58 protein-coding genes and 1 tRNA gene (2 of these 59 running past the window's edge) are annotated in these 54245 nt (G+C 60.2%); 24 read left to right on the top strand and 35 right to left on the bottom strand.

Features of this window, described 5'->3' with window-relative positions; all coding sequences use genetic code 11:
• A protein-coding gene (locus tag G6M89_RS06610; RefSeq protein WP_165161005.1) for a response regulator crosses the window boundary here: on the bottom strand, window positions 1–159 show its beginning. It extends 300 nt beyond the left edge of the window; only the first 159 of its 459 coding nucleotides appear in the window; its start codon is at window positions 157–159; its stop codon lies off the left edge, out of view.
• A gap of 143 nt (window positions 160–302) precedes the next feature.
• On the opposite strand from G6M89_RS06610, the gene G6M89_RS06605 reads away from it, so the two are divergent.
• Window positions 303–671 carry a hypothetical protein gene (locus G6M89_RS06605; RefSeq protein ID WP_165161004.1) on the top strand — a complete coding sequence of 123 codons (369 nt, stop codon included), beginning with the start codon at window positions 303–305 and terminating at the stop codon, window positions 669–671.
• Window positions 672–680: 9 nt separating this feature from the next.
• Here G6M89_RS06605 and cysE read toward each other — a convergent pair whose 3' ends face one another.
• Together cysE and G6M89_RS06595 are read right to left on the bottom strand one after the other, a co-directional pair.
• A complete protein-coding gene (gene cysE, locus G6M89_RS06600) occupies window positions 681–1193 on the bottom strand; it encodes a serine O-acetyltransferase (RefSeq protein ID WP_165161003.1) in 513 nt (170 codons plus the stop codon).
• A 200-nt stretch (window positions 1194–1393) separates the two neighbouring features.
• Window positions 1394–2062 carry a metallophosphoesterase gene (locus tag G6M89_RS06595; protein ID WP_165161002.1) on the bottom strand — a complete coding sequence of 223 codons (669 nt, stop codon included), beginning with the start codon at window positions 2060–2062 and terminating at the stop codon, window positions 1394–1396.
• Window positions 2063–2210: 148 nt separating this feature from the next.
• On the opposite strand from G6M89_RS06595, the gene G6M89_RS06590 reads away from it, so the two are divergent.
• Entirely contained in the window at window positions 2211–2630 is a 420-nt protein-coding gene (locus tag G6M89_RS06590; RefSeq protein WP_165161001.1) for an SHOCT domain-containing protein, read from the top strand.
• 31 nt (window positions 2631–2661) lie between these two features.
• Here G6M89_RS06590 and G6M89_RS06585 read toward each other — a convergent pair whose 3' ends face one another.
• Window positions 2662–3255, bottom strand: coding sequence for an IMP cyclohydrolase (locus G6M89_RS06585; protein WP_165161000.1), 594 nt, complete (start codon window positions 3253–3255; stop codon window positions 2662–2664).
• A gap of 118 nt (window positions 3256–3373) precedes the next feature.
• On the opposite strand from G6M89_RS06585, the gene G6M89_RS06580 reads away from it, so the two are divergent.
• From G6M89_RS06580 to G6M89_RS06570, 3 genes are all read left to right on the top strand, one after another.
• Window positions 3374–4159 (top strand): homing endonuclease associated repeat-containing protein, encoded by a 786-nt coding sequence (locus tag G6M89_RS06580; protein WP_165161309.1) that lies wholly within the window; start codon window positions 3374–3376, stop codon window positions 4157–4159.
• 132 nt (window positions 4160–4291) lie between these two features.
• Window positions 4292–4364 (top strand) — tRNA-Gln (locus tag G6M89_RS06575).
• 141 nt (window positions 4365–4505) lie between these two features.
• On the top strand, window positions 4506–5267 hold the full coding sequence (locus tag G6M89_RS06570) for a rhodanese-like domain-containing protein (protein ID WP_165160999.1): 762 nt from the start codon (window positions 4506–4508) through the stop codon (window positions 5265–5267).
• On the opposite strand, the gene G6M89_RS06565 is transcribed toward G6M89_RS06570, so the two are convergent.
• Entirely contained in the window at window positions 5264–6625 is a 1362-nt protein-coding gene (locus G6M89_RS06565; protein ID WP_165160998.1) for an NADH:flavin oxidoreductase, read from the bottom strand. The two genes, G6M89_RS06570 and G6M89_RS06565, sit on opposite strands and share 4 nt — an antisense overlap.
• A gap of 123 nt (window positions 6626–6748) precedes the next feature.
• Between G6M89_RS06565 and G6M89_RS06560 the strand changes: the two genes are divergently transcribed.
• Window positions 6749–7027: a DUF211 domain-containing protein gene (locus G6M89_RS06560; RefSeq protein ID WP_165160997.1), complete on the top strand. Its 279-nt coding sequence runs from the start codon at window positions 6749–6751 to the stop codon at window positions 7025–7027.
• 2 nt (window positions 7028–7029) lie between these two features.
• Complete coding sequence (locus G6M89_RS06555; RefSeq protein WP_165160996.1) at window positions 7030–7608, top strand: VIT1/CCC1 transporter family protein; 579 nt, start codon at window positions 7030–7032, stop codon at window positions 7606–7608.
• 18 nt (window positions 7609–7626) lie between these two features.
• Here G6M89_RS06555 and G6M89_RS06550 read toward each other — a convergent pair whose 3' ends face one another.
• Genes G6M89_RS06550 through G6M89_RS06540 form a run of 3 tightly spaced genes read right to left on the bottom strand, consistent with a single transcriptional unit; the run spans window position 7627 to window position 10869 of the window.
• Window positions 7627–7932 (bottom strand): hypothetical protein, encoded by a 306-nt coding sequence (locus tag G6M89_RS06550; RefSeq protein ID WP_165160995.1) that lies wholly within the window; start codon window positions 7930–7932, stop codon window positions 7627–7629.
• A gap of 52 nt (window positions 7933–7984) precedes the next feature.
• The gene (gene cgi121, locus G6M89_RS06545; RefSeq protein ID WP_165160994.1) at window positions 7985–8512 is read right to left on the bottom strand and encodes a KEOPS complex subunit Cgi121; all 528 of its coding nucleotides are present in this window, start codon (window positions 8510–8512) and stop codon (window positions 7985–7987) included.
• The gene (locus G6M89_RS06540; RefSeq protein WP_165160993.1) at window positions 8512–10869 is read right to left on the bottom strand and encodes an ATP-dependent DNA helicase; all 2358 of its coding nucleotides are present in this window, start codon (window positions 10867–10869) and stop codon (window positions 8512–8514) included. The genes cgi121 and G6M89_RS06540 overlap by 1 nt, the downstream gene beginning before the upstream one ends.
• Before the next feature lie 119 nt (window positions 10870–10988).
• On the opposite strand from G6M89_RS06540, the gene G6M89_RS06535 reads away from it, so the two are divergent.
• Window positions 10989–11429, top strand: a complete 441-nt coding sequence (locus tag G6M89_RS06535) for a universal stress protein (RefSeq protein WP_165160992.1) — start codon at window positions 10989–10991, stop codon at window positions 11427–11429.
• A 20-nt stretch (window positions 11430–11449) separates the two neighbouring features.
• Here G6M89_RS06535 and G6M89_RS06530 read toward each other — a convergent pair whose 3' ends face one another.
• Window positions 11450–12601 carry an inorganic phosphate transporter gene (locus G6M89_RS06530; protein ID WP_241175255.1) on the bottom strand — a complete coding sequence of 384 codons (1152 nt, stop codon included), beginning with the start codon at window positions 12599–12601 and terminating at the stop codon, window positions 11450–11452.
• Here G6M89_RS06530 and G6M89_RS22275 point away from each other — a divergent pair.
• Together G6M89_RS22275 and G6M89_RS06525 are read left to right on the top strand one after the other, a co-directional pair.
• The gene (locus tag G6M89_RS22275; protein ID WP_241175268.1) at window positions 12507–12743 is read left to right on the top strand and encodes a hypothetical protein; all 237 of its coding nucleotides are present in this window, start codon (window positions 12507–12509) and stop codon (window positions 12741–12743) included. The two genes, G6M89_RS06530 and G6M89_RS22275, sit on opposite strands and share 95 nt — an antisense overlap.
• A 116-nt stretch (window positions 12744–12859) precedes the next feature.
• Complete coding sequence (locus G6M89_RS06525; protein WP_165160990.1) at window positions 12860–13105, top strand: ferredoxin; 246 nt, start codon at window positions 12860–12862, stop codon at window positions 13103–13105.
• A gap of 179 nt (window positions 13106–13284) precedes the next feature.
• Here the strand turns inward: G6M89_RS06525 and G6M89_RS06515 are convergent, their stop codons facing one another.
• Both G6M89_RS06515 and mdh read right to left on the bottom strand, forming a co-directional pair.
• On the bottom strand, window positions 13285–13959 hold the full coding sequence (locus G6M89_RS06515) for an HAD family hydrolase (RefSeq protein WP_165160989.1): 675 nt from the start codon (window positions 13957–13959) through the stop codon (window positions 13285–13287).
• 139 nt (window positions 13960–14098) lie between these two features.
• Entirely contained in the window at window positions 14099–15013 is a 915-nt protein-coding gene (gene mdh, locus G6M89_RS06510; RefSeq protein WP_165160988.1) for a malate dehydrogenase, read from the bottom strand.
• Between the two features lie 138 nt (window positions 15014–15151).
• On the opposite strand from mdh, the gene G6M89_RS06505 reads away from it, so the two are divergent.
• The 3 genes from G6M89_RS06505 to G6M89_RS06495 all read left to right on the top strand — a co-directional run bounded on the left by G6M89_RS06505 (window position 15152) and on the right by G6M89_RS06495 (window position 16834).
• Entirely contained in the window at window positions 15152–15616 is a 465-nt protein-coding gene (locus tag G6M89_RS06505; protein WP_165161308.1) for a TIGR00725 family protein, read from the top strand.
• Window positions 15617–15661: 45 nt separating this feature from the next.
• Entirely contained in the window at window positions 15662–16087 is a 426-nt protein-coding gene (locus G6M89_RS06500; protein WP_165160987.1) for a GNAT family N-acetyltransferase, read from the top strand.
• A gap of 63 nt (window positions 16088–16150) precedes the next feature.
• Complete coding sequence (locus G6M89_RS06495) at window positions 16151–16834, top strand: Sjogren's syndrome/scleroderma autoantigen 1 family protein (protein WP_165160986.1); 684 nt, start codon at window positions 16151–16153, stop codon at window positions 16832–16834.
• Here G6M89_RS06495 and G6M89_RS06490 read toward each other — a convergent pair whose 3' ends face one another.
• The 5 genes from G6M89_RS06490 to G6M89_RS06470 form a co-directional block, all read right to left on the bottom strand.
• On the bottom strand, window positions 16835–17281 hold the full coding sequence (locus G6M89_RS06490) for a thiol-disulfide oxidoreductase DCC family protein (RefSeq protein WP_165160985.1): 447 nt from the start codon (window positions 17279–17281) through the stop codon (window positions 16835–16837).
• Between the two features lie 60 nt (window positions 17282–17341).
• Window positions 17342–18946 (bottom strand): HTTM domain-containing protein, encoded by a 1605-nt coding sequence (locus G6M89_RS06485; protein WP_165160984.1) that lies wholly within the window; start codon window positions 18944–18946, stop codon window positions 17342–17344.
• A 235-nt stretch (window positions 18947–19181) separates the two neighbouring features.
• On the bottom strand, window positions 19182–21638 hold the full coding sequence (locus tag G6M89_RS06480; RefSeq protein ID WP_165160983.1) for a DEAD/DEAH box helicase: 2457 nt from the start codon (window positions 21636–21638) through the stop codon (window positions 19182–19184).
• 93 nt (window positions 21639–21731) lie between these two features.
• Window positions 21732–23402 (bottom strand): HTTM domain-containing protein, encoded by a 1671-nt coding sequence (locus tag G6M89_RS06475; protein ID WP_165160982.1) that lies wholly within the window; start codon window positions 23400–23402, stop codon window positions 21732–21734.
• Between the two features lie 163 nt (window positions 23403–23565).
• The gene (locus G6M89_RS06470; protein WP_165160981.1) at window positions 23566–24156 is read right to left on the bottom strand and encodes a dolichol kinase; all 591 of its coding nucleotides are present in this window, start codon (window positions 24154–24156) and stop codon (window positions 23566–23568) included.
• 285 nt (window positions 24157–24441) lie between these two features.
• On the opposite strand from G6M89_RS06470, the gene G6M89_RS06465 reads away from it, so the two are divergent.
• Window positions 24442–25026, top strand: a complete 585-nt coding sequence (locus G6M89_RS06465; RefSeq protein ID WP_165160980.1) for a DedA family protein — start codon at window positions 24442–24444, stop codon at window positions 25024–25026.
• Between the two features lie 9 nt (window positions 25027–25035).
• Here G6M89_RS06465 and glyS read toward each other — a convergent pair whose 3' ends face one another.
• Window positions 25036–26811, bottom strand: a complete 1776-nt coding sequence (gene glyS / locus G6M89_RS06460; protein ID WP_165160979.1) for a glycine--tRNA ligase — start codon at window positions 26809–26811, stop codon at window positions 25036–25038.
• A complete protein-coding gene (locus tag G6M89_RS06455; protein WP_165160977.1) occupies window positions 26804–27658 on the bottom strand; it encodes a CBS domain-containing protein in 855 nt (284 codons plus the stop codon). Before G6M89_RS06455 ends, glyS begins: the two co-directional genes overlap by 8 nt.
• 119 nt (window positions 27659–27777) lie before the next feature.
• On the opposite strand from G6M89_RS06455, the gene G6M89_RS06450 reads away from it, so the two are divergent.
• Window positions 27778–27945 (top strand): hypothetical protein, encoded by a 168-nt coding sequence (locus G6M89_RS06450; RefSeq protein WP_165160976.1) that lies wholly within the window; start codon window positions 27778–27780, stop codon window positions 27943–27945.
• A 130-nt stretch (window positions 27946–28075) separates the two neighbouring features.
• Here G6M89_RS06450 and G6M89_RS06445 read toward each other — a convergent pair whose 3' ends face one another.
• Window positions 28076–28231 (bottom strand): hypothetical protein, encoded by a 156-nt coding sequence (locus G6M89_RS06445; RefSeq protein ID WP_165160975.1) that lies wholly within the window; start codon window positions 28229–28231, stop codon window positions 28076–28078.
• 167 nt (window positions 28232–28398) lie between these two features.
• Between G6M89_RS06445 and G6M89_RS06440 the strand changes: the two genes are divergently transcribed.
• Together G6M89_RS06440 and polC are read left to right on the top strand one after the other, a co-directional pair.
• A complete protein-coding gene (locus G6M89_RS06440; protein ID WP_165160974.1) occupies window positions 28399–28818 on the top strand; it encodes a PPC domain-containing DNA-binding protein in 420 nt (139 codons plus the stop codon).
• 1 nt (window position 28819) lies between these two features.
• On the top strand, window positions 28820–34000 hold the full coding sequence (polC, locus tag G6M89_RS06435; protein ID WP_165160973.1) for a DNA polymerase II large subunit: 5181 nt from the start codon (window positions 28820–28822) through the stop codon (window positions 33998–34000).
• Between the two features lie 37 nt (window positions 34001–34037).
• On the opposite strand, the gene G6M89_RS06430 is transcribed toward polC, so the two are convergent.
• Complete coding sequence (locus G6M89_RS06430; RefSeq protein ID WP_241175225.1) at window positions 34038–34244, bottom strand: rubredoxin-like domain-containing protein; 207 nt, start codon at window positions 34242–34244, stop codon at window positions 34038–34040.
• Window positions 34245–34694: 450 nt separating this feature from the next.
• Here G6M89_RS06430 and G6M89_RS06425 point away from each other — a divergent pair, with 450 nt between their 5' ends.
• On the top strand, window positions 34695–35591 hold the full coding sequence (locus G6M89_RS06425) for a ketopantoate reductase family protein (protein WP_165160971.1): 897 nt from the start codon (window positions 34695–34697) through the stop codon (window positions 35589–35591).
• A 48-nt stretch (window positions 35592–35639) separates the two neighbouring features.
• On the opposite strand, the gene G6M89_RS06420 is transcribed toward G6M89_RS06425, so the two are convergent.
• Entirely contained in the window at window positions 35640–36008 is a 369-nt protein-coding gene (locus G6M89_RS06420; RefSeq protein WP_165160970.1) for a NifU family protein, read from the bottom strand.
• Window positions 36009–36161: 153 nt separating this feature from the next.
• Entirely contained in the window at window positions 36162–36479 is a 318-nt protein-coding gene (locus tag G6M89_RS06415; protein WP_165160969.1) for a DUF5783 family protein, read from the bottom strand.
• Window positions 36480–36676: 197 nt separating this feature from the next.
• On the opposite strand from G6M89_RS06415, the gene G6M89_RS06410 reads away from it, so the two are divergent.
• On the top strand, window positions 36677–37072 hold the full coding sequence (locus G6M89_RS06410; protein ID WP_165160968.1) for a hypothetical protein: 396 nt from the start codon (window positions 36677–36679) through the stop codon (window positions 37070–37072).
• 349 nt (window positions 37073–37421) lie between these two features.
• Here G6M89_RS06410 and G6M89_RS06405 read toward each other — a convergent pair whose 3' ends face one another.
• Together G6M89_RS06405 and G6M89_RS06400 are read right to left on the bottom strand one after the other, a co-directional pair.
• A complete protein-coding gene (locus G6M89_RS06405) occupies window positions 37422–37847 on the bottom strand; it encodes an adaptin protein (protein ID WP_165160967.1) in 426 nt (141 codons plus the stop codon).
• Window positions 37844–38392: an NUDIX hydrolase gene (locus tag G6M89_RS06400; RefSeq protein ID WP_165160966.1), complete on the bottom strand. Its 549-nt coding sequence runs from the start codon at window positions 38390–38392 to the stop codon at window positions 37844–37846. Before G6M89_RS06400 ends, G6M89_RS06405 begins: the two co-directional genes overlap by 4 nt.
• 237 nt (window positions 38393–38629) lie before the next feature.
• Between G6M89_RS06400 and G6M89_RS22740 the strand changes: the two genes are divergently transcribed.
• Complete coding sequence (locus G6M89_RS22740) at window positions 38630–40372, top strand: transposase (RefSeq protein ID WP_165160965.1); 1743 nt, start codon at window positions 38630–38632, stop codon at window positions 40370–40372.
• Between the two features lie 191 nt (window positions 40373–40563).
• A complete protein-coding gene (locus tag G6M89_RS06390; RefSeq protein ID WP_165160964.1) occupies window positions 40564–41316 on the top strand; it encodes a PHP domain-containing protein in 753 nt (250 codons plus the stop codon).
• Here the strand turns inward: G6M89_RS06390 and G6M89_RS06385 are convergent.
• From G6M89_RS06385 to hemC, 4 genes are read right to left on the bottom strand one after another with little or no spacing between them, the layout of a single operon-like run.
• Window positions 41313–42788 (bottom strand): DHH family phosphoesterase, encoded by a 1476-nt coding sequence (locus G6M89_RS06385; protein WP_165160963.1) that lies wholly within the window; start codon window positions 42786–42788, stop codon window positions 41313–41315. The two genes, G6M89_RS06390 and G6M89_RS06385, sit on opposite strands and share 4 nt — an antisense overlap.
• A 46-nt stretch (window positions 42789–42834) precedes the next feature.
• On the bottom strand, window positions 42835–43572 hold the full coding sequence (locus G6M89_RS06380) for a uroporphyrinogen-III synthase (RefSeq protein ID WP_165160962.1): 738 nt from the start codon (window positions 43570–43572) through the stop codon (window positions 42835–42837).
• Between the two features lie 28 nt (window positions 43573–43600).
• Window positions 43601–44428: a uroporphyrinogen-III C-methyltransferase gene (gene cobA, locus G6M89_RS06375; protein ID WP_165160961.1), complete on the bottom strand. Its 828-nt coding sequence runs from the start codon at window positions 44426–44428 to the stop codon at window positions 43601–43603.
• A 14-nt stretch (window positions 44429–44442) separates the two neighbouring features.
• Window positions 44443–45582 carry a hydroxymethylbilane synthase gene (gene hemC / locus G6M89_RS06370; RefSeq protein WP_165161307.1) on the bottom strand — a complete coding sequence of 380 codons (1140 nt, stop codon included), beginning with the start codon at window positions 45580–45582 and terminating at the stop codon, window positions 44443–44445.
• Window positions 45583–45735: 153 nt separating this feature from the next.
• Here hemC and G6M89_RS06365 point away from each other — a divergent pair, with 153 nt between their 5' ends.
• Window positions 45736–46101, top strand: coding sequence for a group 1 truncated hemoglobin (locus G6M89_RS06365; protein WP_165160960.1), 366 nt, complete (start codon window positions 45736–45738; stop codon window positions 46099–46101).
• A 441-nt stretch (window positions 46102–46542) separates the two neighbouring features.
• Here the strand turns inward: G6M89_RS06365 and G6M89_RS06360 are convergent, their stop codons facing one another.
• The 4 genes from G6M89_RS06360 to hemB form a co-directional block, all read right to left on the bottom strand.
• Window positions 46543–47235: a hypothetical protein gene (locus G6M89_RS06360; protein WP_165160959.1), complete on the bottom strand. Its 693-nt coding sequence runs from the start codon at window positions 47233–47235 to the stop codon at window positions 46543–46545.
• Between the two features lie 88 nt (window positions 47236–47323).
• Window positions 47324–48598, bottom strand: a complete 1275-nt coding sequence (locus G6M89_RS06355) for a glutamate-1-semialdehyde 2,1-aminomutase (protein WP_165160958.1) — start codon at window positions 48596–48598, stop codon at window positions 47324–47326.
• 161 nt (window positions 48599–48759) lie between these two features.
• Window positions 48760–50565: an ammonium transporter gene (locus G6M89_RS06350; RefSeq protein ID WP_165160957.1), complete on the bottom strand. Its 1806-nt coding sequence runs from the start codon at window positions 50563–50565 to the stop codon at window positions 48760–48762.
• A 418-nt stretch (window positions 50566–50983) separates the two neighbouring features.
• Complete coding sequence (gene hemB / locus G6M89_RS06345) at window positions 50984–52000, bottom strand: porphobilinogen synthase (protein WP_165160956.1); 1017 nt, start codon at window positions 51998–52000, stop codon at window positions 50984–50986.
• A gap of 168 nt (window positions 52001–52168) precedes the next feature.
• Here hemB and G6M89_RS06340 point away from each other — a divergent pair, with 168 nt between their 5' ends.
• A complete protein-coding gene (locus tag G6M89_RS06340; protein WP_165160955.1) occupies window positions 52169–52492 on the top strand; it encodes a ferredoxin family protein in 324 nt (107 codons plus the stop codon).
• Window positions 52493–52539: 47 nt separating this feature from the next.
• Here G6M89_RS06340 and G6M89_RS06335 read toward each other — a convergent pair whose 3' ends face one another.
• Window positions 52540–52704 carry a DUF6757 family protein gene (locus tag G6M89_RS06335; protein WP_165160954.1) on the bottom strand — a complete coding sequence of 55 codons (165 nt, stop codon included), beginning with the start codon at window positions 52702–52704 and terminating at the stop codon, window positions 52540–52542.
• Window positions 52705–52760: 56 nt separating this feature from the next.
• Window positions 52761–53576 carry a PHP domain-containing protein gene (locus G6M89_RS06330; RefSeq protein WP_165160953.1) on the bottom strand — a complete coding sequence of 272 codons (816 nt, stop codon included), beginning with the start codon at window positions 53574–53576 and terminating at the stop codon, window positions 52761–52763.
• Between the two features lie 160 nt (window positions 53577–53736).
• Here G6M89_RS06330 and G6M89_RS06325 point away from each other — a divergent pair, with 160 nt between their 5' ends.
• Window positions 53737–54024, top strand: coding sequence for a DUF2795 domain-containing protein (locus tag G6M89_RS06325; protein WP_165160952.1), 288 nt, complete (start codon window positions 53737–53739; stop codon window positions 54022–54024).
• A gap of 200 nt (window positions 54025–54224) precedes the next feature.
• On the opposite strand, the gene G6M89_RS06320 is transcribed toward G6M89_RS06325, so the two are convergent.
• Window positions 54225–54245 carry the final stretch of a DUF5784 family protein gene (locus G6M89_RS06320; RefSeq protein ID WP_165160951.1) on the bottom strand. Its footprint extends 987 nt past the window's final position, so only the last 21 of its 1008 coding nucleotides appear in the window; its start codon lies off the right edge, out of view; it ends in the stop codon at window positions 54225–54227.

The raw sequence follows: 54245 nt of genomic DNA, 5'->3' as shown, positions 1-54245 counted from the left end.
CAGTCGGAAGTAATCCGCTGCCTCCTCGCCATCTCGGGCAACCTGGAAGGTTGTTTCCGTTTCGATCGAGTTGAACGCCTCTTTCGTGAGGCGAACGTCACCCGGATTGTCCTCGATGAGCAAAATCTCGATCGGCTCGGATGGAATGAGGTTAGTCATGTGGCTCACTCGAGAGTTATACAGCAAGACGTCTAAGCACCCTTCCTAAACATGTGGTGTGTACATATAATTGACATACCTTTCCGGTGAGGGTTGCGTGCTCCGGGCTTTCGTTTACCGGGCTTGCGCTCTAGTAGTGGCCCATGAGCAACCAATCCGAGGACGCCGCATACACGGAGTTGACGCCGGATTCCTGGCATCAAAACGACGCCGGCAACTACTATCTTGACTGTCCAGAGTGTGGCTCCGCGGCGACGCTGATGAACGTCGTCAAACACGGCCGCTGTAACGGCTATCTCGACCAGCAGGAAGAGGAGACGAAACTCGACGAAGAAACCTTCGATTGCACGGCTAAGCTCTGGCTCGAGCTTGGATACGTTTCCAATCCTGATCCGGAGGCAACGGACTCGGACGCCGAACAGTCCGACGAAAGCGTTGAGACGGGCGAGGGTGTCCCGGCCGAAGGGTCGCCGCCTGGGACAGATGGAACGGTCGACGAGAGCCAGCAGTAGGGATCGTCGTTACTTGTCGACGCGCTCCGCTGGAACACCTGCAACGGTTGCGCCCGCCTCGACGTCAGCGGTGACGACCGAACCGGCACCGACGGCTGCATCCTCGCCAACCACGATATCGCCAAGCAGCGTCGCGTTCGCACCAATCGTCACACCATCCTCGAGCGTCGGATGTCGCTTGACCGGTTCGTTGGTGCTTCCGCCGAGCGTGACGCCGTGGTACATATGAACATCGTCGCCAACCTCGGCCGTCTCGCCGATGACGACGCCCATACCGTGGTCGATTGTGACGCGACGACCAAGCGTCGCCGCCGGATGGATTTCGACACCCGTCAGCAGGCGCACGAGATGGGAGAACAGCCGTGCCAGAAGTCGCACCTCGCGATTCCAGAGCCAGTGTGCGATCCGGTGACCCCAGACCGCATGCACGCCGGGATAGGCGAGTGCGACCTCGAGACACCGCTTTGCGGCGGGGTCGCGCTTGCACATCGCCCGCGTGTCCTCACGCAGCCGGCGTAACATTGCTCACCATCCGTTGTCGCAGGAACGTCTCGATTAGGTGTTGGTAGAACGACTCATTGATCTGCCAGATAGTCTGACAACACCGCTCCACGGCGTGAGAGGTGTTTGTTCGTCCAACACACGCAGTGGTATCGGTGGGTCCCATGGACAGGACTACCGGTGGAGGTCGCCTAAAAGGTTCGTTTCTGGACGCCGTGGTGCTATTCTCCGCGTGCGAGGCGTGACCCAATCCGCTCAGGTAACCCAGCCTCACTGACCGCCGTCTGCACCGCCTCGATATCGTACTCGACGCGATACGTGTCGACGGTCATCGCCTCGAGATCCACCACCGCGTAGCCTGCCCGCGGGTCGCCGTCTCGAGGCTGGCCAACGCTGCCCGGATTCACGACGATTCCCTCCGCGAAGCGTTCGACGCCCTGGACGTGGGTATGGCCGAGAACCAGCACGTCCTCCTCATCGAGCAGCCGCGGCGAGAACTCTCGCGGGTAGGTATACCGCGTGTAGCGGTCCGGATCGCCCGGGTGGCCGTGGACGAGCTTGATTCGCCCGTCGCATGTGAGGTGCTCCGTGGGAAGGTCGGCCAGCCATTCGAGGTGGTCATCCTCAAGTTGGTCCTCAGCGTACTCAACGCCAGCGCGGGCCATCCCATTGAACCGAAACGGTGTCTCGGCGGCGACTGCCGCATCGTGGTTGCCCATCACTGTGGCCACGTCGCGCTCTCGGAGTTCCTCGACGCAGTCTGCCGGCCACGGGTTGTAGCCGACTACGTCACCCGCACACAGCAGCCGGTCGACCGCGGGCATCTCCTCGAGCACGGCCTCGAGTGCGACCCGATTGCTGTGGACATCCGAGATGAGTCCCACCTGCATGCCCGTCCATAACAGCTGTAGCGGTTTGTATATTGGCCGTTGCGTTGTCGATCGAGTCTCGGTGTCCGCGTTCCGGGTCGAATCGGCAGACGGAGACGATCGCTCGAGAACCGAATGTATTTGACAACTGATTGCGACTCTTTTCCCGATGTACGAATTGGTCCACCAGTTCGCCCCGGAGAGCCCAGCCGGTCGAACCGCTGTTGCCATCGCCGTCTCGTTACTCGGCGTTCCAGCGCTGTTGCTCGCGTTTTTCGGACTGAGCGGCGCACCGTTTACGACAGTGATACTGCTGTTCCTCTTCAGCGCCGTCACCCTCTCCGCTGCTGGCTGTCTCACTCTGGGCGTTGTCCGCCAAGCGAACGCAGCACCCGACGCGACGCCGCTTACCGAACCACGAACGGAGTCAACTCGGGAATCCGAGACACCGATCGAAACGCTCCGCCGGCGATACGCTGACGGAAAACTCAGTGACGAGGAATTCGATCACCGTCTCGACCGCCTCCTCGAGTCCGAGACGGAGTCGAGCGCTCAACCCACGACTGAGCGCGAACGCCTTCTTGAGTAACATCTCGTAGATTCCGACGCTCTCAACGGACTCAGTTGCCGTTCTCGAGCGCTGTCTCGAAGCCATCGTCGGTCAGCGACACGCCGGCCGCACAGACCGCGTGTTCGAACTCGAGGTCGTACGCCTCGCGTGCTGCCTCGGACGCGCTCTCGGCTGCAAAATCAATTGGCTCGGGACTGTCCTTCTCGTAGGTTGCGACCAGCGTCGGCTCTTCGACCGGTTTGACGATGAGGGCATCCTTGCGGACGGTGCCGATCAGCGCCTCGCCGTCATCGCTGATCGTCGCCGCAATTCGTGGCGTGTCGTAGTCGTCCTTCTCGTAATCCAGCGCGAGCAAACTCTCCGCGAGGGCGTCTCGAGCGGGATACCCCAACTCGAGTTTCTCCGCGATTGGGTCGACGTGCGAGCCGTTTCCGAACGCAACGGTCTCACCGTCCGCTGGCGTTTCGACGACACGCAGGCAGTTGTAGGCAACGTAGGGGTTGTCCGTCTCCGGTGCGTCCTCGGTTGGTCCCACGGTCAATGCATCCTCGCGCTCGCTGATCTGTCGGTTCGGGAACGATCTCGAGGAGACGCGATAGGCACCACCCTCAGGACTGACAACGACGAATCGTCCAACGTACATACTCGAGGCTGCGTGAGAGAACGGAAAAGTGGTATCGGTTTGGGCTCGAGTGATGATCGTCGCCGGAACAGCGGGCCAGCGGCTGTGGTTTATATGCAATAGCGCGGCCAAACGCGGCGTGACGACCGAAGCGGACTGTCTCGAGGCCTTGCTCGAGGCTGCTGAATTGCTTGGTGAATCGCCGACGAAAGCACAGTACGAGGAGTTGGGATTGACGCCGGCATCTGCGACGATTATTCGAACGTGTGGCGGCTGGAACGATGCAAAGCAGAAGGCAGGATTAGAAACCAGTTACTCGAGGGGGAGTCGTGTCGGACCAAAACCAGACAATGTCGACCTTCCAGTAGGTATGTCGTGGGAGAATCTCTCTGTCGATCAGCGGTGGCATTATCGCAACACTGAGTGGAATAAGGAACGGACCTTACAACGCCGTTCTCGTCTCCGTTCGTGGGTCAATGATCAAAAGCGTGAGTGTGGCTGTTCACAGTGTGGTACCGACACTGCTGCGTGTTTGGATTACCATCATGTCGATGGAAGCACGAAGAAAATGGCAGTCGGACAAATGGTGACTTTTGGTTACGGAAAAGATGCGCTTCGCAAGGAAATTGAGAAGTGCAAGGTACTGTGTGCGAACTGCCATCGCCGCCTTCACTATTCCTCACCACAGCAGGAACTGCGTCAATGGGTTCACAACAGAAAGCGTAATACTGGATGCAATCAGTGTACAGAATCGGATCCAGCATGTTTGGATTTCCACCACGTCGCTAGTGAAAAAGAGGCTACTGTTTCGAAGCTTGTGTCTGACTCCAAACCAAAACAACGGATTCTTACTGAGATTGAACGATGTCAAGTTCTCTGCGCAAACTGCCACCGAAAGGAACATTACGATCCTCCAGCGCCGTAGTACCGCAATGAGGCAGCCCCTTCTAAATTCTGTGCTGGTTTTTGGTTCCGGCTGAGTTCGTAACACTCTAATACGATCCCGCTTCTACTAACTGGTACGTCGTCGGTAACGACGGTCCGACGAAACATGTCAAGTCCATTAGGGTAGCGGCCAATCCTCCGAGCTTCTGGGGCTTGGGACGCTGGTTCGAATCCAGCATGGACTACTTCGTTCCGTTCTTTCGACTCGAGAACCCTCCTCGAGCCGCAGTGCGGTCTCCAGTTGAAACGAAGGGGTCTATTGCTTGTCACTGGTAACGTCTGTGTCACCAGAACGCCTATTTGAGCGACGCCCCTAGTGGGTGTCAATGAATCGACGGCAGTTTCTTGCGACGGGAACGGCGACGACGATAGTGGGCGTCGCAGGGTGTCTCGGCGGCGATGATAACGCAAACGACGGCGACGGCTACGGGCCTGAGTCCGACGATATGCCTGAGGAACGTTCGATCGATACTGGCGCCTACGAAACTGCAGAGTTCAATGGCGTCGACGTTCCGCTCGCGCCACTCGAGGACGTTATCCACTGGTATGAACGACAGGAAGCGCGGATGGTCGATACGCGCACGTCTGAGCAACACAATGACGTTCGGATTACTGGATCGGTGCTGAGCAGTGCGCCAGACGGTGTTCAGAGCGATCCAACGGAGTCGTGGCCGGAGGAAGACCGCATCATCACCTATTGTGTGTGTCCCCACACCCTCGCTGGCCAGCGTGCAGCCACGTTGATGGATGCCGGCCACGAGGAGGTCTATGCACTCGATGAGGGGCTGCAGGCGTGGGTCGAGTCAGGCTATCCACTCGAGGGTGACGAACTCGAGGGTGTCGAGCAGAGCCTCCCGGCGTACAACGTCCAGGGCCAGTCCGATCCGGCCTACGCTGGCGAGTTCGTCGAAGTGCGCTCACTCGAGCGCGAGCAAAGCGAGATTAGTGCGGTCGAAGATGACGGCAGCTACGAACTGACGCTTCACTTTACGAATCTTGAGGATGACGCGCTGCTTGAGGTCGAGGCACCCGACTACACCCGCGAACTGACGCTCGAGGAGGCGATGGACGGCGTTATTACGGCCTAATCGCTGTCCGCTCGATCATACGCGCCTGCTCGCTCGAGTGACCCGCGTTCACGCAACACGGCGGGCGTGCGACAGATGCCGGGCGCGCCGGTCGCCTGCGGCACCGTGCAGTTGTTACAGTTCTCACAGAGGACTCGCGTCTCGTTGTCGATACCTGCTGTTTCACCGTTCTCGAGATCGAGCAGCCGCGCCCCCAATCGCGGTTCGGCGTAGAACGGGCGGGCCATGCCGACCATATCGCAGGCCGCTGCGTCCGTCCCGGTGCCCAACAGGCGATCCATCTCGCCGCGTTCACGGATACCTCCCTCTGCGAGGACGGGAATCGACACCTGTTCGCGCACACGCTTACAAAACTCAGCGTTCCAGGCCGGATCGAAGTCGTAGGTGAGCGACTCGAGCCAGTTGCCGAACGCGACCAGCCGTCGCCGCAGTGGACTGCCGAACGCTGCGTCGTAGCCCTCTCGCAGCGCCTCATTCGCCCACGCACGCGCTGGATACTCTCCGCGGATGATGCTCATGTCCCAGACGACCGACGCCTGGACAGGGACGACGGCGTCGTAGCCGATTGCCTCGAGCCGTCTCGCGATTTCGATCCCGTCTGTGAGTGAGAGTTTTCGTCGAACGATGGGTGTGGGCGGCGCGGGCGTCTCTGCCGGCACTTTGCTCACAAGTGGGACGTCACCCGCTCGGTCGCGAATTTCGTCGTGAACCAGTGCGAGGAACTCGAGTCTGGCCTCGGGCGAACCACCGAACTCGTCGTCCCGACGGTTGTAAAACGGCGAGCAAAACTGCTGAATAATGCCCATGTTCGCCCCCGAGAGGTGGATACCGTCGTAGCCCGCATTGACGCAGGAGGCTGCCGCACGGCCGAAATCTGCCGCGAGTTCGTACACCTCTTCGGTCGAGAGGACGTGTGGATTGTACTCGAGGAAGCCGAGACGGTCAGCGAGGCGTAACTGCCAGGGTGGGTTCGACACCGCCAGCTGCTCGAGAGCCGGATTCTCCCGGCGGTGTTCGGCGTGCCAGGTTTCCATGCTGCGCAAGCCGCCGTGCTCGAGTTGGACGAAGATACGCCCGCCGTGGTCGTGGATGCGGTCGGTCAGTCGGGAGAGACGCGAGACGAACTCGGGGTCGTGGACGCGGGTCATCCCCGGTGCAGCGCAGCCGCCGTCCTCGCGGACGATGGTCGCCCCTTGAAAGATGAGGCCGACGCCTGATTCGGCGGCGGGCTCGAGGTCGTCGATCAGCGTGTCGACGGCGTCCGGTCCGTTGCCCGCACACTCGAGCAGGGGAGCCCGGTAGAGTCGGTTGCGAATCTCGCAGCCGCCGACCGAGAGCGGGTCCTCGAGGGTTGCCATAGCGACGCTATCACGGGGGCGTACAAGAGAGTGGCGCTGGTGTTCACACGCACGATTTGCGCCGGTATGATGCCCGTTTCCGCTGCCCGTAGCTCTTTCAGTTGCCCGCTCGTCGGACCGATTATGGCTCCGATCAGACGGCTCGTCCTCGACGTGTTGAAGCCCCACGATCCGAGCGTCGTCACGTTTACGTCGCAACTCGGTGATCTCGAGGGAATCGAGGCTGCCACGGCGACGGTTATCGAAGTCGACGAGAGTGTCAAGACGCTGCGCGTCACCATCGAAGGCAAGGATCTGGATCTCGAGCGAGTCCGATCTGAGATCGAGGATCTGAGCGCGTCGATTCACTCGGTCGATCAGGTGTCCTGTGGCTCGCGAACGCTTGAGGACCCCTGGCTGTAGCGATGGGGCGACTCGATCGACTCCAGCGTGTCCTCGCAAAAGAGGACGTCCGCGCGATCTCCCGACGATACTTCATCGCGAACGGCTTCGACGGCACACTCACCAGCATCGGCGTCGTCGTCGGCGCGTACCTGTCGGGGATCGGTGACGGCGTGACGGCGATTATGATCGGCCTGGGCGCAGCCGTCGGCCTCGGCACGTCGGGCGTCTGGAGTGTCTGGGAGATCGAACGCGCCCAGGCGATGGCCGAACAGGAACGCATCGAACGGGCAATGCTTACTGAACTCGAGGATACACGCCTCCAGCGCGAGAATCGGGCCGCCCAGATCGTCCATGCGACGGCGAGTGCAACCGGCCCCATTCTGGCGATTATTCTCGTCCTCGCACCTCTCGCGCTCGAGGGGGTCGTCTTTACGATGTTCCAGGCCGTTCTCGCATCGATTCTCGTCGGTATTGCGATTCTGGCGACGTTCGGGATCTACCTCGCGTCGATCTCGAAACAGCGGTGGTACGTTGCAGCCGTTCGGATGGGGCTCGCGGGAATCGTCGTTGCTGCGCTCAACGTCGTTCTACCGGGCTGAGGAAGCTGTTCCTGTCCCTTAGACCTTCGTTGCGCCGAGTTCTGAAAGTATCTCGTCGTGTAACTCCTCGACGAGATCGTAGTCGTCGAACTCGGTGTCGTCGCGAGTCTCGAGGTCGGCCGTTCTAATTTCGACCCACTCCTCGCCGTCGAGAAACGCCCATGCTCGAAGGGTTTCATTGAGCAGGATGACCAGCCCGTATGCTGAATCCGGCTCTGTTTGGCTGTAGATCGAATGTGTTCCCCCAACGGCGTCCATTTGCTCGAGCCGGGAGATCTGTGCCCGTGACAGCGGTTCTGCCGGCAAACTGTCGAACAATCCCATACACCTGACTGGATGTTATGTGTTATCAACGTACTGGGTTCGAGCGGTGATATTACTTTTCGACCTCGAGCAAGGCCACCCGCTCGCGAACGAGCGCCGCCAGCGAGGCGTCGGTCGCCGCTCGCTCTGCCGGCGGAATGTCGAAGAAGTCACACAGCGTGTCTTCGTCCTGATTCTCGAGTGTTGCTGTCTGTTCGACGAACGCCTCGAGATCGGTGACAGCCTCGAGCGCTGTTGTTTCTGTTTCTTCGCTGTCGTGCTCAGCATCGGGGTCAACTCGGTCGATAAGGACCACAGCCTGGTTTTCGCCCTCGCTGACGCCCATCTCGAGTGCGCGGTCGATCTGTCGGCGACCGGCAGCGTACAGCAGGATTTCAACGGCGCGGTCACGGGCGACGTTCTCGCCACGCTCGAGGGCTCTGTCGGCAAACTCGAGGGCGCGCTCGAGGTGGGCGCGGTCAGCCACGTAGCGCGCGTCAAACGCCTGAATCGTCACGTTATACCGGTCGCCGATTTCCGCCAGGTCGGCGACGAACGCGTCGATATCGTCGATTTGGAGATGGCACTCGAGTAGTTGCATTAGAAATCACCCAGGCTGGCTTGGCTGTCGTCATCTTCGTCCTCAACTGTGTCGTCGGTACGCTTTGCGTCCCTGTTTTTTGAGGCGCTCCCAGTGGAGCCGCCAGTCGGCTCGACGCCGTCCATCGACGGATCTTCGCGGCCGGCGTTCTCGAGGATGGTTTCGGCTGTCTTCTCGCCTTTGAGTACGCTCAAAATGGTGCCCTTTTCCGCGTTGCGGAGATCTGCGGGTTCTTCGATCCCCGCGTTGTGGAGCCTGCGGGCGCGCTTGCGGCCCACGCCGCCGACGCTGACGAGCTCGAGCAGTTCTTCGCCGACGCCGTGTTCGACGCGGGCGCGTGCTTCTCGCACCGCAACGCTCCACTCGCTGTCAATTTCCCGCGCGAGCGACTCGGCGGCTCCGAGCAGCCACTCGGCGGTATCGACTTTCCCGCGGAGGTCGCCCGGACCGATCTTGTACCGCTCGGTGATCCGTTCCTCGTCGTCCTCTTTGGCCCAGTCCTCGAGCAACTTCCCGGTTTTGAGCGCGGCGAGCCAGTCCTCGAAGCGTTCGTCCTCGAACTCGCTTGGTGGGTCGCCGAGCAGTTCGCGCTCGCGCTCGTAGAATAGCTCGCCGAATTTTTCGTCCTCACCCGAACGCAAGTACAGTTCGTACATGTCCGGCGTTCTCGAGATGAGTTGATAGAGGCCGAGCGCGGTGGGACGCTCCTCGGCGCGCTCAAGCCCATGCACAATTTCGGCGGCGCTCATCGGATCGAGGTAGAGCCGCGAGACGGTGTGGCCGAGGCTGGTGGCCTCGAGGTCCTCGTCTGGGCCGCTACTTGCGCTGTCGCCGCCATCGGCGAGGTCGGCAGCGGAGGTAAAGCCGCCCACGTCGGCGCTTTCGTCACCACCGCCCGAGCGCTCAATGAAGTCATTGCGCTCGAGGTAGTCAAGCACGTTGTCCGTCACAGCCTCGAGTCGGCCTGCCTCGCTCGATTGGCTTGCATAGAGAGTGGCCTCGAGGAACTCGAGAAGTCCTTCGCGGGTGCGGGCGAAGCCGGAGGCGATGGTGGCGAGGACGTGGGTCCGCAGGGCGGGTTCAGCGGCCAGTTTCGAGCGGACGGCCTCGGGATCGGCCCAGATGTAGCGGTCGAACAGTTCCTGACTCTCGTCGTGGCTCTTGGCGAGCAAGACAGCCTCGCCGTAGGGGTCGAGCCCCGGCCGACCCGCCCGGCCCATCATCTGGTGGACCTCGAGGACGTCGAGGGGGGCCATCCCGCCCGCGCTCGGGTCGAAGCGCCGCCAGTCGCGGACGACGACGCGGCGGGCTGGCGTGTTGACCCCCGCCGCTAAGGTGGGCGTCGCCGAGATTACCTTCAGCAGGCGGTCGCGGAAGGCATCTTCGACGAGTGAGCGCTGGGTGCTTGAGAGCCCAGCATGGTGAAACGCCGAGCCGCGTTCGACGCACTCGGCGAGTTCCTCGCTCGTTTCGCTGTCGCTGTCGTCGCGGATCTCTGCGGCCAACTCGGCGAGGTCGGCGCGCTCCTCGTCGGTGAGTTCCTCGCTCGAGACCTGTCCTAACCGGCGGGCAGCGGCCTCGGCGTTGCGCCGGGAGTTGACAAACACGAGCGAAGAACCCTCCTCCTGAAGAATATCGCGGACGAGTGCGGCCTCCTGTTTTTCCGCGCCGTCGACGGGCACCTCGCGGGTCGAGCCGTCATCAAAGTTCAAGGCGTTGCCGTAGTGGACGCCCATCTGCAGGTCAATTGGCCGCCAGTCGGTGTCGATCAACTCGGCGTCGAGCCAGTCGGCGATTTCGTCGGCGTTGCCCACCGTTGCCGAGAGCGCGACCTGCTGGATGCCAGGATTGAGTTTGCGGAGCTTTGCGAGCGTCACCTCGAGCGTTGGCCCTCGAGTACGGTCGTCGATCAGGTGGACCTCGTCGCTGACGACGCAGGTAAGGTCTGAAAGCCAGTCTGCGCCGTTTCGGACGAGCGAGTCGACCTTTTCGCTGGTGGCGACGACGATATCCTTCGTCGCGAGCCACTCGCTGTTGGACTCGTAGTTGCCCGTCGCGACGCCGGTCGTGACGCCGAACTCCTCGTAGGCTTCGAACTCGGCTTTTTTCTCGCTCGCTAAGGCTCGCAGCGGGACGATATAGAGTGCTTTCCCACCGCGGGAAACGGCCGAGAGCATCGAGAGGGCGGCGATCATCGTCTTGCCGCTGGCGGTGGGGACGGCCGCGACGAGATTGTCTCCCTCGAGTGCGCCAGCGTCGACGGCAGCGGCCTGTGGCGGGTAGAGCTCCTCGATGCCCTCCTCGCGGAAGTGCGAGCGGGCACCGGGCGGGAGCCCCGACAGCTCCTCGACGTTCATTACCCGCAGTTGGCGCGTCCTGTGGTTTAAACTGTCGTCTCTCGAGTCGCCATCTGCATCGTTTTCCATAGGCTACGCTCGGCGATAGACCGATGGCCGTCGATACTGTATACCACGCTATGGTCACCTCCGATCCTGACACGATCCTCGTTCCGACGCTCGGTCGCCCTCGAGAGGACGAGGCACTCGTGTACGCACTCGAGACGTTCCCTGACGCCGACGTGACGCTTTTGGCGGTCGTCACACCGCTCGATGCCCGGATGAGCGAGGGTGGTGTCCTCGAGCGAGACGACGAGCGAACGGCTGCGGCACGCGAGCGTGCGAGTGAGTTGGTGGCGACGCTCGACCAGCCGACTGCAGCCGACCGCGTCGAAATCGATATCGCAGATGGGCAACCCGGAACCGTCGTCCCGCAGTACGCAACCGATCACGATGTCGACCACGTCGTCATGTACGGCCACGATACCCGCTCGAGCGGGTTCGTCAACCGATTCCTCGGCCGCGGTATCGCAACGACAGTCGTCGACCGAACGCCACGGCCAGTGACGGTCCTCGAGTGAGGGTAGTCCGTGCGACCGTGTTACCCGCCCATCACGAACGCAAGGAGCTGATACAGGCCGTAGCCAACGGCGATGGAACTGCCAAGTGTGAATAGCCAGAAGGTGATCGTGAATCCGATTTTGCGCCGGGAGACGCCGGCTGATCCGGCTGCCAGGCCGCCGCCGATGACGCCCGAGAGGATAATGTTGTTGAGCGAAATCGGTATCCCAAGTGCGATTGCCAACTGGGCGATGATGAAGCCGGGAACCAACGCCGCAATCGAGCGCCGAACGCCGAGTTGGGCGTACTCTCTCGAGGTCGCCTGTAACAATCGCGGGGCAGCCATCCAGGCACCCGCAAGGATGCCTGTCGCGCCAATCGACAGCAGGACGATCCCCGGCAGACCGAGTTCGACACGAAAGAGATTCTCGAGCGGGCCGGTCGCGAGACCGACCTGTGAGCCGCCCGAGGAGAACGCGACGATGCCACCGAGGACGAGCAGAAACGAACGGATTCCAGTCTCGACAGACTCGAGGACTTGCGTTCGGACCCAGTAAAACCAGAGCACGCCGAAGAGTATCGTCACGATGACGACGCCCACGGTCACGCCTGCGACGAGCGTCGGGCCGGGACCGATCTGCTGGGAGACGAATCGGGCGAGTGTTCCCTGATCCGCGACGGGGTCTGGAATAACACCGAGGCGGATGTTCGCGACGATTGCGCCGACGATACCCGCAAGCAGCGGGACGCCGATTGTTTCGGGAATATCGTCACGTCGAAGCGTGACCGCAGTTGCGTACGCCAGTCCACCGGACATAAACGGGACCATGATCCAGAACGTCCCGAGTCGCTGGTAGGTCGCCATCGCCGGATCTCCGCCGAGTGAGAGGCCAACGCCGACCATCGCCCCCGTCGTCGCGAACGCAGCAGGGATCGGATAGCGGGTGTAGATCCCGATAGCCATGAAGCCCGCTGCGGTGAGTAGTCCCGCAGTTGCAGCAAGTGGCGTGATCGCAACGCCGTCGATCAGATCCGCACCGACGGTTTCGGAGATGCTGCCACCCTGCATGAGCGCCCCCGCTGCTGCGAGGATACCAATGACGAACGCGGCCCGCATCGTCGAAATCGCGTTCGCTCCGATTGCCGGTGCAAACGGCGGCGAATTGCTGTTCGCCCCGAGCACCCACGCCATGAACAAACAGGTGAGTACGGCAGTCCCAACCAGCAGCGCGAACGACAGTGCGCCCATTCCTCCTTCGACGTTCCACGACGTAACTGAAAAGGATATGCCCGTGACCTCCGAGACAGTTGCTGGCCGACTCGAGGATTCGTAAGAAACTACTCGAGCATGCGTCGTAATGGGGCCGATCGACACTCGAGTGACTGCAGTTGCTGGTGTCTGCCCGACGTACCCGTCACAAATTTACGCGGATACGCGAAACACTCACCTATGCAAGTCGAATTCGATGAGGACACCTGTATCGGAATGTACCAATGCGTCGCCGAGTGGGACGCCTTCACGGAAGACAAATCGAAAGGAAAGGCAATTCTTGAGGACAGCGAGGAAGTCGAAGACGGCGTGTTCGTCCGCGAGGTTCCCGAAGACGCCGAACTCGACGCAAAGTTCGCCGCTCGAACGTGTCCTGTCGACGCGATCACAATCTACGATGACGACGGCGAGCAGTTGATTCCCTGAGCTGGTCCTGGCTGTTTTCAACGGTGTAACGCCGCATCGACCAGTTCCGCCTCGACCGTTCGTAACAGCGTTGACGCTGCGCTCTCAGAGCACTCGACCCGTCGCTTGGCGTGACATTTGATCCAGGACCACTCGAGGTCTGCGTTCGGAACCGATAGCCCTCGTCCGTGACGTACGTCTCAGCCACTGACGAGTTCGGCTACATCGTGTAAGCTCTCGATCTTGTACGTCGGTGTGGTATCGAGTTCGACCTCGCGACAGTGGGATCGGCGAACGAAGACGGACTCGAGTCCAGCCCGCTCTGCGGCGACGATATCACTCTTGCTGTCGCCGATGTAGAGAGCTGACTCAGCGGACACGGACAGATCGTCCAACGCGCACTCGAGATAGTGCGTGTTTGGCTTCTTCAGCCGAAGACTCTCGATGGTCATCTCGCGACCGTAGTACGTGTCACAAAACGACTCGAGCGCAAACTGTTTGAGGACGAATTCAATGGTGCTGTGGTGGTTGTTGCTGACGACGCCGCAGTCGACCGCCGCCGGGAAGTCCGAAATCGCACAAACATCGCCGTACTGCGCTCGGCTCCCGTCTCTGAACTCGGCGAACTGGGATTCCTCGTCGTGGCGCTCGCGTGCCTCCCAGAACGTCTTGGGCTCGAGTTCGTACGCCGAACAGATCTCGTGGAGTTCGTCGACTGACACACCGCTCACGATTGCATCGATGTGTTGACGGTCCGGGTCCTCGATGCCGACCGCTCGAAATGCGGCCCGTGTGGCGTCGGTTTGCGTTTCCACCGGCGGCGGTTCGACGAGTACACCGTCGCTGTCGAAGAGCACGGCGTCGTATATTGTCACGCACTAGAGTGTTCTGAACGGGTAAGTTACCGTTTCGGTCAGGGAGACGAACACGGCGAGAAAATCGGTGGGTTGTCCACGACCCGATCCGGTTGGTCCGTGCCAAGAGCGGGTTGCAGTTCTCGTATCGCTGAGCCGATCAGGCGATTTTGTCGTACTGGTCGGAGAGCTTCTCGGCGGCCTCGCCGAGCTGGTTGCGTTCGAACTCGGTGAGGTCCCACTCGACGACCTCTTTGATGCCGTTCGACCCGAGTTTACACGGGACGCCGAAGGCAGTATCCTCGTGGCCGTACTCGCCCTCGAGCGGGACGCTACACGGAAGCACTTCGCCGGTATCGCGGAGGATGGCCTCGACGGTGTGGCCAACGCCCGTCGCGGGACCCCACTGGGTCGCGCCTTTCTTCTCGATGACGTTCATCGCAGAGGTCTGGAGTTCCTCGAGCAGGGTTTCTTTCTCGTCGTTAGTGAACTCGAGGTCGCGGCCGTCGACGCGGACCTTCGAGAAGACGGGGACCTGTGCGTCGCCGTGTTCGCCGAGGATGGTTGCGTCGACGTTCTGGATGGGGACGTCGTAGCGCTGGCTGATGACGTATCGGAAGCGCGCGGAGTCGAGTCGACCACCGAAGCCGACTACCTTTTCGCGGGCGCGGTCGCCTGACTCGTAGAGGTGGCGATTGAGCAGGTCGACGGGGTTCGAGGTGGTGACGGTGACGAAGTCGTCATTGTACTCGGCGAGCGAGGAGCCGATGTCTTCCATGATCGGCGCGTTGTCGCCCGCGAGGTCGATGCGCGTCTGGCCGGGCTGGCGTGGAATGCCGGCCGTGATGACGACGACGTCCGAGCCTGCGGTGTCCTCGTAGCCGCCTTGGCGGACCGTCGTGTTCGAGTCGTAGGCCGCACCGTGGTTGGTGTCTGCGGCCTGTCCGATCGTGGTGTCTTCCTGATCTGGAATGTCCACGAAGACGAGTTCATCTGCGATATCCCGAAGCGCGATGTTGTAGCCTGCAGCGGCCCCGACCGTCCCGGCCGCGCCGACCACGCTAACTTTCGTCATGTCACGTAATACTCTAGCACAGGCAGCGTTAAATCCGTCGGAAACCGCTTCGTCACTGTCTGAAACCTTCACAATTTTCGATGATTGTCGAACTGAAAAACCGGTCGATCCATGGCCAACGTGTCCCATCTCTCGAGCATGCGCGTGAGTGTTATCGGCGGCGGCACGATCACGGATGAACAGCAGGGGCGAGCAGAAACAGTTGGGCACGAACTCGCTGCTCGAGACTATACGGTCGTCTGTGGCGGACGTGGTGGGACGATAGAAGCGGTCTGTCGCGGTGCGAAAGCGGCAGGCGGCACGACAATCGGCATCCTGCCAGCCGCTGACCCGGAGGCGGCCAACGATTACGTGGACATCCCGATTGCGACGGGGCTGGGACACGGCAGAAACGCTCTCGTGCCGCTCAATGGCGAGGCGGTCATCGCACTCGCCGGCGGCGTCGGCACGCTGACTGAAATCGGCTTTGCAGGTATCTACGACCGCCCTGTCGTCAGTCTCGAGAGTCACGACCTCTCGGCGCTCGAGGCCGAGATCGACCTCGAGACAGTCGAAACGCCTGCAGAAGCGGTCGATGCAGTCGAAGCTGAGCTCGAGCAGTAGCCTGGCAATCGACACCTCCTTTGACGACTCGTGAGATGAGTCCATATGGACGATGCAGCTTCGGACTCCTACGTCATCCGCGAGGCACTCCCCGAGCCCGAAACGTTCGCCCGCTTGCGCGAGGCCGCCGGGATGCCCCCGCGCTCGCTCGAGGGCATCGAACGCGGCCTGCCGAACTCGCTGTACGGCGTTGTCGTGGTTCACGACCCGAGCGACGAAGTCGTCGGCATGGGTCGCATCGTCGGCGACGGCGGCACCGTCTACCAGATTACGGATATGGCGATCCATCCCGAACATCAGCGCCAGGGTCTTGGCACGCGGATTATGGACCATCTCGAGGCCTATTTCGAGGAGGAAGCCCCGCCGGACGCGTACGTGAACCTCATCGCGGATATCGACGACTTTTATGAGCGCTTTGGGTACAAAGCGGTCCAGCCAGCCTCGAAAGGGATGTATCGCCGAACCGAGTAAGGGGCGACCCAGCGCAACTGCGCTGTCGCAGCTTTTTCGACGGTCCGTCTCCATGAGACGAGTATGAGCGACTTCGACAAGGAAGCCGAGCGCGAGAAGCTTCGGAAGAAGTACGAGCGCGACAAGGCCGAACGGGAAGCCACCCAGCGCATGAGCGATCTGTTGCTCAAGGGCGCAACGATGACGAACTCCCACTGTGGCACCTGTGGCGATCCGCTGTTTCAGGAAAACGGCACCACGTTCTGTCCCAGCTGTCACGGAAATCCGGATGCCGTCGAGGGAACCGACCTCGAGGCTCAGCCCGAAGACGACGCTGCAGCACAACCAACGCCCGCACAGCAACGTGAGTTGGACCGTCAGCAGCCGACGGCCTCCGAAGACGAAGGGCAGTCGAACAGTGCGGACTCGAGTGACGAGTCTGACGCCGCGACGCACGACGCACAGCAGCATTCGGCTGAGCCAGACCCTGCCACCGAGCTACCCGACCGCGAGCCGACCAGCGCTGCGTCGACTCGTGACGACTCACGCCAGCCATCGTCGACGCCCCGCAGTTCGGAGCGCACACCCTCGCAACCTGCCCCGTCGACAGCCACTCCCAGCGGCGACCTCGAGTCCGCCCACGACTCACTAGTCCAGGCACTCGAGACGTGGGCCGACGAAGCCGCTCGGGCAGATGATCCACGCTACGCAAAAGAGTGTCTCGAGGCTGCACGCGAAGCGAGCGAGGCGCTCGAGGCGCTTCAATAACTACTCCGAGCCTGTTCCCGGACTCGAGTCTTGCTCGAGAAAGCGCGTCTGTACGTCGCCGGTCGGCATCATGCACTGGTCTTTCTGGCCGAAAATCCGGTAGCGATTGGCGGCGACGAGGTCGTAGCCCCAGTCGCGCAGTCGTCGCGGGAGGTACTTCAGTGGGCGAGCGAGCGCGTAGATGCCGCCGAGTCGCTCGGCGATTCGGAATACGGCATCGGATTTGACGTAGGCGTCGTCACCCTCGAGTAAGACGATGGAATCGAGGTCGTGATCCGCAAGGCCGTGGGCTGCGAGCAAGTCTTGTCCAACCTCGGACTGCAGGGAGGCAAAGTGAAAGATTCCGTCGGGATCACGTGGGACGATGAACTGCACGAACCCGGCACAGAGATTGCAGACGCCATCGAAGAGGATAATTGGCGCATCCGTCGGAATCTTGTCGTTCATTGGGTGTCCGTATGTGGCCTCACCAATTCAGCGTTCCGATGGCGACAGGGTGGATTCATCTCACTCTTGTGGTAGGTCAACCGTCTCGGGTTCCTCGCCGTCGCAGTGATACTCGTAGACGTTGCCGCTGCGGGAGTCGCGTTCCGATGGATCGGCAATCGTGTCCATCGTAATCGGTTCGACGATCCGATGCATGGTGAGTTGCTCGAGTTCTGCACCGTCGTCATCTTCCCAGGTGTCGCAGTAGTAGGCTGCTAAATGGGACGGCGCGTCGTTTCTGTCGTGGAGGCCGCCGCGGCGAACGCTGTTCATGTAGAAGCGCTCGCGATAGGTGCTGTACTGCTGCTGTAGCTCGTCGTAGGGTCGTTCTCTTGTCACTTCCCTGTCGTCGTTGTAGACATCGACGTACTCACCATCGGTCGTCTCGGCGGCGAAGACGAAGTAGTGATCGCTGGTTCGTGGTGTCGGCGCGAAGACGCTCCACTCTGGCTGATCGATGTTCACCATTGTAGCGCGATCTTCGATTTGTTCGTCGGGGGAGACGGCCTCGTTGACGGCGTTTCCAGCTGGAAGGGACGTAAAGAGTGTAAAGACGATCAACGAGACAATGATCACGCCGACGCCGACGTTGTAGAGGTGCGGTTTCGCCGCCTGCACTCGCGGTTCGTCGATCCGCAACCGGGGAACGCGAGCAGCGAGTCGCTCGAGGGTGTCCCTCACCTCAGTGTATGTCGTGTCCACTGCTGCGTCGATACCCAGCCGTTTGACAACCAATTCGCCGTCACGCCAGAGTTGTGGCTGGATGAATAATACGAGTCCAGCGAACGCGACGTACGGGAATGCGCCAATGCGGACGGTCACAGCGAACATCGCGTGGCCACCGACGAACAACAGAATCAGCGGGTATCGCTGCCGGCCGATAAGGATGATCAAAAACGGCGAGAGCATGAGCATATAGTACCACAGCAAGCCGCCGTACTCGAGCAGCGTCGGGAACTCGCGGACGTACTCCGCGAGGAGGAACGTCATATCGTCGAGGCCCATGATCAGCGGCGTCGCCTCACCGGTGGTCCACAGACTATCCTGGGACTTGTGATACCAGTTGAGGAAGTACATATAAACCATCTGCCCCATCGCGAAGAGAGCCATGATGCCGGCGAACGATCCTCGAGGGTCGCGGTCAGCGTGGACGGCGTCGACCGACCAGCGCTCGCCCAACGGGAGGAAGATGGCCCAGAAAAAGAGCAGGCGGAACAGCGTATCGGCGTAGCTTAGCACGAGCGGATTGTGGTGGTCAAGCGAGATGACGAACAGAAACGAGATGATCGTCGCCACACGCGTCTTGTAGCCGACGATCAACTGCAGCGCAAACAGCGCCTGGATGACCATCAACGCCGCAATCTGTGTCGGACTCGAGGCGTAGTAGTAGATCGAAAACGCGTTGTCTGCAGTCATATCGACCGCTAACTCGTGGGGGACCACGCCCTCGCCCGAGTAGAAAAAGGCGAAATTTCTCGAGCGCAACACGAGGTCGGCCAGCACGAGCGCACCGAGGAATATCCGAAAGACAGCAAGTGAACGGGTGTCGATCCGGATGCAGTCACGGAAATTCGTCTGAATCCGTTCGCCGATGGCCCGAGCCTGTTGTGATAGTTCTCGTGACATGCTGCTGTGGAGTGTTGACGGCCCTCGTCGTCAATCTCAGTGTTGCCGGTTCAGTCCGAATTTTGGACGGTCGCCAGCGGATGCGGAAGCCCCGAACTGACAAATTGCGGGCCGTACTGGTCGTTCCGTCGACTCGTTATTCTAATTATAAATGCCTTCTGTTTCAGCGAACTCGGGTGCCAGTACTGCTGACGGGTATACAGTCTGCTGAGCACACCAGGACCGTAGCTACCGGTTACCCGCTGTAGTCGCTTCCAATCACTTCGCGCATGCGCTCGGCGGTCACCTGCCCGACGCCGTTGGCCGCCTGCAACTCGTCTTCGGTTGCGATCATGATCGCCTCGACGGTACCGAACTCTGCAAGCAACGAGCGCGCCGTGACAGGGCCGATTTCAGCAATCGAGGAGACAACGTACTCCTGTTGTTCGGCGAGAGTCTTGGCCTGTTTCTCGCCGTGGACGGACACCTCGCGGTCGCTCGTTTCCTGTTCGCGGCCGGCGATCACTGCGAGCAGTTCGGTCGTCTCGTCTTCGCCCCCAGTCTGGAGGATACTCGCGTCGAAATCGACTGCGAGACTCGAGAGCGCGCCTCGAATCGCGTTCGGGTGGATGTCGCGTTGTTCGTACAGGCCGTCGCCCTCGACGATCACGATGGGGCGGGAGTAATGGCGCGCCATCGAGCCGACCTGCTCGAACATCGAGCGGTCGCTGCCAACGAGCGAGTCGACGAAGTCCGCAACCGACTTGCGCTCGATGACGACCCGATCCGAAAGGACGTAGTCGCCCACCTCGAGCGTCTCGAGGGTAATGTCAATCTCGTCGCGTCGGGAGAGTTCGCGGGCGATGTTGGCGTCCATCTCGCGCTGATCAGCGACGATTGCAATCTGGTCGCCCTCGGCGGTGGGTTCGTGGGTTTCAACGTCGCTGGTATCGCCTTCGTCGTCGCTCGAGTCCGAAATGTCATCAGCGTAATCCTCGAGTCCGGGCTGTGTCGAAACCCCCTCATTTCCACTGGAAGAATCGCCGACTGCGTCGGCTTGTCCTTGTCTAGTGTCTACTTTCACTTCGCTCTTGTCGCCGGTGCCGGTTTCGCCGTCGAAATCCGACAGCGCCTGTTGGGAGTCATCGAGTTCGTCTTTCAGGTCGTCGGCCATTCCCTTCAGGTCGCGCAGTTCCGACTCCATCTCCTTTTCGCGGCGCTGGGAGATCCAGAAGTAGGCCTCGTCGCGCGTGTCTTCGGCCATGAGGACGACGACGCGGCCTTCTGACTGGCGGCCCGTTCGGCCCTTTCGCTGGATGGATCGGATCGCCGTCGGCACGGGTTCATAAAAGAGCACGAGGTCGACTTCGGGAACGTCCAGTCCTTCCTCGGCGACGGAGGTGGAGACGAGGACTTCGAACTCGCCTGCGCGGAAGTCATCGAGTACGTCTTTCTGTTCGGTCTGGGTCATCCCATCGCTGCCTTCGCGGTCGCCCTGCCCGACAAAGCGCTTCGCGTCGAAACTATCACACAGGAACTCTGTGAGCGCCTCTGCGGTGTCGCGGGATTCAGTAAAGACGATCACACGTTCGCCGCCCTCGAGGCCGAGCGTCTCCGCGAGGAGCATTCGCGTCTTGCGGTACTTCGGGTGTAACTCGTCGAAGCTCTCGGCTTTGCGCATGGATTCGCGGACGCGGGGGTCAGAGACCATCCGCTGGCTCGCTTTCGACGCACCTGAGGATCTTGCCTGATTGCGCTGGCGGTCGAAGTACCGCCGGAGGGCCTCGACGCTCTGGGTTTCGACGAGCGTGACGGCCTGGCGGAGTTTCATCACCTCGGCGTGGATCGACATCCCCTCGAACCCCTCCGATTGATCGTTGTTGATCAACTGCTGTAACTCGGCGCGCATCCGGTTGAGGTCCTTCTGGGACTGATCCGGTTGTGTTGAGGAGGCGATCCCCATCTCCTTGAGCGTCTCGAGTCGGTCTTTGATGACCTCGTTCAGCGCGTCGCGGATCTCGAGAACGTGCTCGGGGAGATCGATGCGTTCCCATTCAACGTCGGTGTCGTGGGTGAACTCGGCGACGTCGGCGTCCTCTTCGGTCATCACTTCGACTTCCTGGAGACCGAGGTTTTCACAGACCTCGAGGATGGCTTCCTCGTCGCCGCCGGGCGAGGCTGACATGCCGGTGACGAGTGGTTTCTTGGCGTCGTCGTGGTAGCGTTCGGCGATGTAGTTGTAGGCGTAGTCGCCGGTCGCGCGGTGGCACTCGTCGAAGGTGATATGGGTTACGTCGGCAAGCGAGACTCGAGAGCCGACGAGGTCGTTTTCGATCACCTGTGGGGTTGCCATGACGACGGTTGCCTTGTCCCAGAGCGCAGCGCGGTCGTCCGGGCTGACGTCGCCGGTGAAGACGACAATCTCGTCGTCGGGAATCTGGAGGGCTTCGCGGTAGAACTCGGCGTGTTGCTGGACGAGCGGCTTGGTGGGTGCGAGCATCACCGATTTCCCGCCAACTTCCTCGAGTCGGCGTGCGGTCACGAGTAGGCTCACGGTCGTCTTCCCCAGCCCGGTCGGGAGACAGACGAGCGTGTGGTGGTTCGCGGCCGTCCCCGCGAGTTTCAACTGATAGAGCCGCCGCTCGAGAAAGTCGGGCTCGAGGAGCGGGTGCTCGATTTTTGGTGGGTCCCCACTCTCGTCCGTCGTTGCCATTGGCGGTGATTCACTACGGGCGAGGTTAAGCGTTGAGAAACCGCGGTGAAAGTGAAGCCGCTGTCGTGGTTGCGGTGTGGGCGGGAGAGGGCGCTACAGGTCGTCACCGGGCTCCTGGATAATTCGCGGCGAGTTGTCGCCACAGCCGTGTCGGTAGATGTACGACGCGGTGCGGTCGCGATCCGTCGGATCAGTGATCGTCTCGCGGGTAACCTGCTCGTTGACGACGTACATCGAAATCGCTTCGAGTTCGCCGTCGTTGTTGTCTGTCCACTGCTCACAGAGGTGTTCAGCGAGGTGCTCTGCGACGAGGTCGCTCGAGTGACCTGAGCGCACGCTGTTCATGTAGAAGCGCTCGCGATAGGTCCCGTGTTGGGTCTGTAACTCCTGGCCGGGGCGCTCGTAGGTAAGCGGGCGGTCGTTGTAGATATCGAGTTGCTCGCCGTCTACTGTCTCTGCAGCGAAGACGTGATAGCGATCCGTGGTTCGTGGATCCGGCCCGGCGAAGACGCCCCACCCAATCGGTTGGTCGATCCCCAGTTTCGAGGCTGTTGACTCGACGTGTGTCACCCCGTCGGTCTCCGTCAACGTCTCGATGACGACATCTTCGACCTGATACTCGAGGGCACGTTCGCTCTCGTCAGCATCAGTCACTGACTCGGCGACGACAAGGCCGATATTTCCTCCCATCACGACGGCGACGAACAGGATCGTTGCGACGATGAGCCCGATACTTGCCGTATAGGCGTGGTCGCGCAGTTGGTCGGTGCGTTCACCACCGATTCGGGGATTGGGCACGCGGGCTGCCAGTCGCTCGAGTGAGGCCGTTCGCGCAGCGAATCGTTCGGTCTCGAGTCCGAGGCGCTCGAGGATGGCGGCTGCGTCGCGCCAGAACTGCGGCTGGAGGAACAACACCAGGCCGGCGAGTGCGACGTAGGCGAACGCGCCGATGCGGACCGTGAGCGCGAACGAGAGGTGGCCACCGACGAAGAGGCCGACCATTGCCATGCGCAAGCGCCCGCGCAAGACGATGAGGAGCCACGCGAAGACAAGCATGTAGTACCACAGGACGCCACCGAAGCCGAGCAGGGTCTGGAACTCGCGGATGGTGTCGCCAAGCAGGTACGTCATTTCGTCGAGACCGAGCACGAGTGGGGCCGCATCAGCGGTGCCCCAGACGTCGGACTGGGATTTGATCAGCCCGTTTGTGACGTACATGTAGACCATCTGGCCGAGGATGAACGCGCTGGCAAGACTCGCAACGTACACGCGCGGTTCGCGGCCGGCGTGGACGGCATCGATCGACCAGCGCTCACCAAGAGGCAAGAAGATGGCCCAGAACAGCAACAGCCGAAACAGCGTATCGGCGTAGCTCAATACGAACGGGTTGTGATGATCGAGCGAGACGACGAACAGAAACGAGATGATCGTCGCCAGTCGCGTCTTATAGCCGACGAGTAACTGGATCGCAAACAGCGCTTGCAGGACAAACAGCCCCGCAATGAGCGTCGGATCGGTCGTCAGGTGATAGATCGACCAGCCGGGATCAGACGACGCTTCGTAGACAAGGGAGCGCGGGACGACGCCCTCGTCAGTGTAGAAGTACGTAAAGTTCCGCGAGCGCAGTGCAAGATCCGCAAGGATCAGGAGAGCAGCAACAATCCGAAACACGGCAAGCGACCGCGTATCGATCCGAACGCAGCGCTCGAGGAAGTCTCGAGTGCGTTGAAGCGTTCGACGGAGGGGGGAGTCAGCGGTTGCCATCGGTATTCGTGACTCTGTGGAGAGCGTATATGCATTTCTATCAACGTGACATCCTCCTCGCCGTAAACGGCGGGATTCTCTCGCTGTTTAAAGATAGCTCAAGCGGTGGCACGTTTGCCAGCACAGTATCCGCACCGGAGCCGAAAATTCCACAAGCAGCGACCTACAGCGGCGCGAACTCGAGTGCGAGCCACGCCAGCACGGACGCGTAGATCGGAATTGTCAGGTTGTCGTCGACGATGAAGTCGCCAATTCGGACCTTGACGCCGTCAGCGATGGTCGCGCCAAGGGCGGCCGCGAGGACAGCCAGGGGCGACTCGTAGAGAAACGGCGTCGCCAGTAGTGCTGAGACGACGAACATCGTAACGAGCACTTTTGGGCTTTTGACCGTCTTGAGCGAGTCATCAGAGACAGCGCCACTGATCGGGTCGCCGAGTGAGAGCATCAACATCGCGGGAAGAGCGATGTGGGGCTCGAAGACGAGCACAGCTACCGTCATACTCACCATGTAGTAGCCGTAGCCGGCAAACTGGTCCTGTTCGTAGTCACGCGTCAGTTTCTCGTATATCCACCACTCGAGGCCGACGCGGAGTCGAAGGAACTCGAGGCCGATCACTCCGAGCGAGAGGATGACCATCAGGATGCGGAAAGAGTCCCAGGTGAGTCCAATCTCGAGATAGTTCGCGAGGAGATAGAGTGCGACCAGCCCGGAGCCGCTTGCGTGGACGAGTCGTCTTTTGAGTTCGTCGGCCATCACCTCTTTTCTCGAAGGATGTGACCTTCAGTCCGTCGGTTACATATTGGCCGCTGACACCACCGACCATTCGTCGACCTACATTCTGAGATGTTGAACTGCCGGACAACAGTCAGTACAGCTGTTCAACGGTCAAAAACCTTAGCTGTCTGCCAGTCTTGGCTGCCGGTGTGCTTATGGTGGTGTCGCCAAACCTGACGATATGATTCGGCGACCAGTGCAGTTCTCTCGCGGACTCTCGATGGTCGCATCCGCCTCAAGTCGGCTGCTCGTTCTCCTGCTCGTTTGGTCTCGAACGACGACGCTGGGGCGCGATCCGCCGTGATAGCCACCGTCGAGGGAATTGTCGTCCTGTTGCAGGCGCTTGCGGTTCCGGTTTTCCTGTTGTTGTTTTATTTCGACGGAATGGTGATCGGCAAACTCACTCCACCCGCGACGTTCTATCTCGCCTACGTCGTCCTCGTCGTTCCAACTGATTTCGTTCTGTTCGTGGTTGCGGGATTGTCGGTCCTCGCGGCCACCCTCGGACAGTTTACCCTGTATCGTGGCTTCAACGCGGACAGCCCCGAATACTTCGGAATTCGTAGACGGGTTCCGTATGCTGATCAGGTTCCATCAGTGATCCACAAGCAGATCGGTGAGCGGCGGTTGCGCGTGGCCACTCGATTGTTCGATCGATTCGGTGCAACCGCGCTCGTGGTCACGAACGCGATTCCTGGCGTTCGGTCGCTGTTGAGTATTCCAGCCGGACTAAGCGGCTATCCAGCCGGTCGATTTCTCGTCTTTTCGACGATCGGAAACGGTCTCTACCTCGTTCTCCTGACTGCCGTCGCGTGGGGGCTGGTCGACCTCGCTGCAACATGGTGGTGAAAACGACCGCTACAGCTCGTCGAACTCGAGATCGCCCGCTCGAATCGTGGCGAGCGTCTCAGCGAGTCCGTCGACGGAAAGCCGTTTCTGGTCGGTCGAGTCGCGCTCGCGGACGGTGACGGTCGTCTCCTCATTTTCGATGGTCTCGAAGTCGACGGTCACGCAAAAGGGCGTGCCGACTTCGTCCTGTCGGCGGTAGCGCCGACCGATGTTGCCCGAGTCGTCGTACGTCACAGAGAGTCCTTCCGCGCGCAGGGCAGCGACGATCTCGTCAGCTTGGGCCTCGAGTTCGTCATCGTTCTGCAGTGGGAAGACGCCGACGAACGTGGGCGCGACTTCGGGCTCGAGTTCGAGATAGGTTCGCTCCTCGCCGGCCACCTCGTCCTCGCGGTAGGCGTGGTGCAAGACGGTGTAGACCAAGCGGTCGACACCGAAGGAGGGTTCGATGACGTGTGGCAGGATGTGCTCGCCTGCCTCGGTCTGTTCTTCGACTGCAAAGCCGGTTTTCTCGACGGGGAGGTCGTGGGTCTCGCCCTCGAGGTCGATCTCGACGGTGTCGCCCTCGAATGCAGTACGGTCGCGGGCCGCGAGGTCCTCGAGTTCGGCAACGACGGCCTGTGCGTCGCCGCCGAATTCGGGGCCGAGATAGCTCATATCGGGATCGACCGTGGCGCGTTCGACGGTTTTGGGCTCGTCGTACTGCTTGAAGACGGTAAAGCGGTCGTCGGAGTACTCGGCGTGTTTCGAGAGGTCGTAGTCGGTCCGGTTGGCGAAACCAGCCATCTCGATCCAGTTGCCATCAATTTCGCTTTCGGCGTCCCAACAGTCGGCGGCGTAGTGTGCGCGCTCGCCTGAGAGGTGCTGGCGGAACCGGAACCGGTCCATATCGACGCCGACCGACTCGTACCACGGCTTCGCGACGCCGAGGAAGTACGCAACCCACTCATCGCTGATTATGCCCTCATCGACGGCCTCGCCGATGGTCGTCTCGAGTTCGTCGCCGTCCTCGCTGTTTTGCTCACTTGCGGGATAGAGCGTTACCGCCACGTCTTCGACGCTCGAGAGGTCTGGCTCGTCGGATTCGGGGTCGATGAAGTACTCGAGTTCAGCCTGGGTAAACTCTCGCGTACGGATGATCGACCGGCGCGGGCTGATCTCGTTGCGGTAGGCACGACCGATCTGGGTGACGCCGAACGGAAGCTGATTGCGCGCGTACTCTTTGAGCCGAGGGAACTCGACGAAGATGCCCTGTGCGGTCTCGGGGCGCAAGTAGCCCGGATCGGCGTCGCCGGGGCCGATATTCGTCGCGAACATGAGGTTGAAGTTTTCGACAGCGACATCGGCCAGTCCAGCACCGCACTCGGGACAGGCGAGTTCGTACTCCGCGATGACTTCCTCAACTTCTGGGATCGGCAGGCTCTCTGCGTCCTCGTACTCGGTGTTGTCCTCGACGAGGTGGTCTGCCCGCGTGCTCGTCTCGCACTCGGGACACTCAATCAGCATGTCGTCGAAGGTATCGAGATGGCCAGACGCCTCGAAGACGGGTTCGGGCATGATCGTCGGCGCGTCGATCTCCATGTTGCCCTCGGCGACGGCGAAGCAGTCGCGCCAGGCATCCTCAACGTTGTCTTTCAGGGACGCGCCCTGTGGGCCGAAGGTATAGAAGCCGCCGACGCCGCCGTAGGCGCCCGAGGACTGGAAGAAGTACCCGCGGCGCTTGGCGAGTTCGACCAGTTTCTCGCTCGTTGCATCTTCCGTCTCCGTTTCGGGTTCTGCGTTACTCATAGAGTGCCTCGAGAATGTCGATATCGCGGACAATGCCGACGAGCTGTTCGCCGGTCACCATCGGAATCTGTTCGATGTCGTTGCTGATCATGTCCTGTGCGGCATCCTGAAGCGACGTTTCGGCCGATGCCGTCACGACGTCGTCGGTCATGAACTCGCTGACCGGCCCGTTTGGAATTTCAATATCTCGGGTTGGCAGGTAGCGACTTCCGACGCCTTTGATTCCTTCCCAGGACCACTGTGAGTCCTGATCCGGGAAGTTGTCGCCGGTCGACTCTTCGCCTTCGACGATGCGGGCGACGTCGATGATGTCGACTTCGGTCAGGACGCCGGTCATCTCGCCGTCCTCAGAGAGCGCAACGGTGTAGGGAACGTTCGCATAGGAGAGTCCGCGCTCGGCGACAGGCAGGGGCGCACCCTCGTACGTCGTGTTAACATTTGTGCTGCCGTAGTCGCCGACCGTTCCCTCCGCATCCTGGTCGCCGGTCGCAATGGCGTGGATCACGTCAGTTACCGTGATGATCCCCTCAAAGTCGCCGTCGACGACGGGCACGCGACGTGCGTTCTCCTCGACCATCGTCCGCGCGACATCCTCGAGACTTGTCTCGCGCGTCGTCGTCGCAACGTCGTCCATGAGCATGACGAGTTGGTCTTCGTTTGGCTGCTCGATCAGTTCCTCACGAGAGATCAGGCCGCGGTACTCCGGCCCGTTATCGTCGGTCGGTTTGACGACCGGCACGGCCGAAAATGACCGTTCCTGAAGGTACTCGAGGACGTCCGAGCGGGTGCCCGGTAGTTCAGCGGTCACCACATCTTCGCGAGGCGTCATCGCGTCAGCTACGTTCATGTCCCCACGCTACGGCGAAAATGAGTATAAACCCAGTGTTTCCCTGACGGGATGATTCCCTCGTTTGCCGGATAGTTCGATTCGACGACTTTATATGCCTGTGGGAGACACTCACATACATGGCGACGAACCCCCACGCCATGGCAGACGAGACGACGATCGTTGGTTCAATCGACGAAGCCGACGCGAGCAACGGCAGCGAGTACGTCATCGCCGACATTACAGCTGATGACGCATGGCTGTCGATGGAAGCGAAAGACGCGCCGACGCTTCCAGCGTGGCGATAAAGGGAGTGGGGAATTGCGGGTCGTATCGATTTTGATTTCGATATCGGTATCCGAGGAGGACTTCTCGCTGATTACTCATAATCACGGAAAATAGCGTGTGCTGTGGTGGAACTCACCAGTTTCACCCCTGTTACCCGGTGAGCATCCCACCAGGTGGAATGCGTCCGGTTGGACTTTCGTCGTCGGTGTTGTCTGTCTCTCCGAACTGTGGAGAGTGTTCGATTGTTCGTCGGATCTTTGCGCCGGTTTTCGTGTACGCTGCCAGGATTGCGAGTATCTTACTCATCCATGAGTAAATACTGCTGCGAGACGGATAAGCATTTTTCCGCCGATAAACCGTGTTGGTTACGCTTCTTACTCGTTCGAATGAACAACCACGACAGACTTCTCGAGTCGGTCCCGATGAGTGGCGTTCCTCAACCTTTTTGATGGCGTCCCCCGACACCTGAACGTATGGATTATCGCGAGGTCGAGACGGCAGCCGAGTATGTGGCCCGTCTCGAGACGGGGGCCGACTGGCGAAGCGAAATCGAGTCGCTCGCGGACGAGGTCGAAGCCGATGCGGCCTGGTTCAGCGCACTCGGCGCAGTGCAGGATGCGGAACTCTGGTTTTACGATCAAACCGACTGTGAGTACTACCCCATCGCGTTCGACGAACCGCTCGAGGTCGCCGCCTGCGTCGGAAACGTCTCCTTGTTGAACGGGGAGCGGTTCGCCCACACGCACGCCGTTCTCTCCGACGACGAGGGAACCACCTACGCCGGCCATCTGAACGAGGCCACCGTCTGGGCCGGCGAGGTACACATGCGCGTCTTCGAGGACCCACTCGAGCGCGAGTACGACGAGACCACCGAACTCGATCTCTGGCTCTGATATGCGCGAGGAAGACGAACAGTACTTCGAGGGGCTCGAATCACAACTCGAGGAGGCCTTTGACGTCGCCGAGGAGGCCAAAGAACGCGGTGGCGATCCGAAACCCGAGGTCGAAATCCCGACCGCACGGGACATGGCCGACCGCGTCGAGAACATTCTGGGCATCGACGGCGTCGCCGAGCGCGTACGCGAACTCGAGGGCGAAATGTCTCGTGAGGAGGCTGCACTCGAACTCGCGAAAGACTTCGCAGAGGGTCGTGTCGGCGACTACGAGACGAAAGCGGGCAAGGTCGAAGGCGCGGTCCGCACAGCCGTTGCCCTCCTCACGGAGGGTGTCGTCGCCGCCCCCATCGAGGGAATCGACAAGGTCGAAATTCTGACCAACGACGACGGCTCGGAGTTCGTCAATGTCTACTACGCCGGTCCGATCCGTTCCGCGGGTGGGACCGCACAGGCGCTCTCCGTCCTCGTCGCGGACTACACCCGCGCACTCGTCGGCATGGGCCAATACGACGCCCGCGACGAGGAGGTCGAACGCTACGCCGAAGAAATTGGCCTCTACGACAAGGAAACCGGCCTCCAGTACACGCCCAAGGACAAGGAGACGAAGTTCATCGCCAAGCACATGCCGATCATGCTGGACGGCGAGGCGACGGGCGACGAGGAGGTGTCGGGCTTTCGTGATCTCGAGCGCGTCGACACTAACAGCGCCCGTGGTGGGATGTGTCTGGTCATGGCTGAGGGAATCGCGCTCAAAGCACCCAAGATCCAGCGCTACACCCGGAATCTCGATGAGATCGACTGGCCGTGGCTCCAGGATCTGATCGACGGTAACTACGGCGACAGCGACGACTCGAGTGACGCTGATGCAGAAAGCGAGGAAGCCGACGGCGACGGATCGGACGGTGACGAAACCGCGGAGGATGCAGACGGCGATGGCGACGCCGACGAACCGGCAGGCCCCCCGCGCGTCGAAGAGTCACAGAAGTTCCTTCGGGACCTCATTGCCGGCCGCCCAGTCTTTTCCCATCCCTGCGCGAAGGGTGGATTTCGACTGCGTTATGGCCGCGCGCGCAATCACGGCTTTGCGACTGCGGGTGTCCACCCCGCCGCGATGCACCTCGTAGACGACTTCCTCGCGACGGGCACCCAGATCAAGACCGAACGCCCTGGCAAAGCAGCGGGAGTTGTCCCGGTCGACTCCGTTGAAGGGCCGACTGTCAAACTCGCAAACGGCGACGTGCGCCGGATCGACGACCCCGAGGACGCCCTCGAGATCCGAAACGGTGTCGAGAAAATCCTCGACCTCGGCGAGTATCTGGTCAACTACGGCGAGTTCGTCGAGAATAATCACCCACTCGCACCCGCCTCTTACACCTACGAGTGGTGGGTCCAGGACCTCGAGGCCGCCGGCGCGGACACACAGGCGCTCGAGGACGACCCCCGAATCGATCTCGAGTTTCCCGACCCTGAGGAGGCATTGGAGTGGGCACTCGAGTACGACGCCCCACTTCACCCGGAGTACACCTACCTCTGGCACGACATCTCAGTTGAGGCGTTTTGTGCGCTCGCGGCCGCTGTCGCCGATGGGCAAGTCGAAGACGCCGTCGATGGTAGCGACGCCGGGGACGGCACGCTCGTCCTCGAGTACACAGATGCCGTCCGCGATTCTCTCGAGACGATCGTCATTGAACACCGCCAGCGCCCGGATGAGAATCGCCTCGAGATCGACGAATGGCGCCCGCTCGCGCACACGGTCGGCTGTGAACCGCGCCAGGCAGTCACCGATGGCGCGGCGCTCGAGCCCGACAGTCGAAGCGAGGAGCCGACTATCGATTTCGAGCGCACCTGGAGCGACGACGAACTCTCCGAGCACGCTCGGACCTGGGGCCACGACGAGGACGGCGATAACGCCCTCGAGGCGGTCAACGAAGTCGCCCCATTCCGTGTTCGCGAACGCGCACCGACGCGAGTCGGCAACCGAATGGGTCGACCCGAGAAATCCGAAAGTCGCGATCTGAGCCCCGCCGTTCACACGCTCTTTCCCATCGGCGAGGCCGGCGGCACGCAGCGAAACGTCGCCGACGCGGCCAAACACGCCGAGACGATGCAGGACACGCCTGGTATCGTCGAGATTCAGGTCGGCCGACAACGCTGTCAGAACTCGGCCTGTAGTACCGACGAAACCTTCAAAAACCGCTGCCCAGACTGTGGCGAGCGCACCGAACCTGACTACCGCTGTCCTGACTGCGACGACACACTCGAGCCAGACGACGCTGGCCGCGTCGAGTGTGGCCACTGTGAAATCGAGGGCACCTGCGTCGAGAATCGCGAAGTCGACATCAACGCAGAGTTCCGCAACGCCCTCGAGTCGGTCGGCGAACGCGAGAACGCCTTTGACATTCTCAAAGGCGTCAAGGGTTTGACCTCGACGAACAAGATTCCCGAACCAATGGAGAAAGGGATTCTGCGGGCCAAAAACGACGTGTCGGCGTTCAAAGACGGCACCGTTCGCTACGACATGACCGACCTCCCCGTTACATCGGTCCGAGCCAGCGAACTCGACGTCGATGTCGGCCAACTGCAGGCGCTTGGCTACGAGGAAGATATCCACGGCGAGCCACTGACGCACGAGGACCAACTCGTCGAACTCAAAGTGCAAGACGTTGTCCTCTCGGATGGCGCTGCCGAGCACATGCTGAAAACGGCCGCATTCATCGACGACTTACTCGAGCAGTACTACGGCCTCGAGCCGTTCTACGAACTCGAGGACCGGACGGAACTCGTTGGTGAACTTGTCTTCGGGATGGCACCCCACACGAGTGCAGCAACTGTCGGGAGAGTGATTGGGTTCACGAGCGCGGCAGTCGGATACGCGCATCCGTACTTTCACGCCGCGAAACGGCGAAACTGTTTCCATCCGGAGACGAAACTCTGGTATCAGGATGAGGCAAACGAGTGGCACCACGAACCGATCGAAACACTCGTCGAGGAACGCCTCGATGATCCTGAAACGGACGATTTTGGAACGCTCGTCCAGGAAATCGACGGTGACGTTACCGTCCCCTCGATCGACGATACCGGGGATCTTACGCGAAAACCGGTCGAAGCAATCTCGAAACATCCCGCTCCCGACCACCTCGTTCGACTCGAGACGGGGAGCGGTCGCGAAATCGAGCTCACGCCGGACCACGAGGTCCACGTCTACGAAGACGGACGACTCCAGTCGAAACGGGCCGCCAAACTCACGGCGGCGGACCACGTCGTCGTCCCCGAACACCTCGATGTCGTCGATACGGACGACGACCCGCGCGTGTTCGACCTCCTCGAGGAATTCCTCGAGGTCGATACCATCGATCTGTCCCGACTGATGATCAAAGGTCTGGACAAGGATCGACTGTATGAACTCTTCGAAAATCGACTCAGTGACGAGTGGGATGGGCGGTTCTATCCGCTCACGAGTACGGCCGAGTACTTCGACCTGAGCAAGAAGACCTTCAGTAACTATCTGTATCGAAAGAGTTTCCCCGTGGATCTGCTTCTCGAACTGTTCGATACCCGTGGACAACTCCTTGAATTCGTCCCGGAAGATGTCCAACTCGGCATGCGACGTGACCGAACTGAGATCAATCGATTCGTGGAACTCAACGAGCGGGTCGGAACTCTGCTTGGATATTACGCCGCCGAAGGGTTCGCGCGAGAACAGGAAACGCCGAAAGGAACGATACATCAGACGACGATTTGTGGAACCGAAACCGAGGCCCGCGACTTCTACGTCGACGCACTTCGGGAGGAGTTCGGCGTCGAACCGTACCGCGAAAACGAGGCGAAGGTGACTGTTTCGGGCCGACTCTTGCGCACCTTCTTCGATTCGGTGCTCGAGGCAGGAATCTTTGCAGAGACAAAGCGCGTCCCACAACCCGTCTTCGATGCATCGGACGATATTGTTTCGGCCTATCTTCGGGGCTATTTCAGTGGTGATGGCGGTGTCGACGCGAACGCACTTCTGGTCTCTGCGACGACGGTCAGCACCGAACTCAAGGAAGACCTGCTCGCGCTACTGAATCGATTGGGCATTTGTGGCCGAGTTACGATCACTGATCCCGTTCCACTCTGTGAGAAATTCCCTGATTTCTACGACCTTGACGATCCATCGATGTCCGCACCGTCGTACGTTCTCGAAATTTCGTCTCAAGACGCAAGTCGGTTCGCCGATACCGTGGGGTTCCATTTGCCTCGAAAAGAAGATCAACTGCAGTTGCACGTCAAAAATATCGTTCCGAGCAGACGACGCGTCTTCGACGGTGGCGGTGATGGATATCTTGTTGACCAGATTTCGTCGGTCGAATATGTCGAATCAAGCGTCGATTCGGTTTACTGTCTTACCGTCACAGAGACACATTCTCTCATTGCAAACAACATGTCTCAAAAGCAATGTGACGGTGATGAAGACTGCGTCATGTTGCTCATGGACGGACTTCTCAACTTTAGTAAGAGTTTCCTGCCGGATCAGCGTGGGGGGAAAATGGACGCTCCGCTCGTCATGTCCTCGAGAATTGATCCCGCCGAAATCGACGACGAGGCACACAATATGGATATCGTCAGCCAGTACCCACGCGAGTTCTACCTCGCCAGTCGCGAGCAGGCCGACCCCGAGTCCGTCGACATCCAGATTGGCGAAGATACACTCGGCACTGACGACGAGTACACCGGGTTCGAACACACCCACGACACCACCGACATCGCGATGGGGCCCGACCTCTCGGCGTACAAGACGCTCGGCTCGATGATGGACAAGATGGACGCCCAACTCGAGTTATCGCGCAAACTCGAGGCAGTCGACGAAACTGACGTGGCTGAGCGAGTGATCGAGTATCACTTCCTGCCGGATCTGATCGGGAACCTGCGTGCGTTTTCCCGGCAGGAAACCCGCTGTCTCGACTGCGGCGAGAAGTTCCGCCGAATGCCCCTGACCGGCGACTGCCGGGAGTGTGGCGGCCGCGTCAATCTCACCGTCCACCAGGGCTCGGTAAATAAGTACATGCAGACAGCGATTCAGGTTGCCGACGAGTACAATTGCCGACCCTACACGAAACAGCGCCTCGAGGTGCTCGAGGCCTCACTCGAGAGTATCTTCGAGAATGACAAGAACAAACAAAGCGGGATTGAAGACTTCATGTAGCGGCGAGCACACGGTAGCAATCCGATCTTCGGGTCGATCAGTCCTCTTCTCGATAGTACAACTCCTCTTTTGGGCTACCGCAGTTCGGACACGTAGCGGGTAATTCATCCGACAGACGGCCCGTTTCGCCGCAGTTCGAACAGCGCCAGAAGTGATGCGGTCGCTCGTCTGGCTCTGTTGGCTCCCCGATTGGCAGTTCTGTCTCCTCTTTGTTTGCGGATTTGCTATCTATTTCTTGAGTCATACTAACACACCTCATTTACTGGAACGTCTCGAGTCGTGTTAAACGCCTCGTCCACCCGTTAGAAGCGCTGAAAATCGAATTTAGTGGTAATTCACTAAGTACGAAGCGGAGGCCCCACCCTCAAGGAGTCGTTCGAGAATCGAAGATTCTCGTGATCCCGAAAATCTCTGATTTTCGGACGACGCCGGGCTTCCGGCTCGGCGGAAGCACAAGCGAGTAGGGTGGGGAGGACAGCGAAGGATCGAAGATTCCTCGGGCCGTGCGAACGGGCCTGCGGCCCGTGAGCAGAAGCCGACACGGTCCTGGCCGTCGTTCACGACTTTCTCGCTAAGATGATATTCTATATTGCACTCTATGGTTTATCATATATACTGTCCCACAGATTTCTCGTCTCGTCCTCGAGCGCATGCTGGCCGAATCTGTTTTCATCCCGTACTCACACGTTCGAGTATGGATATCGTCGTGTTCGGTGCTGGCAGCCTTGGGAGTCTCCTCGGTGGACTGCTCGCCCGGGAGCACGAGGTCACACTCGTTGCTCGCCCGGCACAGGCCCGGACGCTCCGCGATGGCGGCCTTTGGCTCACGGGGGAGTTCGATGATCACGTCACCCCTGCGGTGACGACCGACATCACCGGACTCTCGGCTGACCTCGCGATTGTCGCCGTCAAGGCCTTCGATACCCCGTCTGCCGCCGCCGAACTGGCGACCGGCTCGTTCGATGCCGTTCTCTCGGTTCAGAACGGAATGGGGAACGAAACCCTCCTTGCAGACCGCCTCGAGTGCCCCGTTCTCGCCGGAACTGTCTCCTATGGCGCACTCCTCGAGGAGCCAGGTGTCGTGGCGTGTACTGGCCGAGGAACTGTCGTCCTCGGGGCGCGATCTGGCGGTCGAACACCCATTGTCCAGCGGGTCGGCACAGCGTTCAAGGCGGCTGGACTCGAGACGACGGTCGCGACCGACATGCCGCGTCGGCTCTGGGAGAAACTCGCAGTTAATGCGGGGATTAACCCGATTACGGCGTTGACCGAAACGACAAATGCGACCATTCTCGAGGAGCCAGCGGCCGACCTCGCTCGAGCGGCAGCGCGCGAGACGGCCCGTGTCGCCCGCGAAAATGGCGTGTCACTCCCAGATCAAACGGCCGTCGACGCGCTCGAGCGGGTTGCCGGCGAGACGGCTGCAAACACGTCGTCGATGGCCCAAGACGTTCGTGCCGGTCGGCGGACTGAAATTGACGCGATAAACGGATACGTCGTTGAGCAGGCACCCGACTCGGTTGCCGTCCCAGCGAATTGGCAGTTAGCGGCGCTCGTACGAACCTGGGAAGCTGGTGCTGGCATCCGCTGAGTGGGTCCGAAAACGAAAGCGAAAACAGCTCGAAAACGGATTGAACGCTTAGAACGGGGCTTCCGGTCCTTCGTCGGCTGCACCGTCGTCGTCGACGGTTTCGCCGGGGAACGACGGCTCCATGCCACCGCCGCCGCCCATGTCGCCACCGCCGTCCATGCCGGTGTGGGCGTTGACTTTCTCGATTTCAGGGATCTCTTTGACCATTCGGCTCTTGATCGCCTGAATCGTCATCGGCGAGATGCCACAGCCACTACAGGCACCGCCCAGTGCGATGGTGACCTCACCGCTCTCGCGGTCGATATCCTGAATTGCTGCGCTGCCGCCGTGCATCTGAATCTGTGGGAAGTTCCGCCGCAGGAAGTTCGAAACGCGATCCTCGAGGTCGTCCCCGTCGTTCTGGGTGTCGGTACTCATACGAGCCACTTGGGTGTGGGAGCCCCTAAACCTTCCGTCGTTCGTGTTCGGTCGACCTGTTGTGATCGTCTCGAACGGGGTTCTCCGACCTACCGGCACGGCCGCGTCACGGGTCGAGTCACAGTAGAAGTGGATCAACCGGCCTGTTTCAGCCTATTCAAACTCGAAGACGCGCTCGAGTTCGGTTTCGATTTCGCCGACGTGAATCTCGAGGACTTCTTCGAAGCGGTCTTGTTCGACGACGACGCCCGATAGCCGCCCGTAGGGGTTATCGGGGAGTTCGATCGTGAACTCGCCATCGCCGGCATAAAACGGCTCGCTCTCGTTGAGCACTTGCTGGTCGATTGCGTGGACGAGTTCGGAGTCATACTTGTCGTTCATTCGGTTGAACGCGTTTTTGTACGCCTGCTGGAGTTCGGGGAAGTAGTTGGCGTACTTGTCTTCGAATTTCTCGGGATCGAAATCGGCCATACGGGAATACAGCGCGAGCGAGGACAAAAGTCGGACGATTGGCAGTCAGTCTGGCTCGGTACGCTCCGGTGAACGGTTGCGTTCGCAGTTCCGGTATATTGGACACTCGCCAGCGCTGATGCCCTATTCGGTGGCACAAACGATGGGTGCGTACGCAAGGATAATCCACTCCACTGCCACTCGCGATACCCACTCATATGCCCTCGAACCCGCGACCGATCCCACCAGAAGCGTTGCCGCCGGGATGGGGCGCAGCCGAGCTCTGTGAGGGGCGGTTTCGATATCGCTACAGCCGGCCACCGATCGAACTCGTTGCAGACCGAACGACCGCCGACCGCTGTCACCCCGGTCTCGGCCTCAACTACTACTGGGAACTGCGCTATCGCTACTCAATCGGCGAGCAACTACACACGGCTACTATTGGCCGCGTGTCAACCCGCGGTGCCGCACTCGAGGGATTGCTCGAGTGTATGCACCGTGTTCACGACAAAGCCGATGTGCTCGAGGATCCATTCGACGTCTCCGCGGTGGTCAAACGGGTTTCACTCTCGGATTTTATACCAGGGACGGACACGGCGGCAGAGACCAAATAATCGGTCGACTGTGAGTGTCTATTCGCAGTTGTCTTCGTTTGCCCTGGTATGGGTCATAAACCACACTGTGCGATACGAAATATCGTCTCTGTCAGTATCAGGACTCGCCAATTAGAGAAGTGGAAAAGTAGTTGGTTGCATATGAAAAATCTCTCCTAGAGAACGTCAGACACGTATCTAGTGTCTAGCACCCCTCTTTTCGTGAAAGTAATTAGATAAAGAACGGTTGCGTCGCAAAGCCGCCTAGACTTTGCTCTCAGAGTTGGAACGCAAACTCACGTGGGGAGGGTGTCATAGAACTGTTTTCATACTCTCTTTGAGACTCTCGACGAACGGTAAGTACAGAGAGCTACTTATCAGGGAATTCCGTGTCTATCGTACCGGACTCGACCGCTTCAACGAAGTCCCAAGCGAAATAGTGGGTCCACCTTTCGACGTCTGAAAGGTCGGCATCGTCAACCACGATGTATTCCGTTGCTCGTGGGAACAGTTCTTCGAGCATTCGAAGTCGTTCTTTCCGTGTCGGCCACTCATCGAACCACTCTTCGTCCGCTCGTTCGCCGATTTTCTCGTACCATTTGTTGTCCAACCGACGAATGAGTTCCTGTATACCGGGGATGTCCGCCTCGGCCTTGAGGTCCTGATTTCCGATTGCCCACACTTCGTGCTCAGTCTCCTCATCGAGATGTATAATCCATCCGAGCGGGACGACTGGTCGCTCGGGATGCGGGCTCACGTCGACAGTATAGTCACGGTCGAAAGCAAACACGTTCATTGGTCGCTTCTGCTGTTCCACGTCTGTACCCTCCCTTCGAGGAAATCAGCGACGTTTCCCGGTGATTCCGAGAACCATCTGGCCTCCACGACCTCTTCATCACTGATCGAGATCTCACCTCCTTCAGAATCTGCCTCAAACTGTACGGTGAGCATGTAGAATCGCTGATCCGGGTCAGTCTCCAGAACGACAGTCTTGCGACGGGCCCAAAAGACGTCGGTGATGGTGCAATCGATCCCGGTTTCCTCTCGAACCTCACGGAGAGCCGTTTCCTCCATCGTTTCTTCGGGTTCGTGGCCGCCTCCTGGTGTTCCCCACTGATCCGTACTTCCGCTGTGTCGAATCAGGAGTACTCTGTTCGAATCGTCCGTGACCCATGCTCCTGCATCTCCAATCCAGCCATCTTTCACTAAATCTCGACCGTGCTCGAAGAACTCTGGATCGTTAGTGACCGTCTTTTCGTCCACTGGAAAGGTTCCATATTCATCCCTGAGCCGTGAGAGCCTCCGATCAACTTCTCTCTTACTTCGATCTTTGATAGGCATGAGTGAGTGCTGTCTCCCTACTCTCCAGTGATTATTAATAGTTTATTTCTGACCATACTATAGACTCGATCAGTACACCATCGATAGGTTTGCACGCGTAGTTACCGAATCACCTAGTTCAGTTTCAGCGACATTCTGAATAATGAAACCGCGCTATCAACTACCGTTATAGGCTGGAAGACAGGTAGGTATTGCTCGGTACACTTTTAGGACTTTTTGAAATACTAGCCAGTGAACGTGTTCAATGACGATGGATTTTCTGACGGGAATTGGACTGAGCCACAGTCGAAATCCTTCGAGGAAATCTACGGTGATCTCGGCGGCGCTCAGCGTGAGCTTTCGGACTTTACCTACCCAGACCCCGACGAGATACCGGAGCCGTACGTGTCCAAAGTACCCGCACTCATTCGGCGGTACATCGAGTACTTAGACTCGCGGCTTGCCTCGGGGCAGAACTTTCAGCAGGCGCTCGGGGAGACACCACTACCAGATCACGCGTTCGACGATCAAATCCAACGCGTGAGGTCAAGAACTCTTGATTTCGAGACGGCAATGCGCGTGTGGCTGTTCATCCAAGCGACCGGGATGAGTCACCGCGAGTTCGCTGATAACTCCGAGCGGTCGTGGTTCCGGGAAATGCTCGGGATGGAACACGCAATTAGCCACCCGACACCCGGGAACGCAAAGCGGAACCGGTTCGACTTCGAACTTCGACGTTTCCTTTCCCAGTTTGGAGATGAGGTCGTTCGGACTGGTCATGAGTACGAAACGCACTGGCGGTACATCACGCATCATCCGGACTGGGAAGCCGACGGCGGCGACGAGACGCGGATCGATCAAGACGTAATCAAAGAGCACGCCTCGAAGCGAGCGTGTGAACTTGTCTTCCCGTATTGGAAGTGTGGGCGAAGTGACTTCGAACACCTTTGTCAGTTGCTCTATATGGGGATGGTAGACGCTTCGGCGGACAAAGGGCCGCGCCGGTACCAACGAAACACCGGCGAAGGGACCGCTTCAAGCCGGTTCAGAGACATTATCAAACGCTACTCGGAAGAAGACATCCTCGAAGCGTTCCACCAGTCCGTTGGTTCGACCATTTCCGAGCTGCAAGACGCTGACGAGGACCTATTCCCTGCCGATCTCCGATTAGCACTCGACGAAACCGTTTCAAACTACTATGGTGACCCAGATCCGAACGAGCGAATGGCGGAAGTGGTCCACGGAATGCCCAAGAGTCACCCGTCGCCGTTCGCACTCAAATATGGGACGATCACCACCACGCGCGAGCAATCGCTCCCGATAGTTCTCGGGCTGTACCGTCTCACCGCTAAGTCCGACTGGGGTGGCGAAACAACGCACAAACACGAAATCGTTGAAGGGCTCCTTGATCAAGCTGAGAGGTATGGGAATCCGGAGTTTCTCGTAGCCGACCGCGCGTTCGACGGCTACCAGGTACTGGCAGAAACGATCAATCGAGATGTGGAGATTCTGACCCCGCTTCGGAAGAACAAGTACCAGAAATACCACTGTACGTATATGGCACACAAGGACATCGACGTTGATGTTCCGACCTACATCTTGGAGCGAACGGTAGACGAGAAGGATTGGGACTTTGAGCCGTCAGTGGTGAAGGAATTGTATCTTCCTTCGACACGCGAGAATACGCGCACAGCCGTCTTTCGGACCACGAATCCGTGGGTGGCAGAGGACACGGTAGAGGAGTTCGTCAAGCAGTATAGCCACCGCTGGCAGATCGAATCCCAATACCAGGTAGTGAGACAGGAGTTTTGGCCAGATATTCGAACGCACCGGTACGCAACCCGGCTGTTCTACTTCGCGTTCGGATGTGTGATGCAAAACGCGTGGCGGGTCGCGGACTATTGGACGCAAATGGAGATGTACGGTCGGTTCGATCCCGATGAACGTGAGTTGCGGGCGGGTGAGTTCGTTGACTTCGCCAGCTCCTACACCGAAGACTGAACCGGTTATCTTTTCAATTTTCTAGATATTTCTTGGTTTACTAGAGTTTCCCAGACTGTGAGCCCGGGCTGCCAACTGAGAGCGCGACTTTATTTCACTCGCTTAGTTTTCCACGGTCACTCATTGGCGACTCCTGCAGTATCGACAGCACAGTGTTTATGCTGATCAACGGGGTACTGCTTATCCCTGCGATGACGTCTCAGATTCCGTTTGCAATCGATTTTCATGTTCACTCTGATGACTCCTATGACGGGCACGAACCGATCGAACTCGTCTTAGAACACGCGGCTGACATCGGTCTCGACGGCGTCGTCATCACTGATCACGACGAAATTGACGAATCAATTCGCGCTGCTGAAATCGCCCCCGAGTACGGACTCGTCGGCATTCCCGGTGTCGAAATCTCAACGAAGCACGGCCACCTTCTGGCGATCGGTGTTGAGGAACGGCCCGATCCCGGCCAGCCGTTCATGGAGACTGTCGAAACGGTTCGGGAACTAGATGGCATCGCCGTTGTGCCCCATCCGTTCCAGCGCAGTCGACACGGTGTGCGCAAACGCCGGATCCAGGATGCTGATGCGATCGAGACATACAACTCGATGCTCTTTACCGGCTACCGCAATCGCCGCGCTCGAACGTTTGCCCGTCGTCGTGAGTACCCAGAAATTGGAGCCAGCGACGCTCATTACCTCCCGAACGTCGGCAAAGCCTACACCGAAATCCTTGTCGAACCCGACGCCACGAACCGGACGAAAGCTGAGATTGACGGTGACGACCTCGTTGAGGCCATTCTCGAGGGTCGAACCCAAATCCGTGGTAAACGCACGCCAGTTCACAAGAGTACGGTACAGTACACCAAAGGGGCCGTCCGAAAATCGACGTATCTTCTGACATCGCGTGCACCGCTTCTCCCGACTGTGCCAGCGTCGATGGACCGTCCCTAGCCGAGCTGGTCGCCAATAAGGTTGTCAGCGTGCTCGATGAACTCGGATTCGGTCCCGGCGGGAACTGTTGCCCCGGCTGCAACGTTGTGGCCGCCGCCATCGCCGCCGACGGCCTGTGATGCCTCGCTCATTACACTCGAGAGATCGAGTCCTTGTCGAACCAGACTGTGTGTGCCACGCGCTGAGACCTTCGTTTCGTCGTCGTTTTTCGCGGCGAAGGCGAAGATCGGTTTCGAGTGACTGACGCCGTCGTTGCCCATTGCCATGCCGGCGACGATGCCGACGATGGTTTCACGGATGCGGTCGCCGGCGTCGAACCACTGCACGTGGTCCTCGTGGGTGACGCCCTCGTTCGTGACAAGCGTGATTCCCTCGGAGAGATTTCGTCGGTGGTTTCGAAGCAGCGTTCGGGCTTGCTCGAGTGCGCCCTCCCGATTGCCAAGACAGACGCCGAGGCCGACGTCGGCACGCTCGTAGCGGGCGGTTGCGTTGAGCAGCGTTGAGAACTCGCTGGCATCGCGGAGTTCGGTCCCAATGGGTTCGTCAGCGAGGACGTAGGCAGTGCCGACGAGGCCGTCGATTTTCCCTGCGGGGACGCCAGTTGAGACGGCTTTTTGGACGAGTGCGCTCGCGACGGTCTGTTTCTCGTCGTTGGTCAGTCCGGACCAGCGCCGCCACTCGCCGTCGGCTTTGAGCTCGAGGTCGAGATTCTCGAGGAACTGCAACGCCCCGGCTTCGTTGTTCGAAATGCCCGGAATGTGGACGTCACTCGCGTACTCGAGGAGTTTCGGGAGCGGACGGGTCTGTTTCCCGTAGAGGGCGAGGTCTTTCCCGGTCTCGAGGACGCCAGCATCGACGCCTTCGGCGACGATTTGTTCGTTTGCGCCCTCGAGTGCGCCGCCGGAGGCTTGCATGTCGCCGACGGCACCGACGACGGCGAGTGCGGCGAGGTCGCGGTTGTCGGGGTGGGCTGTGGTCGCTGTGTCTGTTGTCGCCGTTCCGCCGTCCGTCGCAACGTTAGTTTCGTCCGAAACGTCTGCGAGTGCCCGCGCGAGGACGTAGCTTGCGCCCGCGCCGGAGAGTTCGGACGCACCGTCGATGCCGAACAGGAGTGGATTGAGGTGGTACTCGGTGTCGCGGTCGGCGGGCTGGTGGTGGTCAGCGATGACGGGCGTAAAATCGCCCGCGTCTTCGTGCTCACCAATACAGTCGAGTTGGCCGCTCCCGAAGTCAGTAAAGAGGACGGTATCGTACCCCGTGTCGGCAATCGCTGCAATCGCGTCGTCGTCGAGTTGCTTCTCGAAGACGGTTTCGACGGGAATCGACGCGCGCTCGAGTGCCTGCGTCGCGATTGCGCCGCTCGTGAGTCCGTCGGCGTCGATATGCGAAGCCAGCAGGACGCGGTCGGCTTCACACAGCCGCTGTGCACAACGCGTCGCTCGCTCCTCGAGTTCGGGAATCGGCCCGGCCATCGAGACACTCTTGGTGCGCCTTTCCTGATAAAGTCGCGGTCCTGGGTCAATCCTCAGCGAGCGCGTCGATCGTTTCGCGGGCAAGCGCGTCGAACGTCGCCTCGCTTGCGACCAGATCGACCTCGACACCGAGCGACCGAGCGGTCTCGGCCGTAGGATCGCCGATAACGCCGACAACAGCCTTCTCGAGGCCGGCGAGTGCCGCGTCACGTTCGCCGCGCGCATCGGCAGCCTCGAGGAAGTGCTCGACGGTCAGCGAGGAGGTGAAACAGGCGGCCTCGAGGTCGCCTGTGGCGGCCAGTTCGGCCGAGCTTCCGCTTCCCTCGGGTCGGACCAGTCGGTAGAGGATGGTCTCGTGAACGTACGCGCCTGCGTCCTCGAGTCCCTCGAGCAGGATTGGACTGCCGTGATCGCTGCGGGCGACTTCGATGCGCGCGCCGTCGACGTCGGCTTCGAGATCGCTAACGAGGCCGCTCGAGGTGTACTCTTCGGGGATAAAATCGACGGCATAGCCGACGTCCTCGAGTGCGTCGGCCGTTGCGGGGCCGATTGCACAGACGGTTTGTTCGCCGGGGTCCCAGCCGGCGTCGGCGACGAGTTCAGCGCCGGTTTTGCTCGTCAGGACGACGTAGTCGGCATCGGTCCGTGGTGTGTGGCCGGTCGGCTTGACGGCCAGCATTGGGTCAGGAACGGGGTCGGCCCCGAGCGACTCGAGCAATGAGACGGCGTCATCGATCCGGTCGTCGTCAGGTCGAAAGACAGCAACGGTGGGAGCGGTAGCCATTGTATGTCGTTCGGTCTCAGGACTTTTGTCACTCTCGAGTTGCTGGTGCGGAGCCGTCGGTACCAGCGCCAACACCGGACTCGTTCGCGAGGAACTCGACGACAGAGTCGCGCGTGCCCGCAACGTCGCCGATGACGGTGATCGCGGGCGGTTCGATCCCGACCGTATCGCGTGCCTCGACAATCGTCTCGAGAGTTCCCGTTGCGACCTGCTGGTTCGGCCAGGTCGCGCGTTCGACGAGTGCAACGGGCGTTTCAGCATTCATGCCGGCCTCACACAGCGCATCGGTGTAGTCGGGGAGACGGGTGACGCCCATGAGGACGACGATGGTCCCACCAGTCTCGGCCAGCGCCTTCCAGTTGACTGTGGACTCGGGTTTGGTCGGGTCTTCGTGGCCGGTCACAAACGAGACGCTCGAGGCGTGATCACGGTGTGTGACCGGAATGCCGGCGACGGCGGGCGCAGCGACCGCTGAGGTCACTGCGGGGACGACCTCGAAGGGCACATCGTGGGTCGCAAGATACTCGGCTTCCTCACCGCCGCGACCGAAGACGAACGAATCGCCGCCTTTGAGCCGGACAACTGACTGTCCGTCGCGGGCGTGTTCGACCAGCAGTTCGTTAATCTCTGATTGTGGGGTTCGGTCGCCGTGTGCACGTTTACCCACATCTTTCCGACGGTCGTCGGGCAGCAAGTCGATGATCTTCGGACCAGGCAGCTTATCGTGAAGGACGAAATCGGCCTCCTCGAGCAGCCGTCTGGCTTTGCAGGTCAGCAGTTCGGGATCGCCGGGGCCGCTGCCGACGAGATAGACGGTCCCGGCGTCCGGTTCGGCTCCATACTCGGTTCCTGACATTTCCGTACCTCTCTCTACTTGCCAGCTGGCTTATCTTCCTCGGAGACGGCAGTATCCGCGTCGTCAGCGTCGCGTTGTGCACGTTTGATCAATTCTTCCGCGCCTCGCTCGGCAAGATCACGGGCGAACTCGCGAGCGGCGTCGGCGTGGCGTTCGACCGGGAGGTCACGACTGGTCGCGATTGATTCCTCGCCGTCGCGATCGAAGACGGTCACCGTCGTACTGACGTACTCGCCCTGGACGACGGCGTAGATCCCGACTGGGGCGATACAGCCGCCGCCAAGTTCGGCGAGCACGCTTCGTTCGACGGTCGTCTCGACCCGGGTTCGCGGATGATCGAGTACGCCCTGTAGCTCTTGTGCTGTCTCGCCGTCGAGTGCAGTCACCGCGAGTGCGCCCTGGCCCGGTGCAGGGACGAACGTCCCGGTTGGAAGCTCCTGGTACTCGACGTAGTGAGCAAGGCCGCTGCGCTCGAGGCCGGCCGCGGCGAGGACAATCGCGTCGTATTCGGTTTCGACCTCACGTCCGAGTGCCTGCTTCTTGAGTTCCGAAAGCGCGTCGAACCACTCATCGACCGTTTGGTCGTATTCGGGCTCGAAGTCCTCGTCTCCGGTATTGCCCTTGCGCTCTTTGTCGGCTTCCGTTCGCGCTTCGTGTTCCGCTTGCAGCGCGGGCGCGAGCAGTTTCTCGACGCGCGTATCGACGTTCCCTCGCAGCGGTTCGACCTCGAGATCCGGCCGCTCAGAGAGCAGTTGCGCGCGCCGGCGCAGACTCGAGGTGCCGACGAGCGCGCCCTCCGGCAGGTCCTCGAGTGCCGTCCCCTCGGGTGTGATGAGGAGGTCGTTTGGCTGGCCGCGCTCGGGAACGGCAGCCGTCACGAGGGTGTCGGGCTGTTCGGTTGGCATGTCTTTCATCGAGTGAATTGCGCCGTCGAGGTCGCCCTCGAGGACGCGCTCGTCGAGTTCGCGGACGAACGCCCCCGTCTTCCCCAAGCGGTGGATGAGTTCGTCCTGAATTTCGTCGCCCGTCGTCTCGACGGTTACGAGTTCGACCTCGTACCGGCGGTTCTCGAGGGCCTCTTTGACGAGGCCGGCTTGGCGCCGAGCGAGATCTGAGCCTCGCGTCGCCAGTCGTAATGTCCCGCGTGTTCTCATGGGCATAGGTCGTCGCCTCGAGTATGAAAAGCGCACGCTTGTCCGACGCGTTCGTCGGACGGTTGCCACGAACCACGCGAGGCGGTCGGCACTCGTCGCTCGAAGGTGTTCGGGACGGCATTTATTTCATATTAAACGGCTACATATGACCGGATGACAGAAACTCTCTACGAGCGACTCGGCGGCGAAGACGCTATCGCAGCCGTCGTGGATGACTTCTACGACCGCGTCCTCGCAGATGAACAGGTCGCCTACTACTTCGAAGACACCAACATGCAGAAACAGCGGGCCCACCAGACCCAGTTCATCAGCTCTGTTACCGGCGGCCCCGTCGAGTACACCGGTACAGAGATGGACGCCGCCCACGAGGGCATGGGAATCAACGCAGCGGAGTTCGGCGCAATTGCGACACATCTCGAGGAGACGCTTGCCGAGTACGACGTGCCCGAAGGTGATCGGGAGGCTGTGCTCGAGGAGATTGCGGGCTACCGCGACGTGATCGTGACAGCGTCGGAGTGACGAGTAAAGAGCAGCCTGTGAGGTTCAGTTCGTCTTGTTCGTCAGGTGTCACACAAACGAATTATACGATTCCACCAGTGCAGGGACGCTGAACACGAAGATCAGTGTTGGAGTATCACGAAGTAAAAAATACGGTCCAGTATTGATCACATCAAGCGCTTATTTGTGAGTCTTCTCGTAATATGCTTTGATCGGTATGAGTATTGCTACCAAGATCATCAATATTCCTCCAATAGGCTGATCAATCGTTGGATGGAAAGCGAGTAGCCCGGCAAAGATAAACACGATCGAAGCAGGTATGGAAAGAATCCAATTCCAATCAGCCATGCCTGCAAATTACTTACTATGCTGTTATATATTCTATGGAATTAATCATAGACCAGCACTGGTGAGGTCGTCAACACCGTTTCTAACGCTTTCATATCCGTCCGCTGGTCGCTGTCACGGCGTCCCGACCGCTCTGCGCCGCTGGACGAGATAGTAGCTCGCGACGAGCGGCTGTAGCGGCGGGACGAACAGGCTCACAAATGCGACGCCGAGGTAGACGCCGGGATTTGGGTTCCACGAGGTGCTTTCCGTGCTGACGTAGGCTGCGTCCTGGTGGATCGCGATCGGGAATGAACCGAAGGCGATCGTCCCCGCGAGGGCGACTCCGGTGGTAAAGAGGCCGGGAATCGCGAACACGATTGCGACCGCCGCCGCGACGAATCCGAACAACGTCGTCCCGAGCGAGACCGCGACGACGAGCCACCAGCCCGACCACCCCGGCGGCGTGCCGAACTGGCGGTGTCGGCGCGCGAGATAGACGACACCCACAACGGGGGCCCACAACAGTGCGAAAGCCGCGTTGAGCCACGGGCGCGGTCGCCAGTTCCCGCTGGCTCGTGGCTGGCGTCTCACCCGCCGCGCATCGAGAACTATCGTCGCCGTCACGCCGGCAGTCAACACCGTATAGCCGAACGTCCCGAACAGGATCAACCCCTGTTGCAGCCCTGGAACGCCAGGATCTGCGTCCTGTAACACGCCGACGATCCCGACGCCGATCACCGGCGGGAACAGGTACAGTAACCGCTCGAGGAGTCGTGCCCAGTCGGTTCCACGGCTGTGCGCCGGTTTGTCACCCCCGTCTGTCACCGGTGTTCCCACTCGACCCATTCGATAGCGTAGCTTAGCGTTTCCCGCGCGGATGGATACGTGTACCGCCCGTTCTCAGACTGCTGGCTCAGAGCGCTTCCTTGTACGCCTCGAGCGTTCGCTCGACGTCTTCGTCGGTGTGGTTGTAGCTGACGAACTGGCACTCAAACTGGTTCTGTGAGAGGAAGATGCCCTGCTCTTTCATCTGGCCCCAGAAGACGCGTCGCCAGCGGTCAGTTTCGGCGTTTTTCACGTCGGCGGCGTTCTGCGGTGGCGTGCCGTCGCGGGTGAAGATCACTTTGAACATGCCCGCAGTGCCAGCGACGGTGTACTCCGGTGCCTGATCCGCGACGATATCGGAAAGTCCCTCGCGCAGGCGGTCGCCGAGGCCGTCAATATGCTCGTAGACATTGTTCTCCGCAGCGAATTTGAGCGTCTCGAGGCCGGCGGCCATCGTGACGGGGTGGCCGGAGAAGGTTCCAGCTTGGAAGACGGGACCGGCAGGGGCGAACTGCTCGATGAGTTCCGCTTTGCCGCCGATTGCGCCGACGGGGAAGCCGCCGCCGATGATCTTGCCGAATGTGGTGAGGTCGGGGGTAATGTCGAACTCGCTCTGAGCGCAGCCGAGGCCGCCGACGCGGAAGCCGGTGATCACTTCGTCGAAGATCAGCAGGGAGCCGTGTTCTTCGGTGATCTCCCGCAAAAAGTCGTGATAGCCGTCGTTCGGGTGGACGATCCCGTAGTTGCCGAGAATCGGTTCGGTCATGACCGCGGCAATGTCGTCGCCGTGTTCCTCGAAGACCTCGCGGACGGCTTCTTCGTCGTTAAAGGGCACCGGGAGGGTATGTTCGGAGAACGACTGCGGGATGCCTGCCGAAGACGGTGCAGGGTTTTCGGCATCGCCTTCGACCAGCGTCGATTCCTGTGCGCCGTGGTAGCCGCCCTGGTTGATGACGATCTTGTTCCGGCCGGTGTAGCCGCGTGCGAGGCGCACGGCGGAGACGGTCGCTTCGGTGCCCGAATTGACGAATCGGATCTTCTCGACGCTTGGGACGTGGCGGACGACGAACTCTGCCATATCGACCTCAATTTCGGTCGGTGTCCCGTACATCGGCCCTTCGCTCGCTTTCTGCTGAATGCGCGACTGGACTGGCTGTGGCAGATCGTGACCCAGCATCAGCGGGCCAAGACCCATCACCCAGTCGATGTAACGGTTGCCGTCCGCATCGATGACGTGACCGCCGTCGCCTTTCTGCACGAAGAAGGGGTAGGGTTCGATTGCCGCTCGAACGGCCGAGTTGACGCCGCCGGGCATGACAGACAGCGCTCGGTCGTACAGTTCGCGTGAGTTGTCGTCGTTCATAGCTGGCCGTAAGCAATCCGTCGGGAAAGTAGTACCGGGGTGGGATTGCTACCGCCTCGAGTCAGCCCGTCGTATGCCGGGTTCGGCTATCGCTTCCACTCACTCCGATTCGATAGCACAGTCAAAAGAGATATCGCAGATCGACTCGAGTTGCGTTTCGTTTAGACCGCGTCCTGCCCGGTGTTACCGGTACGGACCTGGTAGGCACCGTCAACAGGGAGCACGAAGATCTTGCCGTCGCCGGGTTCGCCGGTGTTTGCAGCCTCACCGATTGCTTCGACGACTTCCTCCGCTGGGATGTCGGCGACGACACACTCGATTTTGACCTTCTGGTGGAGGTCGACGGTGTACTCCTCGCCGCGCCACTGGCCCTTCTTTGCGGGCTGGGAGCCGCGACCGGAGACGTTGGTGACGGTCAACGATGGTGCGCCAGTCTCTGCAAGGCTCTTTTTTACTGCGCCGAGGCGATCGGGACGGATGATCGCGGTGACCATCTTGAGTTCGCCGTCGTTTGGCTCACCACCGTCAGTGCGAAGCACTGACGAGGATCGCGATTCGTCCTCGATTCGCTCACCGCCGTCCGCGCGGATGATGCGATCTTCTGCATCGTCGTCAGTTGTCATGCCGCCGTCGGTGGCGACGTCAGGTTTGCCGAATTCGGGGTAGGTGTCGACGCCGTGCTCGGAGAGGTCGAGTCCGTCACGTTCGTGATCGGTAGTGACGCGTGCCTGGCCGATGGCTTTGAACGCGCCCCAGACGGCTGAGGTTGCGGCGACCGTCCAGATCGTGATGACGGCGACGCCGACGATCTGTGGGACGAACGCGCTTGCTTCAATCGAGAAGATGCCGCCGGCGATGACGCCACCGCCGATTGCCGTGCCCTCGATGGACCACAGCGGGTAGATGATCAGGCCGAGCATCCCGGCGGAACCGTGGACCGGGAAGACTGCACAGACGTCGTCGATCTTGAGTTTCTGCTCGACGAATTTGAACACAATCGGGAGCTGTGCGCCAGCGAGGAAACCAATCGCGATTGCGCCCATCGGCGTGATGAGGTCCGTCGGACCGGTGACGCCGACGAGGCCGGCGAGCATGCCGTTTGCGACGTAGAGCGTGTCGACCTTGCCGTTCATCACGAGCGAGACGGTCGAGGCACCGAGTGCGCCAAGACCCATGCCGAGTGCGGTGACCATGGCGACGCTGCCGACGTAATCGAAGTCAGCCAACTCGAGCGTTGCGGGGTCGATGACTGTTGCGGCGGTGCCGACGTTGAAGCCGAACCAACCGAAACAGAGGATCAAGGTGCCAAGAACGGCGAACGTCATCGAGTGACCGGGGATAATGTTGACGCTGCCGTCGTCGTTGTACTTGTCCATGCGAGCGCCGAGGATCCACGCTGCGGTGAGGCCGGCGACGCCGCCGACACCGTGGACGACCATGCCGCCTGCGAAGTCAGCGAAGCCGAACTGTGCGAGGATCGGTTCGCCACCAGGGGCGTACCAGACCAGCGCCGCGACGACTGGGTAGATCAGTGCTGCAAGCAGGAAGGTGTAGGCCACGTACGCGCGGAGTTTTGCGCGGCCGGCGACAGCACCGGAGACAATCGTTGCAGCCGTCATCGCGAACACCGCGCTGAACAGCCACATCGCCCAGTCGAACGAGCCTTCGCCGAACATCGTTAGTGGGCCCGATTCACCGCCACCGAGCATCGAGCCGACGTTGTTCGAGAGCCCCATCCCGATCACGAAGAACGCGAAGATACCGATTGCCCAGGTTAGCATGTTCTTCGTCAACTGGTTCGCGACGTTCTTCGAACGAACCTGACCCGCCTCGAGCATCGCGAAGCCGGCGTGCATGAAGAAGATGAGGAACGTGACCGTCAGCGCCCACATCAGGTTCATCCCGGTTGCAAGCGACTCGAGGTCGCCTTCCGTCTGCAGGGCGACCGGCTCGAGAAGTTCGATCATTCGCGTGCCCCCACGGAATCCGCCACACTATCGAATATCGATAGACGTTTGTCCACCAATTCTCCCAATCTACATCCGCTTGTGTTCTGAATCACGTTTGACTGGCATGGACTTACTCAATATAAGGGTTAGCGTTGGTGTTCGTCTGGAAATGGCGCGTATTAGGGTGTATTGTCAGAATTTAAAATAGATATAATGTGTATTATGGTGTTGAACTTCGCCCTCGTTTTCGATAGTCGTTATATATTGGCCATTTGTTCACTGCCTCGCAACGGTAATTCCCCACTCGAGTGGCGATTATCCCTCAAATCACGCCTCGAGACCGGCAACGCTGCTCGCGCGCGGCAGATGTTGCCACACTCGCACTGCTCGAGGGAACGGATTGACGTTCGTCAAAATCGGGATCGACGTGAGAGAGTTACAACTCGCGCGCAACGTCTTCCGCGAAGTACGTTAGAATCAGATCCGCACCCGCGCGTTTGATCGAGAGCAGCGACTCGAGGGCCACGTCTTCGAGATCAAGCCAGCCCTTCTCGGCGGCGGCGTGGAGCATGGCGTACTCGCCGGAGACGTTGTAGGCGGCGACGGGGTGGTCGAACTCTCGGCGGACAGCGCTGATGATGTCGAGGTAGGGCAGGGCGGGCTTGACCATCATCACGTCCGCGCCCTGTTCGGCGTCGAGGCGAACCTCGCGCATGGCCTCGCGTGCGTTCGCGGGATCCATCTGGTAGTGTCGCCGGTTCCCGAAGGAGGGCGCGCCGTCTGCTGCGTCGCGGAACGGCCCGTAGAAGGCGCTCTCGTACTTCGCCGCGTAGCTCATGATCGGGACGTCTTCATAGCCTGCCTCGTCGAGTCCGTCACGAATCGCCCCGACCATGCCGTCCATCATGCCACTCGGTGCGATCATATCCGCGCCCGCCTCTGCGTGGGAGACGGCAATGCGCTCGAGCGCCTCGAGCGTCGCGTCGTTGTCGACAGTCAGCGTTGGATCGTGCGCACAGTCCGCGTCGTGTTCGTGGCTCTCGTTGCCGCGAAGTTCCTCCTCGAGCGGGCCGCAGTGGCCGTGGTCGGTGTACTCACAGAGACAGGCGTCGGTGATGACGTAGGCGTCGGTGGCGTCCGTAATGCGGCGTGTTGCTTCCTGTACTACGCCGTCGTCGGCCCAGGCACGGGTCCCCTCGGAATCTTTGGATTCGGGAATGCCAAAGAGCATGACGGCTTCGACGCCCGTCTCGAGAACTTCCTCGACGCGAGCGACGGCGTCGTCGATTGGGACGCGCTCGTGGCCGGGCATCGACTCGATGGCGATGCGTTCGTCGGTCGTCGCGTCGACGAAGATGGGGGCGATGAGGTCAGTGGGCTCGAGGGTCGTCTCACTGACGAGGCCGCGAATGCCATCCCGTCGCAGTCGTCGGGGGCGATGTGTGAGGTTCATACCGGTGGTATCAGTGGCATGGGCAAAAACGGTGTGTTCAACGAGTGCCAGTACTGGCGACCGGTCGTATAGCGCGTCAGTGGAGAGCTGTTGCCGATAGACCGACTCTCAGCGATTGATTTGTATTCCGTACGTTTAAATACGCGACATGCATTTCAACTGCTAGCAATGGCCATAGATCCACAGTTCCACGAGAACCGCGAGCAGGTCGACGAGCACAATGGGCACGTCGTCTGGGGACCCGTCGACGAACCCGAGGAACTGGGCATCCACGGCACCCACGTCGCCGTCGACTTCGACATTTGTCTCGCCGATGGCGCGTGTCTCGAGGATTGCCCAGTCGACGTGTTCGAGTGGGTCGATACCCCGGGACACCCTGAAAGCGAGGAGAAAGCCGACCCGGCTAACGAAGCGCAGTGTATCGATTGCATGCTTTGTGTCGACGTCTGCCCGGTCGATGCGATTGACGTCGACGCCGGCCGGTCAGCGTAATCGTCGTTGCGCGTCAGCGAACACAGCGAAAAATACTGTGACGGCCGTTATTCGGCTCGATCAACGTCGACCTGTTCTTTGAGTGTTTCGAGCCCATCTGCTTCTGCAAGTTCCTGCAACCGTTCCCGGAAGTGGTCTTCGCAGAGTCCGACTTTGAGGCCGTCGGACTCGGCTGCGAAGGCCGCTTCGCGGTCACAGTAGTGGCAGTTCATGAACCATGGTATGGGCTCGGTTGCATTGAACCCTCCGCTCTCGGTGGTAATTTGTATTATTCGGTTGACAGTGGCAGTTGCTGATAGGCCGCTCGAGCAAGGCCCTCAATACCGAGTTCCGTTCCGTGGGCGTCGCTGCCGCCGGTTGCAAAGAGGTTGTTCTCCTCGCGTGCGCGCTCGACAAGTGAGTGATCAACATCGGTGCCGTAGGGGTACCAGCGTTCGACGGCCTCGAGGTCGGTAGTCAGTGCGAGTGCGGCCTCGGGGTCAGGATAGCGAAGTGGGTGTGCGAGGCCGACAAGGGCACAGGCGTCGGTGAGTACCGCCTGTCCGTGTTCGAACGTGGGGATGTCCCGTGGAACGAAACACGGGCCGTCGTTGCCGATGAGGTCGTCAAACGCGCCCTCGTAGTCGTACTCGGTTTCGGGATGGGCGTGGATTGCACGGGCGACGTGTGGGCGGCCAAAGCCGTCGTCGACGGTGACCGGGAGCTCGATGCCGAGTCGATCCTCGACGTTCTCGACAATCGCTTGCCCGCGTTCGATTCGATTAGACTGAATGCGCTCGACGAGTGCCTCGAGGTCGCTCGTCTGCTCGACGCCGTAGCCAAGCAGGTCGACGCGTTGCCCACCGCGTCGGCCGTCGTCCGCCGCTCGAGCGTTTGCCTCGTCGACTTCGACTCGAAGCTCGATTCCGTTGATGATCGTGACGCCCTCGCGCTCGACAACCGGTGTTTCGACCGGCTGCAACCGGTCATGGTCCGTCAACGCGACGACTGACACATCATACTTGTTCGCAACAGCGGGCACTTCGTCCCGCTCGAGACTGCCATCCGAACGGGTCGTGTGCACGTGCAAATCCGCATACGGCATAGCTCACTCGAGCGTCCCTGCGCGGAAAGCCGTTTCTGTGTTAGCTCTCTGTCTTGTGGTTTTCTGGCATGCCCCACTCTAGGCATATAAGGTATCCCCAACCGCTAGAGGTTGATCATGGACAATGTTTATAATCATTGTTCACACAGTTGCAGGTGTAATGCTGCTCAATGGTACCGGCGACGTCATCGACGACTACGAGTATCCTGCAACGACTGAAGATCTGATTGCCGACTACGGCGATCACACGCTCGAACTCCCAAACGGATCGGAACAGGTCGGTGACGTACTCGCACGTCTCGAGTCGGAAACCTTCAACAACCCTGAGGACGCCCGATTTGCGGTCTACACGGCCGTGAGCGAGAAGGCAATTGGCCGCGTCGGCTACAGCGACCGCGATCCGACACCGGTCGGTAGCCCGTACGCTCCCGACGCCGTTTCATTCTAACAAACTTTTTTAGCGGGGTCCTCCCTCGCTGCGCTCGGATCGAACCCCGCTAAAAAACTTTGATGAAAAAAGGCCGAGCGCGGCGCTTCGCTCGCGCTCGGAGAAACCGCTCGCGGAGCGAGCGGTATGCTTGCCCAAAACTGTCTCCGAGCGCCGACGAGTTGCCGAGCAACGCAACCACCTCGAGCGCCCGTCTCCACTCAGTCCACGAACTCGAGCGT

Origin of the sequence: Natronolimnobius sp. AArcel1 (assembly GCF_011043775.1) — an archaeon.
Taxonomy (GTDB): Archaea; Halobacteriota; Halobacteria; order Halobacteriales; family Natrialbaceae; genus Natronolimnobius.
The sequence above is the reverse complement of the archived record's forward strand: the minus strand, read 5'-3'. Positions and strand labels throughout refer to the sequence as shown.

What these genes read in the sequence shown, in the direction of transcription:
- hemB (WP_165160956.1), bottom strand. Translation starts at nt 52,000, where the DNA reads ATGAACCTCACACATCGCCCCCGACGACTGCGACGGGATGGCATTCGC.
- cysE (WP_165161003.1), bottom strand. Translation starts at nt 1,193, where the DNA reads ATGTTACGCCGGCTGCGTGAGGACACGCGGGCGATGTGCAAGCGCGAC.
- G6M89_RS06570 (WP_165160999.1), top strand. Translation starts at nt 4,506, where the DNA reads ATGAATCGACGGCAGTTTCTTGCGACGGGAACGGCGACGACGATAGTG.
- G6M89_RS06450 (WP_165160976.1), top strand. Translation starts at nt 27,778, where the DNA reads ATGGCGACGAACCCCCACGCCATGGCAGACGAGACGACGATCGTTGGT.
- G6M89_RS06500 (WP_165160987.1), top strand. Translation starts at nt 15,662, where the DNA reads ATGGACGATGCAGCTTCGGACTCCTACGTCATCCGCGAGGCACTCCCC.
- G6M89_RS06475 (WP_165160982.1), bottom strand. Translation starts at nt 23,402, where the DNA reads ATGGCAACCGCTGACTCCCCCCTCCGTCGAACGCTTCAACGCACTCGA.
- cgi121 (WP_165160994.1), bottom strand. Translation starts at nt 8,512, where the DNA reads ATGCAACTACTCGAGTGCCATCTCCAAATCGACGATATCGACGCGTTC.
- G6M89_RS22275 (WP_241175268.1), top strand. Translation starts at nt 12,507, where the DNA reads ATGACGAACGCGGCCCGCATCGTCGAAATCGCGTTCGCTCCGATTGCC.
- polC (WP_165160973.1), top strand. Translation starts at nt 28,820, where the DNA reads ATGCGCGAGGAAGACGAACAGTACTTCGAGGGGCTCGAATCACAACTC.
- G6M89_RS06390 (WP_165160964.1), top strand. Translation starts at nt 40,564, where the DNA reads ATGACGTCTCAGATTCCGTTTGCAATCGATTTTCATGTTCACTCTGAT.
- G6M89_RS06485 (WP_165160984.1), bottom strand. Translation starts at nt 18,946, where the DNA reads ATGTCACGAGAACTATCACAACAGGCTCGGGCCATCGGCGAACGGATT.
- G6M89_RS06565 (WP_165160998.1), bottom strand. Translation starts at nt 6,625, where the DNA reads ATGGCAACCCTCGAGGACCCGCTCTCGGTCGGCGGCTGCGAGATTCGC.
- G6M89_RS06380 (WP_165160962.1), bottom strand. Translation starts at nt 43,572, where the DNA reads ATGGCTACCGCTCCCACCGTTGCTGTCTTTCGACCTGACGACGACCGG.
- G6M89_RS06330 (WP_165160953.1), bottom strand. Translation starts at nt 53,576, where the DNA reads ATGCCGTATGCGGATTTGCACGTGCACACGACCCGTTCGGATGGCAGT.
- G6M89_RS06470 (WP_165160981.1), bottom strand. Translation starts at nt 24,156, where the DNA reads ATGGCCGACGAACTCAAAAGACGACTCGTCCACGCAAGCGGCTCCGGG.
- G6M89_RS06340 (WP_165160955.1), top strand. Translation starts at nt 52,169, where the DNA reads ATGGCCATAGATCCACAGTTCCACGAGAACCGCGAGCAGGTCGACGAG.
- G6M89_RS06550 (WP_165160995.1), bottom strand. Translation starts at nt 7,932, where the DNA reads ATGGGATTGTTCGACAGTTTGCCGGCAGAACCGCTGTCACGGGCACAG.
- G6M89_RS06365 (WP_165160960.1), top strand. Translation starts at nt 45,736, where the DNA reads ATGACAGAAACTCTCTACGAGCGACTCGGCGGCGAAGACGCTATCGCA.
- G6M89_RS06585 (WP_165161000.1), bottom strand. Translation starts at nt 3,255, where the DNA reads ATGTACGTTGGACGATTCGTCGTTGTCAGTCCTGAGGGTGGTGCCTAT.
- G6M89_RS06325 (WP_165160952.1), top strand. Translation starts at nt 53,737, where the DNA reads ATGCTGCTCAATGGTACCGGCGACGTCATCGACGACTACGAGTATCCT.
- G6M89_RS06335 (WP_165160954.1), bottom strand. Translation starts at nt 52,704, where the DNA reads ATGAACTGCCACTACTGTGACCGCGAAGCGGCCTTCGCAGCCGAGTCC.
- G6M89_RS06490 (WP_165160985.1), bottom strand. Translation starts at nt 17,281, where the DNA reads ATGAACGACAAGATTCCGACGGATGCGCCAATTATCCTCTTCGATGGC.
- G6M89_RS06525 (WP_165160990.1), top strand. Translation starts at nt 12,860, where the DNA reads ATGCAAGTCGAATTCGATGAGGACACCTGTATCGGAATGTACCAATGC.
- G6M89_RS06605 (WP_165161004.1), top strand. Translation starts at nt 303, where the DNA reads ATGAGCAACCAATCCGAGGACGCCGCATACACGGAGTTGACGCCGGAT.
- G6M89_RS06505 (WP_165161308.1), top strand. Translation starts at nt 15,152, where the DNA reads ATGCGCGTGAGTGTTATCGGCGGCGGCACGATCACGGATGAACAGCAG.
- G6M89_RS06480 (WP_165160983.1), bottom strand. Translation starts at nt 21,638, where the DNA reads ATGGCAACGACGGACGAGAGTGGGGACCCACCAAAAATCGAGCACCCG.
- G6M89_RS06430 (WP_241175225.1), bottom strand. Translation starts at nt 34,244, where the DNA reads ATGACTCAAGAAATAGATAGCAAATCCGCAAACAAAGAGGAGACAGAA.
- mdh (WP_165160988.1), bottom strand. Translation starts at nt 15,013, where the DNA reads ATGACGAAAGTTAGCGTGGTCGGCGCGGCCGGGACGGTCGGGGCCGCT.
- G6M89_RS06415 (WP_165160969.1), bottom strand. Translation starts at nt 36,479, where the DNA reads ATGGCCGATTTCGATCCCGAGAAATTCGAAGACAAGTACGCCAACTAC.
- G6M89_RS06420 (WP_165160970.1), bottom strand. Translation starts at nt 36,008, where the DNA reads ATGAGTACCGACACCCAGAACGACGGGGACGACCTCGAGGATCGCGTT.
- cobA (WP_165160961.1), bottom strand. Translation starts at nt 44,428, where the DNA reads ATGTCAGGAACCGAGTATGGAGCCGAACCGGACGCCGGGACCGTCTAT.
- G6M89_RS06445 (WP_165160975.1), bottom strand. Translation starts at nt 28,231, where the DNA reads ATGAGTAAGATACTCGCAATCCTGGCAGCGTACACGAAAACCGGCGCA.
- G6M89_RS06350 (WP_165160957.1), bottom strand. Translation starts at nt 50,565, where the DNA reads ATGATCGAACTTCTCGAGCCGGTCGCCCTGCAGACGGAAGGCGACCTC.
- G6M89_RS06410 (WP_165160968.1), top strand. Translation starts at nt 36,677, where the DNA reads ATGCCCTCGAACCCGCGACCGATCCCACCAGAAGCGTTGCCGCCGGGA.
- G6M89_RS06560 (WP_165160997.1), top strand. Translation starts at nt 6,749, where the DNA reads ATGGCTCCGATCAGACGGCTCGTCCTCGACGTGTTGAAGCCCCACGAT.
- G6M89_RS06355 (WP_165160958.1), bottom strand. Translation starts at nt 48,598, where the DNA reads ATGAACGACGACAACTCACGCGAACTGTACGACCGAGCGCTGTCTGTC.
- G6M89_RS06530 (WP_241175255.1), bottom strand. Translation starts at nt 12,601, where the DNA reads ATGGCGTGGGTGCTCGGGGCGAACAGCAATTCGCCGCCGTTTGCACCG.
- G6M89_RS06535 (WP_165160992.1), top strand. Translation starts at nt 10,989, where the DNA reads ATGGTCACCTCCGATCCTGACACGATCCTCGTTCCGACGCTCGGTCGC.
- G6M89_RS06400 (WP_165160966.1), bottom strand. Translation starts at nt 38,392, where the DNA reads ATGCCTATCAAAGATCGAAGTAAGAGAGAAGTTGATCGGAGGCTCTCA.
- G6M89_RS06590 (WP_165161001.1), top strand. Translation starts at nt 2,211, where the DNA reads ATGTACGAATTGGTCCACCAGTTCGCCCCGGAGAGCCCAGCCGGTCGA.
- G6M89_RS06540 (WP_165160993.1), bottom strand. Translation starts at nt 10,869, where the DNA reads ATGAACGTCGAGGAGCTGTCGGGGCTCCCGCCCGGTGCCCGCTCGCAC.
- G6M89_RS06455 (WP_165160977.1), bottom strand. Translation starts at nt 27,658, where the DNA reads ATGAACGTAGCTGACGCGATGACGCCTCGCGAAGATGTGGTGACCGCT.
- G6M89_RS06555 (WP_165160996.1), top strand. Translation starts at nt 7,030, where the DNA reads ATGGGGCGACTCGATCGACTCCAGCGTGTCCTCGCAAAAGAGGACGTC.
- glyS (WP_165160979.1), bottom strand. Translation starts at nt 26,811, where the DNA reads ATGAGTAACGCAGAACCCGAAACGGAGACGGAAGATGCAACGAGCGAG.
- hemC (WP_165161307.1), bottom strand. Translation starts at nt 45,582, where the DNA reads ATGAGAACACGCGGGACATTACGACTGGCGACGCGAGGCTCAGATCTC.
- G6M89_RS06595 (WP_165161002.1), bottom strand. Translation starts at nt 2,062, where the DNA reads ATGCAGGTGGGACTCATCTCGGATGTCCACAGCAATCGGGTCGCACTC.
- G6M89_RS06495 (WP_165160986.1), top strand. Translation starts at nt 16,151, where the DNA reads ATGAGCGACTTCGACAAGGAAGCCGAGCGCGAGAAGCTTCGGAAGAAG.
- G6M89_RS06425 (WP_165160971.1), top strand. Translation starts at nt 34,695, where the DNA reads ATGGATATCGTCGTGTTCGGTGCTGGCAGCCTTGGGAGTCTCCTCGGT.
- G6M89_RS06405 (WP_165160967.1), bottom strand. Translation starts at nt 37,847, where the DNA reads ATGAACGTGTTTGCTTTCGACCGTGACTATACTGTCGACGTGAGCCCG.
- G6M89_RS06440 (WP_165160974.1), top strand. Translation starts at nt 28,399, where the DNA reads ATGGATTATCGCGAGGTCGAGACGGCAGCCGAGTATGTGGCCCGTCTC.
- G6M89_RS06385 (WP_165160963.1), bottom strand. Translation starts at nt 42,788, where the DNA reads ATGGCCGGGCCGATTCCCGAACTCGAGGAGCGAGCGACGCGTTGTGCA.